This is a genomic window from Streptomyces mutabilis, from assembly GCF_046628145.1.
Taxonomy (GTDB): Bacteria; Actinomycetota; Actinomycetes; order Streptomycetales; family Streptomycetaceae; genus Streptomyces; species Streptomyces mutabilis.
Genome location: NZ_CP176874.1, coordinates 6,800,349 through 6,856,672, shown reverse-complemented (window position 1 = coordinate 6,856,672; position 56,324 = coordinate 6,800,349). Strand labels below are relative to the sequence as shown.

Below are 56,324 nucleotides of genomic sequence, written 5' to 3'. Positions count from 1 at the left end.
TTCTGTACGCCGACCGCTACAGCCACATGATCACGTCTCTGGTGCGGGACCACCGCGGCGTCTCCTGCTGCTACTACCTGGACGTGCCGCTGGAGACGACGTTCGTCCGACACGCGTCGAAGTCGGATGCCGCGTACCTGGCGCTCGTCACCGACCGCCACCTCGTCTCCTGGTACCGCGAACTGGATCTGCTGCCCGGAGGGCTGGAGACCGTGGTCCCGGCCGACAGCACGTTGCCGGACACCGTCGCGCGCATCCTGCGCGACACCGATCTGACCTCTGCCTCCCCCGTTCCGCCCCCACGATGCAAGCCGTCACAGGGAGACTCGATGAACGATCCGGTGCTGATGTCCGATCCGCGGGTCGCCGCGATCCCGGTGCGCGAATGCGGGGAGCCGCTCGTCGACGTGCGTGACCACGGCATCCGCGTCGATCCCCGCAAGCAAGACCCGGTGGGCGCGTTCGCCCACGTACGCGAGGGCGTCCTCGCCCGGCTGGAGCGCGCCCGCTCGCTCCTGCCCGCCGGCACCGACCTGCTGTTCATCGAGGGCTACCGGCCCTTGGCCCGACAGGAGCAGTACTTCACCCAGTACCGGGACGAGCTTGCCGCCACTCACCCCGACTGGACAACCGAGCGGCTGCACCAGGCCGCCAGCCGGTACGTGTCGCCCCCGCAGATCGCGCCCCACACCGCCGGCGCGGCCGTGGACGTGACCCTCGTCGACCAGGACGGCAACGAACTCGACCTCGGCGCCCGCGTGAATGCCTCCCCCGAGGAGAGCGACGGTGCCTGTTTCACTCACGCCCCCAACCTCAGCGATCGCGCGCGCCACCACCGCACGCTGCTGCTCCACGCCATGGAGAGCGCGGGTTTCACGAACTACGGAACCGAGTTCTGGCACTTCTCGGCGGCGGACCGGTACGACGCGCTGATGCGGCAGGAGCCGCACGCGCGCTACGGACCGGTCGAACTGCCCTAGCTCGCCGGCAGCCTCGTCCGCCTTCTCGACACTCACGCCGCTCCGGAGACACCGGGGCGAAGCCACCGCGCGCCGGCCCGGCCGCGGTCCCAAGACCGCGGCGGACGGAACCATCGAACGGAGACACGATGCCCGAAGACACCCATCAGGCGATCCCAGCCCTCCCGAGCCCGGCGGCCGAAGCCGAACCACGGGAACACCACATGCACCTGCTCGGTCGGTACTACCGCCAGGTGGAAGCAGGCCGCAAGACGATCGAAGTGAGGGTGGCCACCCCCGGCAAGCTCGCCGTCGCCGCCGGTGACACGGTCGTCTTCCACGACCGGGACAGCGGGCGGGAACTCGACGTCATCGTGCGGCGGATCACCCGGTACCCCTCGTTCGAGGACCTGCTCGGCTCGGAGGACACCGCACGCATCGCCCCGGACGGACCACCCGGCGAGTTGCTCGCCGACCTCCGCGGCATCTACCCGCCGGCCGAGGAAGCGCTCGGCGCTCTCGCCCTCGCGTTCGACCACCGCCCAGCCCGGCCCGGCCGCCCGCTGCCGATGACGCCCACGCAGTACGCGCAGACCGTCCCCCATCATACGGTGTACGGCTGCCTCTACATCCGCGACGAGCACGACCGGCCGATCCAGCTCCGCTCGGTCTACGGCTCGCGCCTCTGGCAGTTCCCGGGCGGTGACCTGGACGTCCCGGGCGAGGACCCACTGCGGACCGCCCGGCGCGAGGCGGTCGAGGAGACCGGCCTCGAACTCGGCCTGGACGCACCGAAGCTGCTCCTGACCCACTTCCTGCACGCCGGGCCGCACCGGCCGCTGAACAAGGTGGGGTTCGTCTTCGACGGAGGCCGGCTGACCGCCGGCCAGCTCGACCGGATCCGACTGGACCCCGCCGAGCACGACATGTGGGCCGTTCACGACATCGCGACCTGGCAAGAGCTGATGGCGCCGCGCGCCTTCGCCCGCCTCGACGCCGTCGAACGAGCCCGGCGCGGCGAGGCCCCCGCGTACCTCATGACGCACATCTGACCCCCGGCACCCACCCAGGAGGCAACCGTGACCGCAGAGGACACCAACACCGCGCCTGGCAGATCAACGGCCGGCGCCAACTGGCCCGCGCCTGTACCCCACCCGTCCCCGACCGGCTCGGCTGGACGCCCTGGGAAGGGATCGGGCCGGGGGCAGAACTGCTCGGTGACATCACCGGCCGCCGCGTCCTGGACGTCGGATCCGGAGCCGGCCACCACGCCGTTCATCTCGCCCAGGCCCACGGAGCCCGCGTCACCGGTATCGAGCTGTCCCCGACCCAGTACGAACGCGCCGTCTGCGCCCACGCGGAGGTCGGCGGCGTGGAGTTCGTCCGAGCAGACGGATCGCCCGAACCGAGGACGTGGGACTCCTGGGCGAACTCACGCGTTTCGCATCCGGACCGGCGGCCGCGCCGGGCAACGGCCCGTTCTGACGGGCAGCACCGAGGTCCTCGCACCGCCGACTCGCGGCGGATCGCCGCAAGCCGGTCACCGAGAATGATCAAGGGCCGGTTTCGGATGGCTCCGAAACCGGCCCTGACCTGCGACTGTCTCCAGTCGGGACGACAGGATTTGAACCTGCGACCCCTTGACCCCCAGTCAAGTGCGCTACCAAGCTGCGCCACGTCCCGGTGTGCTCACGCGCGGTGAACCGCGCGATCACGCGGACAGCACTTTACCTCACACCCCGGGCCACGCCTAAGCGGGCACGGGCGAGGCACAATCGGCCCATGGACAGCCAGGCCGACAGCCCCATGGACAGCACGACGGCGGACCGCGCGGACTCCGGCCGGCCCGGGGACGCCCGGGACCGCGACGTCGAAGGACGGGCGCGCAACGCCAGGCCGCGCGACGGGCTCGGACGCCCGCTGCCGTACGGCACGGCCGGTGTCCCCCGCCAGCCCGAGGGTGTGGTGCGCGCCCCCGGGGAGACGGTCGCCGAGGCACAGCGGCTGCTCGACGAGGGGAAGCCGTTCCACGCGCACGAGGTCTTCGAGGACGCCTGGAAGTCGGGGCCCGAGCAGGAGCGGGAGCTGTGGCGGGGGATGGCCCAGCTGGCCGTGGGCCTCACGCACGCGGCCCGCGGCAACGTCACCGGCGGGGCCAGGCTGCTGCGGCGCGGGGCCGGGGCCGTGACGGACTGGGCGGCCTCGGGGAGCGGGCAGGAGCGGCCGTACGGGATGGACCTGGGCGGGATCGCCGAGTGGGCCCGCGCGCTGGCGGGTGAGGTGGAGGGCGGCGCATCCGTGGACGCGGGGGCGCGGGCGCCGCGGCTGCGGGGCTGAGGACGGCCCGGCCGCAGCGCTGAGGGCGGCCCGGCAAGGGCGTTGTCAGTGGCGTACGGCAGACTCGTGGCGTGCGGACAATTCATGTGATCGGTATCGGCGCGGGCGACCCCGACCAGCTGACCCTGCAGGCGGTCAGGGCGCTGCGGAGCACGGACGTGTTCTTCGTCCTGGACAAGGGCGAGGTGAAGGCCGACCTGGTGCGGCTGCGCCGGGAGATGCTGGAGACGCACATACCGGAGGGGACGTACCGGATCGTCGAGGCGCGGGACCCCGAGCGGGACCGGAGCGCGGGCGGCGCGGGGTACTCCCCCGCCGTCGGTGACTGGCGCAGCGCCCGCGCCGGCATCTACGAGCGGCTGATCGCCGAGGAGCTGGGCGAGGACGAGAGCGGAGCCTTCCTGGTCTGGGGCGACCCCGCGTTGTACGACAGCACGCTGGGCATCCTGGAGGAGATCCTGGAGCGGGGGACGGTGTCGTTCGAGTACGACGTCGTGCCGGGCGTCAGCAGCGTCTCCTCGCTCGTCGCCCGGCACCGGACGGGGCTGAACCGGGTGGCGCGGCCCGTGCAGATCACCACCGGGCGGCGGCTCGCGGAGGGCTTCCCGGAGGGCGTGGACGACGTCGTGGTGATGCTCGACGCCCACCAGACCTTCCGGCAGTACGCGGACCAGGACATCCACATCTACTGGGGCGCCTACATAGGCACCCCGGACGAGATCCTCGCCTCCGGACCGATCGCCGAGGCCGCGCCCCGCATCGAGCGGCTGCGCGCCGAGGCCCGGGAGCGCAAGGGCTGGATCATGGACACGTACCTGCTGCGGCGCAATCCCGGCGACGGCTGACCGGACCGGCGGTCGTACGCGCGGAGCGACGGCCGGCCGGGCCCGCCCGGGCCGTACCCGGGCGGACCGCCTCCGCATGCGTGGTCCGTGCACCGGTGTGATCGTGACCGTGTGACAGTCGCCGAGGAAGCGCCCCGGACCGCCGCCGCCCAGCCGCCCGTGCTGGACAAGCGCCGCCGCAACGTCGTCTTCGTCACGATCATGCTGGGGATGCTGCTCGCCGCCCTGGACCAGACCATCGTCGGCACCGCGCTGCCGACGATCGTGTCGGACCTGGGCGGCGGCGAGCACATGTCGTGGGTGGTGACCTCGTACCTGCTCGCGGAGACCGTGGCGACGGTGCTGGTCGGCAAGTTCGGCGACATGTTCGGCCGCAAGGTGGTCTTCCAGGTCTCGGCGGTCGTGTTCATCACGGGCTCGTTCCTGTGCGGCCTGGCCACCAGCATGCCGCTGCTGATCATCTGGCGGGCGATGCAGGGCATCGGCGCGGGCGGCCTGATGGTCACGTCGATGGCGCTGATCGCGGACGTCATCCCGCTGCGGGAGCGCGGCAAGTACCAGGGCGCCATCGGCGCGGTCTTCGGGGTGGCGACGGTCGTCGGGCCGCTGCTGGGCGGGCTGTTCACCGATCACCTGTCCTGGCGCTGGGCGTTCTACGTCAACGTGCCCATCGCGATCGTCGTCGTCATCGCCGCCGCCCGCACCATCCCGGTGGTGAAGTCGGCGGCCCGGCCCGTCATCGACTACCTGGGCATCGCCCTCGTGGCGGTGGGCGCCAGCGCGCTGATCCTGGCGACCAGCTGGGGCGGCAACGAGTACGCGTGGGGCTCGGCGGTCATCATCGGTCTGTTCGCGGGCGGGCTGATCGCGCTGGGGCTGTTCTGCTGGGTGGAGACCCGCGCGGCCGAACCGATGCTGCCGATGCGGCTGTTCTCCAATCCGGTGTTCACCGTCTGCTCGATCCTCAGTTTCATCGTCGGCTTCGCGATGCTCGGAGCGCTGACGTATCTGCCGACCTACCTTCAGTACGTCGACGGCGACTCGGCCACCGTCTCGGGTGTGCGGACGCTGCCGATGGTGGCCGGACTGCTGATCGCCTCGGTCTTCAGCGGCAGCGTGGTCAGCAGGACCGGGCGGTACCGGCTGTTCCCCATCGTGGGCACGCTGGTGATGGGCGTGGGCCTGTACCTGATGTCCCTCATGGACCCGTCCACGGGCGCCTGGCTGGAGTCGCTGTACATGTTCGTGCTGGGCACGGGCATCGGCCTGTCCATGCAGGTGCTGACCATCGCCGTGCAGAACACCGTCGACTACGCCGACCTCGGCACCGCGACCTCCGGCGTCACCTTCTTCCGCACCCTGGGCAGCTCCTTCGGCACCGCCGTCTTCGGCACGATCTACGCCAACGCCCTCGGCCCCAACCTGCGGGACGGCGTCTCCGCGGCCGCGGGCACGGGCACCGCCGATCCGGCCGTGATCGGGAGGGCGGCGACCAGTCCGGAGGGCGTGCACCGACTGCCGCCCGAGGCGTCGGCGCCAATCATCGGCGCGTACGCGGACACCATCCAGACCGTGTTCCTGTGGACGGTGCCGGTCGCGGCGCTCGGCCTGATCGTCGCCCTGTTCCTCAAGCAGGTCCAGCTGCGCGACAGCGCCCGCCTGGGCTCCACCGACATGGGCGAGGGTTTCGCCTCACCGCACGACGCCGACAACAGACGGGCGCTGGAGGCCTCCGTCGGCAAGATCATCGGCAGCACCGAGCTGGACACCACCCGGCGGATCATCGCGCAGAGCGACACCCGGCTCGATGTCGCCGGCGCGTGGGCCGTGATGCAGGTCGAACTGTTCACGCGGCTGGTCGGGCACGCCAGCCTCGGGCTGATCGCCGCCCGCCGCCGGGTACCGCCCGAGGTGCTGCTGCCGGTCTTCGACCGCATGGTGGAGGAGGGGTTCCTGACCCGTCACGGCTCCCTGCTCTCGCACACCGAGGCCGGCGCCCGCGAGGCCCTGGTCATCGGCCGGGCCTGGGCCGCCTGGCTGGAGGACCGGGTGGAGCAGGACATCGGCCGGCCCTCCGACGCGGAACTGCGGGCGGCGGTCGACGCCATCGCCAAGCGTCTGCTCGTCGAGGATCTGAGCAGCGGCCTGCCGGACCGCGTGCGGCAGCCGGTCACGGCGGGCTGAGACCCGGCGGGCACGCCTGTCCGCATGTCACGGCGCCGCCGGGCCCGGCGGGCGGCACATCCGTCAGGGCACGCCGAGACCTGACGCGCGGCGACGGGTCACGAAGCGCCGGCGCCAGGCCACTCCAGTCGGCCCAGTCGCTCCAGCACCGCCGGCACGTCGGACACCACGGGCACGCCTTCCGGCAGCGGGGGCCTGCGGACCACGACCACCGGCAGGGCCAGCTCCCGGGCCGCCGTGAGCTTGGCGGCGGTGGCCGCTCCCCCACTGTCCTTGGTCACCAGTACGTCGATGCGGTGCTCGCGCAGGAGAGCCGTCTCGTCGGCCACCGTGAACGGGCCTCGGGCCGACAGGACGCGGGTGTCCGGCGGGAGGGGTGGCTCGGGGGGCTCCACCGAGCGGACGAGGAAGTGGAGGCCGACCACGTGCGCGAAGGCGGCGAGACCCAGGCGGCCGGTGGTGAGGAAGACCCGGCGGCCGAGGTCCGGCAGCAGGTCGGCGGCCTCGGTGAGGGAGGCGACGGGGTGCCAGTGGTCGCCGGGGCCGGCCTGCCAGCCCGGGCGGCGCAGGAAGACGGCGGGGGTGCCGGTGGCCGCCGCGGCCTGTGCGGCGTTCGCCGTGATCCGCTCGGCGAAGGGATGGGTCGCGTCGACGAGGGCGTCCACCCGCCGCTCCCGCAGCCACGCGGCCAGCCCCTCCGGTCCGCCGAAACCCCCGGTCCGGACCTCCCCGGCGAGGGTGCCCGGGCGGGCCACTCGTCCGGCGAGGGAGGTGGTGACGCGGACGCCTGGCCGGGCCGCCAGGTCGGCGGCCAGCCGGCGGGCCTCGGTGGTGCCGCCGAGGATCAGCACGTGCGGGGACGGGCGGGACATGGGTCGAGACTACGGACCGTCGGGGCGGTCGGTGCAGTCGGGGCGATCGAGGCAGCCGGATCCGGTTCGGATCAGTCAGGCGGCCCACCGTCCGTCACGCCGCCAGGAGCTGGAGGCCACCCACGACCGTCGCCGCGATGACCAGGCGCTCGAACAACCGCTGGTTGATGCGGCTCACGGCCCATGTGCCGATGAACGCCCCGGGCACCACGAACACCAGGAGCGCGGCGTCGAGGAGCAGCGAGCGGCCGTCGATCAGACCGAGGCCGGCGCTGAAGGGCAGCTTGGACACGTTGACGATCAGGAAGAAGAAGGCCGACGTGCCGAGGAAGCCGAGCTTGCGGAAGCCCGCCGAGAGCAGATACATCGACATCACCGGGCCGCCCGCGTTGGCGACCATGGTGGTGAAACCGCCCAGGACGCCGTACGAGCGAGCCTTCACGCGTCCGGCCCGCGCGGCGCTCGCCTCCGCTCGCCCGTCCGTCTCGGACCGCGCGTCCGCGTCGGCCTGCCGTCGGCGCCACACCGTCACCCCGGCCATCAGCAGCAGGATCACGCCGATCGACGTCCGGACGATCGCGTCGTCGGCCCACACCAGGAAGAGGGTGCCCACGACCACGCCGGCCCCCACCGCCGGGAACAGCCGCCACAGTGTGGGCCAGTGCGCGTGGCGCCGGTAGGTGAGCACCGCCAGGATGTCACCGGCGATCAGCACCGGCAGCAGGATGCCGGTGGAGGCGCGGGCCGGCAGGACCGCCGCGAAGATCGCGAGACTGACCGTATTGGCGCCGCTCACGGCGGTCTTGGAGAAGCCGACGAGGAAGGCGGCGAAGGCGAGAGCGGCGAATTCCCAGCCCGTGAGGTGCCACAGCGTCATGGTGTCCATTGCGGGCACCGATGCTATGCGCACGCCTCCCCCGTCGTAAGCACCGTCTCGCCAGTCGGTCCTTAACGGTCGGCGTACCGCGCGCGGAGTTCCCGCTTCAGCACCTTCATGCTCGGTCCCAGCGGCAGGTCCCGCGCGAACTCCACGCGGCGCGGGTACTTGTACTTGCCGAGGTGCTGCTTGGACCACTCGACGACCTCGGCGGCGTCCGGCGCCGCGTCCGGGGCGGGGACGACGACGGCGCACACCTCCTCGCCGTGCAGCTCGTCCGGGAGGCCGATGACGGCGACCTGCGCGATGCCGGGGTGGCGCATCAGCACTTCCTCGACCTCGCGCGGATAGACGTTGTAGCCGCCGCGGATGACGACGTCCTTCTTCCGGTCGACGATCCGCAGGAACCCCTCCTCGTCCTTGGTGCCGAGGTCCCCGGTGCGGAACCAGCCGTCGACCAGCGCCTCGGCGGTGGCCTCGGGACGGCCGAGGTAGCCGGAGAAGACGTTGTGGCCGCGTACGACGACCTCGCCCAGCTCGCCGGGCGGCAGCAGCTCGACGCTGCCCTCGACCTCCGCGCGGGCGATCTCCACGTCCACGCCCCACAGCGGGTGTCCGATGGTGCCGGGCTTGGCGCCGAACACCGGTTGGTTCACGGCCGCCGCCGGGGAGGTCTCCGAGAGCCCGTACCCCTCGTAGATCTTGGCGCCGAACGCCTCCTCGAACCGTTCCAGCACGGCGACGGGCAGCGAGGCACCACCGGAGACGCACACCCGCAGGTCGGGCAGGGCGTCCGCGTCCCTCGCCGCGGCGGCGAGGGCGACGAACATGGTCGGCACCCCGTGGAAGGTGTTGACCTTCTCCTTCACCATCAGCTCGATCGCGCGTGCGGCGTCGAAGCGGGGCAGCAGGACGAGGGTGGCGCCCGCCCGCCAGGTGGAGTTCAGGGAGACGGTCTGGCCGAAGGCGTGGAACAGCGGCAGCGCGCCGAGGGCGATGTCGTCGGGCCGGATGTCGTTGGCGTCGAAGGCGTTGACGGTCGCGTTCATCACCAGGTTGAAGTGGCTGAGCACGGCGCCCTTGGGGACGCCCGTGGTGCCGCTGGTGTAGAAGACGACGGCCGGGTCGTCGGCGTCGCGGGTGACGTAGGAGGGCAGCGGCTCGGCGTCGGCGGCGAGTTTGCCCAGCTCGTCGCCGAGGGTGATCGTCCGTACGCCCGTCTCCCGCGCGGCGGCGGCTCCGGTCTCCGCCTGGGCCGGGTGGCACAGCAGCAGGGTCGCGCCGCTGTCGCGCAGCACGTGCTCGACCTCGGCCGGCGACAGCAGCAGGTGGACGGGCACGACCACGCCACCGGCGGCGGCGATCGCGTAGTACGCCTGCGGGAAGTCGGCGGTGTTCGGCGCCATCAGGGCGACCCGGTCCCCCGGCCGCACGCCCAGGCCGGTGAGGGCGCCGGCCTGGGCCCGGGCCCGCTGCCACACCTCGGCGAAGGTCAGCCGCAGGTCGCCCTCGACCAGCGCCTCCTTGTCGGGACGGCGCCGGGCGTTCTCGGCGAGGACGGCGGCGACGGAGAGGGTTGCCATGGGATGTTGCTCCGTTCCTGCTGCGGCTCTGCGAAGGGGGTGGTGGTGGCGTGCGTTCGGCTAGTGCCGCTCGACCAGCACCGCGCTGCCCTGTCCCACGCCGACGCACATCGTGGCGAGCCCGCGGGCCGCGCCCGTGCGGCGCATGCGGTGGAGCAGGGTGGTGAGGATGCGGGCGCCGGAGCAGCCGAGCGGGTGGCCCAGCGCGATGGCGCCGCCGGTGGGGTTGACCAGGTCGGGGTCGATGCCGAGCTGGTCGACGCAGGCGAGGGCCTGGGCGGCGAACGCCTCGTTGAACTCGGCCGCCGTGAGGTCGTCGACGCTCCAGCCGGCGCGGGCCAGGACCTTGCGGGTGGCGGGGACCGGGCCGATGCCCATGACGTCCGGGTGGACACCGGCCGACCCTCCAGCCACGTACCGGCCCAGGGATTCCAGGCCCAGTTCGTTGAGGGCCTCCTCGCTGACGAGGAGGAGGCCTGCGGCGCCGTCGTTCATCGGGGAGGCGTTGCCCGCGGTGACCGTGCCGCCGGGGCGGAAGACGGGCTTCAGGCGGCCCAGCTTCTCCAGAGAGGTGTCCTCACGGACGCACTCGTCGGTCTCGACGACCACGCCGTCGGGGCGCTCGACGGGGAGGAGTTCGTCGTCGAAGCGGCCGTCCTTCCGGGCCTCGGCGGCCAGGCGGTGGCTGCGCAGGGCGAACTCGTCCTGGCGCTCGCGCGTGACGCCGTAGCGCTCGGCGACCTCCTCGGCGGTCTCGCCCATGGCGAGCAGGCCGTGCAGTTCCCTCATCGCCGGGTTGACCAGGCGCCAGCCGAGCCGGGTGTCGGCGGTCTCGATGCGGTGCGGCAGGGCCTCGTCGGGGCGGGGCAGTACGAAGGGGGCGCGGCTCATCGACTCCGAGCCGCCCGCGAGCACGATGTCGGCCTCGCCCGCCGCGATGGTGCGGGCGGCGGCGGTGACCGCCTCGAGGCCGGAGGCGCACAGCCGGTTCACCGTGGCGCCGGGGACGGAGTCGGGCAGCCCGGCCAGCAGGGCCGCCATGCGGGCGACGTTGCGGTTGTCCTCGCCTGCCTGATTGGCGGCGCCCCAGTAGACGTCGTCGACGCGGGCGGGGTCGAGCGCGGGGACGTCGGCCACCAGGCCCCGGATCACGGCGGCGGCGAGGTCGTCGGGCCGCACGGTGGACAGGGCGCCGCGGAGCTTGCCGATCGGGGTGCGGCGGGCGGCCGCGAAGTGGACGGGGCGCACGGGGGGACTCCTGACCGTCGCTCGGCCGCCGGGTGGCGACCGACACGTTACGACACATTAATTAGCACTGCTAGTTTTGGACTATAGACCGCCGGACGCCTCCCTGGGAAGATCCCCGGGCGACCTTCACCGAGCAGCCGGAGGAGACATGACCGAGGCCCTCGAGCACGACGTGGCCGGAACGCGGGGACGGCTCACCGCCCGCGAGTGGCCCGCCGAGCGACCCGCCTACGTGGCACTGCTGGTGCACGGCTACGGCGAGCACATCGGCCGCTACGAGGAGGTGGCCGGCGTGCTGACGCGGCACGGGGCGGCGGTGTACGGCGTCGACCACGTCGGCCACGGGCGCTCGGACGGAGAGCGGGTGCTGATCGAGGACTTCGAGGACGTGGTCACCGACGTGCACACCGTGGCGGAACGGGCCCGGGCCGGCCACCCGGACCTGCCGGTGGTCATGGTCGGGCACTCGATGGGCGGCCTGATCGCCTCCCGCTACGCCCAGCGCCACCCCGGCGAGCTGACCGCCCTGGTGCTGTCCGGGCCGGTCATCGGCGACTGGGAGCTGCCGCGCACGCTGCTCGCCCTGGAGGAGATCCCCGACACCCCGATCAGCCCGTCCGCACTCTCCCGGGACCCGGCGGTCGGCGCGGCGTACGCGGCGGACCCGCTGGTGTGGCACGGCCCGATGAAGCGGCCGACGGCTCAGGCGTTCGTGCGGACCCTGGGCACCGTGGCCAAGGGCGGCGACGTGGGCCCGCTCCCCCTGCTGTGGGTGCACGGCGACGACGACCGGCTGGTGCCGCTGCCCGGCAGCCGCACCGGCGTCGAGGCGCTCAGCGGCGGCGACCTCACCGAGCGGATCTACCCGGGTGCCCGGCACGAGCTCTTCAACGAGACGAACCGGGAGGAGGTGTTCGCGGACGTCACGCGCTTCCTGGACGGTGTGCTCGCCCGCTGATCGTCCGGGGACTTCGGCCGAGCATGGCCGGGGCCCTTCGTCATGTCCTCCGGCGCGTCCCCGGCCGGGTCCGGCGGGGCACCCGCCGCGCCGCCCACCGGGGCGTTTGCCCCGGTGCCCCATGGGCACCCGCGCCCGCACGGAGAGGGAGAGACCGTGCCCTGCTCCGTACGACCGCGCGGTGCGTCGCAGGCACGAGCGAGACGATGCGCGCGTACCGCATGTACGACCGACCAAAAGAGGGGCACCTCATGGCCGACGCCCTCGAACTCGACGCGCTGTGGGAGGACTTCCACCGCGTGGTGAACATGACCTCCGCGGAGCTCGCGGACTGGCTCCGGGTGCGCGACTCCGGCGAGCTGACCGAACCGCTGCCCAACGACGCAGGTCCGCCGCTCGGTCAGCACGTCCTGGCGATCCTGCAGAAGCGGCGCACGGACCTGACCGAGGACGACCTGCGTGCGATGCGCAAGGTGGTGGACACCGTGACGTCGCAGGCCGACCTGGAGAACGAACCGCGGGCCGAGGACAGCCGGCTCAGGCACCGGCTCATGACGGTCGGGCACGACCCCCTGAAGCCGTAGCCGTGAGCCGGGACCAGGAGCGCGTCGTACGGGAACTCGTCGACGCGCACGGGCAGACATACGCCGAGGAGGCGGGCATCGGGCTGAAGGACACCCCGCAGCCGCTGTACCGGCTGCTGGTCCTCGCCCACCTGCTCAGCGCCCGTATCCGCGGCTCCGTCGCCGTGGCCACCGCCCGCACACTCCAGGAGGCGGGACTCAGCGACCCCCGGCGCATGGCCGGCGCGGACTGGCAGGAGCGGGTCGACGCGCTCGGCCGGGGCGGCTACCGGCGTTACGACGAGCGCACCGCCACGCAGCTCGGCGAGGCGGCGGAACTGCTCAGCGAGCGGTGGGGCGGGGATCTGCGCCGGCTGCGGAAGGAGGCGGACGACAAGGTTCCCGAGGTGCGGCGGCTGCTCCAGGAGTTCCCGGGGGTGGGGCCCACCGGCGCGGACATCTTCCTGCGCGAGGTTCAGCGCGTGTGGCCGCAGACCGCTCCGTACCTGGACCGCAAGGCCCTCCAGGGCGCGGAACGCCTCGGCCTGCCCAAGGACCCCGACCGGCTCCTGGAACTCGCGGGCCGGACGGAGCCCGCCGTCCTGGCGGCCGCGCTGGTGCGCGCATCGGTGGACGAGGAAGTCGCCCGGGACGCCCTCGCCCACGCCCGGTGACCGCTCCCTTCGACGGCGGGTCACCCGGACGGCCGCGTGCGCTGGTGACGGGCCCGGCACGGTGACGCGCTTGGCCGAGTGCCAGCGCTTGCTCGACCGCCTCTACAGCCAGGACCTGCTGGGCAAGCCGTCGGGGGCGTCGGCGCTCGCCGGCTTCGAACAGGGCGACTCCCGTCTGCTGGAGCAGGTCGCGGCCTACGACCGTGCGGCCCTGGACGACGCCCTGAAGTGGATGGACTCCCTGCCGGTCGACTGCGACCAGTTCACCGCGACGGATTCCGCGGGCGAGAAGCGCACCGTCCAGGTGACCGAGGCGTCGGTGCCCGACGTGGGTGACGCCCGCGAGGGGCTGCACGTGACCGTGCGGGGCACCGCCGCCGACAACCCGGCCACGCTCACCCTGGACATCGCCGCCGTACGCGTCGGCAGCTCCGCCGTCGCCGTCACGGGTGGTGGCCTGGACGGCCGTGAGATCACCTCGGTGCAACAGGGAGCGCGCCAGGGCACCGAGCGGCTGCGGACCGTCCTCGACGGCGGAACGCCGTCCCCGCAGCCCACCAACCTGGACTGAAACACCCGCACAGGCTCTCGGCGTCTGCGGCGAATCCCGGACAGCGTGATCACCGGACGGCACAATGATGTGCGGCGGACGGCGCACGCGAAGGAGCCGAGACGTGAGCGAGAGCGGCCCCGTTCCCGGCGGACGTCCGGGTGAGGTCGAGCGGACCCCCGCGCCGAGCGGGGAGCGGTCCGGGCGGGACCCGCACGGCGTCGTGCCGCCGTGCGCGACGGGCGCGCTCGGCCCGCCGGCGGCGGCCCCTCGCCGCGTGCCGGTGCGGCGGACGGTCCGGGCCGTGGCCCGGCCGCTCGGACTGCGGATCCGCACCGCGGGCCCGGCCGGTGCCGCTCGGCCTGCCTGCCGGCGGCTGCCGGGCGGTCCGCGGGACGAGGCGCCGGACGACGGCTGAGCGCCGTGGCGCCCATCACAGTCCCGGAGCGCCGCCCGGGAGGCAGGAACGGCTGAAAGTATGATCAAGCGATGTCTGACATGACCGAGACCACGCCGGGCTGGCTGACGACCGACGAACTGGAGATGACGCGCGCCCGCATGCCGATCCTGTACGTCGAGGCCGTGCCCGTGCGCGTCGACGACAGCGGCGAAGTCACCAGCGTGGGCCTGCTCCTGCGCATCGGGCCCGACGGGACGGTCAGCCGGACGCTGGTCTCCGGGCGGGTGCTGCACCACGAGCGGGTCCGGGACGCGCTGCTGCGTCACCTGGAGAAGGACCTCGGCCCGGTGGCGCTGCCCCGGGTACCGGCCTCGCTCCAGCCGTTCACGGTGGCCGAGTACTTCCCCACGCACGGCGTCACGCCGTACCACGATCCGCGGCAGCACGCCGTCTCCCTGGCCTACGTGGTGCCGGTGACCGGCGACTGCCGGCCCCGGCAGGACGCGCTGGACCTGGTCTGGTTCGACCCGCGTGAGGCCCTGTCCGAGGCGGTGCAGAGCGAGATGCCGGGCGGACACGGGGTGCTGCTCAAGCAGGCGCTGGCGCACGTGGGCTGCGTGATCTGACCCCCCCGGTGAGCGGCAGGGGTCCCGTGGAGTTACTCCCCTTGCCGTTCGCCGTCGCTCAACTGCGGGTCCAGGTCGTCCCGGAGCAGGCCCCGGGAGCCCGTCTGGCCGGTGCGGTAGGCCGAGCGGGCCACCAGGTGGGAGGCGACCGGGCTGGTGAGGAACTGGAAGAAGACGATGAGCGCGAGGGTGCCCAGATCGATGCCCTGGCGCAGCCGCACCGCCACCCCGACGAGGACGAGGAGCATCCCGAGGGTCTGCGGTTTGGTGGCGGCGTGGCTGCGGGAGAGCACGTCGGGGAAACGGAGCATCCCGATCACACCGAGCAGGCACTGCAGGCAGCCGAGGAGCAGGAGGACCGCCCCCACCAGGTCGGCCGCCTCGGCCCAGGCGCTCACCGGTGGTCCTGCGTGCCGTCCGCCCGCACGGAGGGCCGGTCGCGTACGGCGATGAACCGGGCGATGCCCACCGAGCCCGTGAAGCCGAGGAAGGCGAGCACCAGCAGCACGGGGAAGTAGAAGGAGTCGCCGTCGTGGGCGGCCTTGACGGCGATGCCGGCGATGATGAGCGCCGCCGCCACGTCCAGGGCGACCGCGCGGTCCAGCATCGAGGGCCCGTACCAGATGCGGTACAGCAGCAGGGCGCCGGCGACGAGGATCATCGCCAGCGACGCGACCAGCATGGCCTCTTCGACGTCGTGCAGGGTGGTCACGGTGAGGGGTTCCCTTCCGGTACGGGTCGGGTGACGTGGGCGATGTCCTCGGCGGTGCCGAAGGCGCGGGCGACGAGTTCCTCCATGCGCCACACCGACCGCTGGGCGCTCTCGATCTCGCCGGGGTCGTCGGCGTCGAGGACGTGCAGGAACACGGTCGCCGTCGACCGGCGCACCTCGATCACCGAGCCGCCGGGGACGTTGGAGACGGCGACGGCGGTGGCCGTGAGCATGAGGTCGCTGCGCACCCGCAGCGGGACGGCGACGACCGCGGCGTGGTAGGGGCCCTCGGCGAAGATCTGCCGGGTGACCTCGACGCTGGAGGAGAACATGTCGTACAGCAGGTAGGCCGCCAGCCGCAGGATGCCCAGCGGGCGCAGTCGCAGGCCGAGGTCGACGGCGGGCAGCGGGAAGGCGAGGCACAGGCACACGGCGACGATGACGCCGTTGACGAGGTTGGCCCAGGACAGGGTGCCCCACAGCAGGATCCAGATGACCGTGAGCCAGGCGATGAGCGGCAGGTCGAGAACGCGTCTGCCGCCGCCGATACGGAACGACCAGCTGTAGGGGGAACGGTCGCGGTAGAGGTTGCTCATCGGCCGAGCACCGCCTCGATGTAGGGGGTACGGGCGAGGAGTTCGGCGGCGGCCGCGTCGGTGAAGGTGGTGAGGGGGCCGCCGAGCACGGTGTAGAGCAGACCGAGGGCGACGGCGGCGCCGGTCGCCACCAGCATCGGCCAGGGCAGCCGCTTGGTGGTCGTGATGGACTGTCCCAGGAAGCCGGCGGAGACCACGGCGCCCGCCGGTACCGGCAGGCCGCCCCCGGAGCCGGTCGCCCCGCCGTCCTCGTCGCCGCCGTCCACGTCGTCGCCGGACTCGTCGCCCGGCTCGTCGCCGGCGGACTCCAGCACCACGCCCTCGCCCTCGGTCCCCGGCGGCGCGTCGCGCCAGAACGCGAGGTTCCAGACCTTCGCCATCACGTAGAGGGTGAGCAGGCTGGTGGCGGCGGACCCGGCGACCAGCGCCCAGGCCCAGCCGCCGCCGTTGTCGACGCCCGCCCGCATCAGGCCGAGCTTGCCGATGAACCCGGACAGCGGCGGGATGCCCGCCAGGTTCATGGCGGGCACGAAGAACAGCACGGAGAGCAGCGGCGCGGTCTTCGCCAGGCCGCCGAGACGGGTGAGTTCCGTGGTGCCGTCGCGCCGTTCGATGAGCCCTGCGACGAGGAAGAGCGTGGTCTGCACGGTGATGTGGTGGGCCACGTACACGATCGCCCCGCCGATCGAACCGCGCCCGGCGAGCGCGATCCCGAAGACCATGTAGCCGATGTGGCTGATGAGGGTGAAGGACAGCACCCGCTTCAGGTCGGTCTGGGCGACCGCGCCGAGGATGCCGACGACCATGGAGGCGAGCGCGGCGAGCATCAGCACGTCGCCGAGGCGGTGGCCGGGGAAGAGCAGGGTCTGGGTGCGCAGCATCGAGTACACGCCGACCTTGGTCAGCAGGCCGGCGAAGACCGCGGTGACCGGTGCGGGCGCGGTCGGGTAGGAGTCGGGCAGCCAGGCCGCGAGCGGGAACACCGCCGCCTTGATCGCGAAGACCGTCAGCAGCATGGCCTCAAGCAGGGTGCGCACCCCGAGCGGGACTTCCTGCAGCCGCACCGCGAGCTGGGCGAAGTTGACGGTCCCCGCGACCGAGTACGTCATGGCGATGGCGACGAGGAAGAGCACCGAGGAGAACAGCGAGATGATCACGTACGTCGATCCGGCCCGGATACGGGTCGCGGTGCCGCCGATGGTGAGCAGGACGAAGCTCGCGACGAGCATGATCTCGAAGCCGACGTAGAGGTTGACGAGGTCTCCGGCCAGGAAGGTGCAGGAGACGCCGGCCACGAGGATGAGGTAGGCGGGGTGGAAGACGCCGACCGGCGTCTGGTCGTCGCGGTCGGCCATGCCCTGGCCGAGCGAGTACAGGTTGACGAGCAGGGTGACGGCGCTGGACACGGTGAGCATCAGGCCCGCGAGCCGGTCGGCGACGAGGGTGATGCCGATCGGCGGCGCGAAGTCGCCGAGGTGCACGGTGAGCGGGCCGTGGCGGTCGGCGGCCACCATGAGGAGCACGGACAGCACGAGGACCGCGCCGAGCACGGCGAGGGTGATGAAGCGCTGGAACCGCTGGAGCCTTGGGCCGATGGCGAGCTTCAAACCCGTGACGCACAGGGGCAGCAGGACGGGGAGGGGGACGAGCGCGTTCACCTGGTTCCTTCCGTGCCGGCGCCCTCGGGGTCGTCGGGCTGGTCGGGCGACGGGTGGCAGGAGTCCTCGCCGGGGCGGGAGTCGGGTTCGCTGCCGGACTCCTCGGGGTCGTTGGAGGGCCCCGCGACGCGGGCCGGCGCCGGTCCCGGGCGGCCCGCCGCGTCGGTCGAGCCCAGTTCCAGTCCCTCGCGGTAGTCCTCCGGGTCGGCGCCGAGGATGTCGTTCCAGAGGTTGCCGGAGACGTCGTTGGCGCGGGCCTGGTAGGCGCGTTCCTCGCGGACCCGTCGGCGCAGCCGTCTGCGGGCGGCGCGGTAGCGGGCGCTCAGTTCGGGGTCGGTGCCGTGCTCGGCGCGCGCCTCGCGGTAGCGGTCCCGCAGTTCGCCGCGCCGGTCGAGGAACTCGGCGCGCAGGGCGACCAGCCGGTCCTCGGTGTCGTCGCTGATCTCGTCGGACCCGGTGACCTGGTGGCTGCGGTAGGCCATGGCGAGCAGGAACGCGGTGGTGGCGAGGGTGATGACGATCGCGGTGAGGGCGATGGCCTGGGGCAGCGGGTCGGTGACGCGGTTGCGGATGACCTTCGCATAGAGCAGCGGCGCGTCGCCCGCGCTGCCCGTCGAGGCGAGGACCAGCAGGTTGACGCCGTTGCCGAGGACGACCGCGCCGAGCAGGATCCGCGTCAGGGACCGGGTCAGCAGCAGGCTGGCACCGACGGCGCTGAGGACGGCGGCGGCCACCAGGAGGGCGAGGCTCACGGTCATGCGGGACCCGCCTCACCGCGTCGGCCGCGCCGGTCGGCGGCCCGTTCGATCTGCCGGTCGATGCGCGCGCCGAGGGCCCGCAGGATGTCGAGGACCACGCCGAGCACGAGGAGGTAGACGCCGCAGTCGAAGAGGACGGCGGTGGACATGTGGGCGTCGCCCCACACGGGCAGGTGGCCGTGCCAGGTCCAGCCGTGCAGCACGGTGCCCTCGGCGAGGCCCCCCAGCGCGACCCCCGTGGACAGGAACAGGCCGAGCCCGGTGAACACGCCCGACTTGAAGGGCACGGCGTCGGCGAGTTCGTGCCGTCCGCCCGCGAGGTAGCGGGCGATGAAGGCGACGCCGGCGGTCAGGCCGGCGACGAAGCCGCCGCCCGGCAGGTTCTCCGCGCACATCAGCAGGTAGACGGAGAGGACGAGGATGGGGTGGAAGATGAGGCTCGCGACCACTTCCAGGACGACGGACCGGCGTTCCGGGGCGAGCGTGGAACTGGCCGCGAGCCAGGTCCGCTCCGGCGCGCCCTCGTCGCCGCTGGGCAGGCCCGCGAGTTCGTACGGGGTCGCCCGCCAGGCGGTGCGCAGGCCGGCGTGCGGGTGGTCCCCGGGCAGCGGCAGCACCGGCTGCTCGGCGGTGTCGGTACGGCGGTGCAGGTAGATGAGGCTGGTGACGCCGATCGCGGCGGCGGCGAGCACCGCGGACTCCCCCATCGTGTCCCAGGCCCGCAGGTCGACGAGGATCGTCGCGACGACGTCCTTCAGACCGTGGTGGGCGGTCTCCTCGACCATCGCCGCCCCGGCGCTGTCGGCCCGGCGGTGCCCCGCCATGATCCAGACGACGAAGGCGACGGCGGCGCCGCCGGCGAGCGCCACCGGCATCCGCAGCGCGCGCCGCCGCCGGCTGTAGTTCTCCTCGAAGTGCACCGGCATCCGGCGCAGCACGAGTACGAAGACGATCATCGAAACGGTCTCCACGCAGAACTGGGTCAGCGCGAGGTCGGGCGCGCCCTGCGCCACGAAGAGCAGCGCGGTGCCGTACCCGGTGAGACCGGCGAGCACGACGGCCTTCATCCGGCGCCGCACGCCCAGGCACAGCAGGGCGGCCGCGCAGGTCAGCAGCGCGACACCGGCCTGGGCCGGGTGGTCCCACAGCCGGGGGGCGGGTACCGAGGTCCACGGTTCGTCCTCGATCAGGACGGCGACCTGCCCGGCGAGGACCACGCTCATGGTCGTCACCAGGTACACCGAAAGCGAGCCGCGCTGCACGAAACCGGTGCATTGCAGGGCGGTGCGTTCCAGTGCGAGCAGCAGTTGTCCGAAGTTCCGGTCGGCGGAGCGCCAGGCGAGGAGCCGGCCGGCCCGCTGGACGGGGCTCGCGGCGAGGAAGAGCAGCACTCCGCCCGCCCAGGCCGCGCAGGACAGGCCGAGGGCGAGGCCCGCCCCGTGCCACAGCGCCAGGTGGTAGGGGTGCGCGGGTACGGGGAACTGCGCGGCGTAGGTGCCGAGGAGCCCTTGGAGCCAGGGCGTGCCGGGGCCGAGGACGAGGCAGGCCAGGGCGAGCACGGCGGGCGGCGCGAGGAACGCCGGCGGGACGGCGTGGGCCTCCGTGTCGGGGGTGCCGGGCTTGCGGGCGAAGGCGCCCCACAGGTAGCGCAGGGTGTAGGCGGTGGTCAGGGCCGAGCCGACCACGGTCATGGCGAGCGCCCAGCGGTCGGCGGTGCTCCCGTCCAGGAGGGACTGGAAGGCGGCTTCCTTGGCGGTGAAGCCGAGCAGGGGTGGCACCGCGGCCATGGACAGTCCGGCGACCGCGGCCACGGCGCACACGGCGGGCATTCGGCGCCCGAGCCCGGAGAGTCGGCGCAGGTCGCGGGTGCCGGTGGCGTGGTCGATGATCCCGGTGACCAGGAAGAGCGGGGCCTTGAACAGGGCGTGGCCGAGGATCATGGCGGTGGCGGCGAGGCCGGTGTCGTGGCGGCCCGCGCCGGCGAGGACGGTGAGGAAGCCGAGCTGGCTGACGGTGCCGTACGCGAGGACGAGTTTCAGGTCGTTGAGGCGCAGCGCCCGCCAGCCGCCCATCAGCATCGTCGCGGAGCCCAGGACGAGCAGCAGCGGCCGCCAGGGGGTGACCTCCGCGAAGGCGGGGGCGAGCCGGGCGACGAGGTAGACGCCGGCCTTGACCATGGCGGCGGCGTGGAGGTAGGCGCTGACCGGGGTGGGGGCGGCCATGGCGTTGGGCAGCCACAGGCTGAACGGCCAGATCGCGGACTTGGAGAGGGCGCCGACGAGGATCAGCACGACCGCCGTGGACAGCGCCGTGGACGCGGTCGGGGGGTCGGCGAGGATCGCCGAGATCCGGTAGGTGCCGGCCTCGTGCCCCAGGATCAGGAAGCCGACGAGCATGGTCAGTCCGCCGAGGGTGGTGACCGTCAGGGCCTGCAGGGCGCTGCGCCGGTTCCGTTTGTGGTCGCTGGTCTGGCCGATCAGGAGGTAGGAGAAGACGGTCGTCAGTTCCCAGAAGATGTAGAGCAGGATGAGGTCGTCGGCGAGGACCAGCCCGAGCATCGCCCCGGCGAAGGCGAGGAGGTTCCCGGCGAACCTGCCCAGTTGCCGCGACCGGTCGTCGAAGTACGAGGCGCAGTAGACCAGGACGAGGGTGCCCACTCCCGCGGCGAGCAGCACCATGAGTTCGGCCAGGGCGTCCAGCCGCAGCGCCCAGTCCACGCGGTAGGCCGGCATCCAGGCCCACTCGACGGTGTCGGTGCCGCCCGCCGCCGTCGTGCTCCACCGGGTGGCCGCCCAGACGGCGGCCGCCGCGGGCGGCAGGGCCAGCACGAGGAACGCACGGGTTCCGCACCGCCTCACCAGCGGCGCGGCAAACAGCGCGAGCGCGAAGTGGCAGAGGATGAGCGCGGACACCCGACAGTGATATATCGGGCATCTCGCCTGAGCGCCCAGGCACGCCGCAGGGAGAACAATCGAGGGGCGGTTTCGGATCTCTCCGAAACCGCCCCTCGATCAACGACTGTCTCCAGTCGGGACGACAGGATTTGAACCTGCGACCCCTTGACCCCCAGTCAAGTGCGCTACCAAGCTGCGCCACGTCCCGTTGCCCGCCTGACCTGGGGTTTCCCCCGGCCGAACGTGCAGGAAAACCATACCGCACTCGGGCCGGTGGTCGCGCATCGCTTTCCGGGAGGGGGCCGCCCGGGGCCCTCCACGACCCACCAGCGTGGACGTCCGGTCAGCGCTTCTCCGCGTGGGACGGCTCCGGCGCCGCCGCCGTCCGCCCGGAGGCCGACGCGGCGACGTCGACGCGCACCAGTCCGCGTACCGCCGATATCAGGAGCAGGGCGGCGCACACGCCGAAGCTCGTCACGCCGGCGACGAGGAGCACGTGGTCGGCGCCGAGGGCCGAGGCGGCGGGGCCGGCGAGGGCCTGGCCGACGGGCATCATCGCCAGCGACCCCGCCACGTCGTAGGCGTGGATGCGGTTCAGTACGTCCGGCGGGACCTGGGTCTGCACGCTGGTCGCCCACATCACGCCCCAGAAGGACATCCCGGCCCCGGCGACGGCGGCGCCGGTCGCCATGGCCGGTACGCCGAGCCCGGCCCCGACGCTCATGGGGAACGCGGCGAAGCCGACCAGGGCGATCGCCCCGGCGCGGAGCATGCGGCGAGGGCGCAGCCGCAGCGCGAGCAGCCCGCCGACGACGGTGCCGGCGCCCAGGGCGGAGTTGACCAGGCCGTAGGCGCGCGGGCCGTGTTCGCGCACCACCTCGGTCGCCACCAAGGGGACGGTCGGGCCCCAGACGGCGATCATGTAGAGGCACCAGACGGCGATGACGCCCCACAGCCACTGACGGGAGCGGAACTCCCGCCACCCCTCGACCAGGTCGGCGCGGAACGCCTTGGAGCCACGGCCGGCCGCGGTGCGACTGCCCGGCGCGAGCGGGGGCAGCCGGAGCAGCAGCAGGCACAGGGCGCTGACCGCGTACGTGGTGGCGTGGGCGGCGAAGACACCGCCCGGCGAGGCGAAGCCGACCAGGAGGCCGGCGACCGCGGGGCCGGCCAATTGGGCGGCGGACTCGGCGACGCGTATCGCGCCGTTGGCGCCCTGGATGTCGGAGGCGAGCCGGGGCACGGTGCTGGCGACGCCGGGCTGGAAGACGGCGCCCGCGACGCCGTTGACGAACCCGATGGCGCAGATCTGCCACAGCACGACGTGGCCGGAGAAGAAGAGCGCGGCGGCCAGGGCCTGGGTGCCGAGCCGCACCAGGTCGGCGCCGATCATCAGCTTGCGGGTGCTGAAGCGGTCGGCGAGGACTCCGCCGAAGACGACCAGGCCGGCGAAGGCGGCGGCGGTCGCGGCCATGGCGAGGCCGACCGCGCCCGCCCCGTACCCGTGCAGGAGCAGGCCCGCGGCGAGCGCGACCGGCAGCATGGTGTCCCCGAGCCGGGCGATCGCCCGGGCGGTGAAGAACAGCGCGAAGTCCCGCGACCAGACGGCCCGCGCCTTCTCGGCACGTGCCGTCCCCTCCTGTCCGGTCCGCGACGGCGCCCCGGCCATCCCGCGCCCTCCTCCCCCGGCCGCTCCCGCCGGACCCCGCCCCGTGCGCCCCCTGCTCACCCCGCGCGTCGTGTTCCTGACAGCCGGAGCCCCCCTCCGGCCCCGGCTGCCACGCACGTCTCCGGATCATGCCACGGGGCACTGACAACGCCCGAGGGATTTTCAGCCCCCTGACCGCCCGGACGGCAGCCCCAGCCGAGGGTGGGCCTCCAGCAGCCGGGTCGGGGCCGCCTGGCGCCAGGAGTCGGCGAGAATGTCGCGCAGCTCGTCCTCGCCCTCCAGTGCCGCGAGGCGGGCCCGCACCCAGGCGAACTGCGCCTCGTGGCCCGCGATCCAGAACTTCTCCGGCTCGGCCAGCACGAGTTCGTCGCGCTCCTCCTTGGGGCAGCGCACCGCGATGGAGGTCTCGTCCTCGGGCAGCGTGGCGAACATCTTCCCCGCCACCCGGAACGTGGGCATGCTCCAGGCGATCTTCTCCGTCGTGTCCGGCAGGGACAGGGCGATACGGCGTACGTCTTCTGCGTCCGGCATGTCAGGCACCGTAGCCGCCGCCACTGACAATCACCCGGCGCCGGCGAGGGCTTAGACCCGCTTGAAGTAGAGCGTCGTCGGCCGCAGCTCGCCGCCCGGGTCGGCGGCGTAGTCGGGGATCGTCCCGGCCCGGGTCCAGCCGGCGGAGCGGTAGAGGTGCTCGGCGGGGCTGCCCGTCTCCGTGTCGAGGTGGAGGAGGGTGATGCCGGCCGCCGCGGCGGCCTCCTCGGCGGTGGCCAGGAGCCCGCGGCCCAGTCCTCGGCCGCGTGCCTCCCGGGCGACCATCAGCTTGACCAGCTCCGCGCGGTGGCGGCTGTTGGGTTTGTCCGGCAGGGCCAGGCTCACGGTTCCGGTCACCCGCTCCCCGTCCCTGGCGACCCACACGGCGAGCCGGCCCGCGGCCACGTCGGCGGCCCGGCCGCGCCACCAGGCGACGGCCTCCGCGTGTCCCAGCGGTGCGAGGAAGCCGACGGACGCCCCGCCCTCGACGGTGTCGGTCAGCAGGCCGGCCAACCTGTCCAGCAGTGCCGTCAGCCCCTGCTCGTCGACGCGGTCCACGATCACGGCAGCACCACCGCCAGCGCGTAGCGGACGTCTCCGGGTCCGGCGCACCGGAAGCGCGTCGGACCCCACACCCGCATCCGCAGGCAGTCCCCGGTGCCGAGGCTGTGCTCGACACCCTGCGTGGTGATCTCCAGGGCCCCTTCCAGGACCCAGACGTGCTGTTCGAGGCCCGGCACGGGCGGCCGGTCGTAGGCGATGTCGGCGCCGGCGGCGAGCCGGCCCTCGACCAGTTCGCCGCGCAGCCCCGGGTGCGGGGGGGGGGACACCGAGCGGCGTACGAACCCGGCGGACCCGTCCTCCCACACGGGCTGCTCGGCGGCCCGTACCAGCAGCGCGGGTTCCGCCTCGACCTCGCCGAGCAGCCGGGACATGGTGCGCCCGTAGACCGCGCACAAACGGTTCAGCACGGCGGCGGTGGGGCTGGTCTCCGCCCGCTCGGCCCTCGACAGGGTGGACCTGCTCACCCCGCTGCGTTCGGCCAGCTCTTCCAGGGACCAGCCGTGTTCGGTACGCAGTTCGGCCAGCCTGGCGGCGAGGCGGGCGTCCACGGAGTCTCCGTCGTCTCTCACATCCGGGAAGCTATCCCGGATAAGAGACGCCCGTGTTACGGAAGCCTCACGCCCGCGCCGCCTCGTCGAGCGCGTCCAGCACGGGGCGGATCAGCGGGTGCTCCTCGGCGCCCCGGCGTACGGCCGCGAAGACGCGGCGGGTCGGCGCGACGCCGTCGACCGGGCGGACGACCACGCCGGTCAGGTCGGTGCCGTGCAGCGCCGAGCGCGGGACGAGGGCCACCCCGACGTCGGCTGCGGCGAGGGACACCACCGCGCGGAAGTCGTCCGAGGAGTGCTCCATGCGGGGCTGGAAACCGGCGTTCTCGCAGGCCAGGACCACGACGTCGTGGCAAGGGTTGCCCGGGTAGGGGCCGATCCAGGAGTCCTTGGCCAGCTCGGCGAGCGGGACCTCGGCGGCGTCGGCGAGCCGGTGGGCGAGCGGGACGACCGCGTCGAAGGGCTCGGCGTAGAGCGGGACGTGGGTCAGGCGGGGGTCGTCGGCGGGCGGCGCCCCCCGGTACTCGACGGCGACCGCCACGTCGACCTGCCGGTCCAGGACCATCGGCAGACTGGCGTCGCCCTCCGCGTCCTGCACGCGGATGCGGATGCCGGGCGCCGACTCGGCGAGGCGGGCCAGCGCGGGCGCGACGACCAGGGCGATGCCGGTCGCGAAGGAGGCGACCGTGACCGTGCCGGCCTGCCCCGAGCTGTACGCGGCCAGCTCGGCCTCGGCCCGTTCCAGCTGGGCGAGGACGGCGTTGGTGTGGCTGAGCAGGATTTCGCCGGCCGGGGTCAGCCGTACGCCCTTGGCGCCGCGCTCGACCAGGCGGTGCCCGGTCTCCTGCTCCAGGGCGGCGAGCTGCTGGGAGACCGCCGACGGGGTGAGGTAGAGCGCGGCGGCAGCGGCCGTCACGGTGCGGTGGTCCGCCACCGCCCGGAGGATGTGCAGCCGCCGCGCTTCGATCACGGCATCGATTCTCTCACCCGTGTGCGCAGGTCACGCACGCGTCAGGCGTCCAGCTCCGCCCGCGCCGCCACGAAGGCGTCCACCGCGCGGTGCACGTCCTCGGTGGAGTGGGCGGCGGACAGCTGCACGCGGATGCGGGCCTGGCCCTGCGGCACGACCGGGTAGGAGAAGCCGATCACGTAGACGCCGCGCTCCAGGAGCAGTTCCGCCATGCGGCCGGCCCGCGACGCGTCGCCGATCATGACGGGTGCGATGGCGTGGTCGCCGGGGAGGATGTCGAAGCCCTCCTCGGTCATCCGGCGGCGGAACAGGGCGGTGTTCTCGGCGAGCCGCACCCGCAGGTCGTCGGCCGACTCCAGCAGGTCGAGCACCTTGAGGGAGGCGGCGGCGATCACCGGGGCGAGGGTGTTGGAGAAGAGGTAGGGCCGCGAGCGCTGGCGCAGCAGGGCGACGATCTCGGCGCGGGCGGCGACGTAACCGCCGGAGGCGCCGCCGAGGGCCTTGCCGAGGGTGCCGGTGATGATGTCGACGCGGTCCATGACGCCGTGCAGTTCGGGGGTGCCGCGTCCGCCGGGGCCGACGAAGCCGACGGCGTGCGAGTCGTCGACCATCACCATTGCGTCGTAGCGGTCGGCCAGGTCGCAGATCTCGGCGAGCGGGGCGACGTAGCCGTCCATGGAGAAGACGCCGTCCGTGACGATCAGCTTGCGGCGGGCGTCGCCGGCGGCCTTGAGCTGGGTCTCCAGGTCGGCCAGGTCGCGGTTGGCGTAGCGGAAGCGCCTGGCCTTGCTGAGGCGGATGCCGTCGATGATCGAGGCGTGGTTGAGGGCGTCGGAGATCACCGCGTCCTCGGGGCCGAGGAGGGTCTCGAAGACGCCGCCGTTGGCGTCGAAGCAGGAGGAGTAGAGGATCGTGTCCTCCTGGCCGAGGAACGCGGAGAGCCGGGCCTCCAGTTCCTTGTGCACCTCCTGGGTGCCGCAGATGAAACGCACGGAGGCCATGCCGTAGCCCCAGCGGTCCAGCGCCTCGTGGGCGGCGGCGACCACCTCGGGGTGGTCGGCGAGGCCGAGGTAGTTGTTGGCGCAGAAGTTGAGGACCTCGCCGGGGCGCCCGCCGGCGGTGACGTTGACGGTCGCGGACTGCGGGGTGCCGATGACGCGCTCGGGCTTGTGCAGGCCGGCGGCGCGGATCTCGTCGAGGGTGGCGCGCAGGTCGTCGCGCACGGAGTCGAACATCGGGAAGCTCCTAGGAGTACGTACGTGGTGGGCGGTCGTCCTGCGCGGACGTCCTACGCGGTCCAGTCGAGGATCACCTTGCCGCCCTTGCCGCTCGCGGCGTCGGCGAAGGCGGCCTCGTGGTCGCGGTGGCTGTAGCGGCCGGTGATGACGGGGGCGAGGTCGAGGCCGCCTTCGAGCAGCACCGACATGGCGTACCAGGTCTCGAACATCTCGCGGCCGTAGATGCCCTTGACGGTGATCATCGAGGTGACGATGCGGGCCCAGTCGACCGGGAACTCCTCGGCGGGCAGGCCGAGCATCGCGATCCGGCCGCCGTGCGTCATGTTGGCGATCATGTCGCGCATGGCCTCCGGGCGGCCGGACATCTCCAGGCCGATGTCGAAGCCCTCGCGCAGGCCCAGTTCGCGCTGTCCGTCGGCGATGGACGCCTTGGAGACGTCGAGGGCGAGGCTCACGCCCACCTTGAGGGCGAGGTCGAGACGTTCCTGGCTCACGTCGGTGATCATGACGTTGCGGGCGCCGGCGTGCCGGGCCACGGCGGCGGCCATCAGGCCGATGGGGCCGGCGCCGGTGATCAGGACGTCCTCGCCGACCAGCGGGAAGGACAGGGCGGTGTGCACGGCGTTGCCGAAGGGGTCGAAGATCGCGGCGACGTCGAGGTCGACGGGGACGCGGTGCACCCACACGTTGGACGCGGGCAGGGCGACGTACTCGGCGAACGCGCCGTCCCGGCCGACGCCGAGGCCGACGGTGGCGCGGCACAGGTGGCGCCGTCCGGCCAGGCAGTTGCGGCACTTCCCGCAGACGAGGTGGCCCTCACCGCTGACCCGGTCGCCGGTCTTGACGTCGGTGACGTCGCGGCCGGTCCCGACGACCTCGCCGACGAACTCGTGGCCGAGGACGAGCGGGGCGCGCACGGCCTGCTGCGCCCAGCCGTCCCAGGCCCGGATGTGCAGGTCGGTGCCGCAGATACCGGTGCGCAGCACCTTGATGAGTACGTCACCGGGTCCGACGGCGGGCTCGGGCACGTCCGCGAGCCACAGTCCGGGCTCCGCCTTCTCCTTGACCAGCGCCTTCAACGCTACGGCTCCTGACGGGGATGAGGTCCCGGCGCCGGGCATGCCGAAGCCGCCCGCGTCCGGGATGGGAGGGGAATCGCACAGCAATCTGCCGTACGACACCGTCCCCGTCCATCGAGCCTTTCTTAAGCCCGGCCGCAGCTTTCCTTCACGCCGCCCGCCCCGGGTGCCCGGTCGCCCTGCGATTCACAGCGGCAGCCCGTCCTCCGCGCTGCGTTCGATGCGCCGCACGAGGTCGGCCGCCGCCGACTTGATCGTGGCCAGGCCCGCCGTCCCCCAGGTGCGGGGCCGCACGTCGGACGCGGCGACCGTGCCCAGCACCGTGCCCGTGCTGTCGATGAGCGGGGCGCCGAGGTAGGAGCGGATGCCGAAGGCGTCGACCACCGGGTTGCCCGCGAAGCGCGGGTAGTCGCGCACGTCCTCCAGGACCAGCGCCTTGCGCCGGACCACCACGTGGGGACAGAAGCCGTGGTCGCGGGGCTGGACCCGGCCGAACTCGGGGCTGGTGCCGTCCCCGCGCGTCACCGGCGGGATCTCGGGCACCCGCAGGCCCGCGAAGAACTGCCCGCCCTCGACCAGGAAGTTGACCATCGCGTACGGCGCCTCGGCGAGGTGGGCGAGGTGGGCGGCGAACGTGTCGAGGGCCGGGTCAGGGCGTTCCGCCAGACCGAGCCGGCGCAGCCGTCGCACCCGGGCGGGGGCCTCCCGGTCCTCGGGGGTGAGCAGCAGGCGTCCGACCGGGCGCGGCGGGTCATAGCTCATGGGCGGGCTCCGGCTCCGTACCCCGTGGTGGGGGCCGGGGTGTGGTCGATGAGGTGACGTACGAGGGCCAGCAGGGTCTGTACGCCGGAACTCGAGATCCGGGCGTCGCAGCGCACGATGGGGACACCGGGATGGAGGTCCATCGCGGCGCGCACTTCCTCGGGGTCGTAGCGGTGGGCGCCGTCGAACTCGTTGATCGCGACGATGAAGCCGAGCCCGCGCTCCTCGAAGAAGTCGACGGCGGCGAAGGACTCGTCGAGTCGCCGGGTGTCGGCGATGATCACGGCGCCGAGCGCGCCCTCGCACAGTTCGTCCCACATGAACCAGAAGCGTTCCTGGCCGGGCGTCCCGAAGAGGTACAGCACGTGTTCGGGATCGAGGGTGATGCGGCCGAAGTCCATGGCCACGGTCGTCTCGAGTTTGTTCTCGATCCCGTCGAGGTTGTCGGTTCTGGCGCTGACCGTGGTGAGCAGTTCCTCCGTGCTCAGCGGGGCGATCTCGCTGACCGCGCCCACGAAGGTGGTCTTGCCCACTCCGAAACCGCCCGCCACCAGGATCTTCAGCGCGGTGGGAAAGGGGTCGGTGGTGTCGTGGCCGGATCCCGGGACGGGTCCGCGGCCGTAGTCAGAGCTGTCGTCGTAGTCCATCGAGCACTGCCTCCAGAAGGGCCCGGTCCGTGGGGTCGTGGTGGAACGCGGCGGGTGGTTTGGTGGTCAGCGCGCCGCAGTCGACGAGGTCCGACAGCAGCACCTTGGTGACTGCCACCGGAAGCCTCAGATGTGCGGCGAGCTCGGCGACCGGGAGGGGCGCCCGGCACAGGTCGAGTGCCTGCGCGTGCTCGGGACCGAGATAGCCCAGGGGGGTCGCCCCCGTGGCCATCACCTGGGACATCAGGTCGAGCGCGACGGTGGGCCGGGTACGGCCGTTGCTCACGGTGAAGGGGCGCACCAGCCGTCCGGCCGCGTCGTCGAGCCAGGGCCCGTCGCCGGCCGCGGCCACCCTCAAGGCCTCATCGCCGGTGGTTCGACGGCGTGCTGCCGGGGAGCGGTGACCAGGTAGGGGCGGACGCTCTTGACCAGCATCGCCATCTCGTAGCCGAGGACGGCCGCGTCGGCCTCGCGGCCGGCCAGTACGGCGAGGCAGGTGCCGGAACCGGCGGTGGTGACGAAGAGCAGGGTCGAGTCGAGTTCGACGACGACCTGCCGTACGTCGCCGCCGTCGCCGAAGCGGACGCCGGCGCTGCGGCCGAGGGAGTACAGGCCGGAGGCCAGGGCCGCCATGTGGTCGGCGCTGTCCGCGTCCAGTCCGTGGACCGACTTCACCAGTCCGTCGGCGGACAGGAGCACGGCGCTGGTCGTGTGCGGTACGCGCTGGACGAGGCCGCTCATCAGCCAGTCGAGGTCGGACACTTGGCCGGTCGGCGCATCGCTCGCCATGGTGGATCGACTCCTTGGGGTACGAAGGTCTGCGGGAGCGCTGGTGGTGGGAGTGGTGGTGGCGTGGGGGGTGGTGGAGGTGCGGGTGGTGATGGGCGTGCTGGTGGTGGGTCTGGTTGTGGGGAACGGGCTGGGAGTTGTCGTGGGGGAGGTCGTCATCCGGCCGGGTCCCTGCGGGTGGGCTCCATGGGGGCCGGTTCCGTGGGGGGCGGGTCCGTGCGGGGCGGTTGCACGGAGAGCGGCCTCGGGGGAGCAGGCTCGGTGGCGGTCGGTTCCATGCGCTGCTGTGCCTCCGCGAGGCCGATGCCACGTTGGAAGGCCGCCATCAGGCCGGGGTCGTGACCGGCGTACTGCTCGGGTTCCTGGCGCGGTGCGGGACCGCCGCGCAGCTGCGGCGCGATGTGCTCCTGGGCGCGGCGGCGGGGCAGTTGGGGCTTGCCCATGGTGCCGCGCACCGCGCTGTGGCGCGGGGCCGGCGGGGTGGCCGCGTGCTCGGCGATGACGCCCCGGTCGGCGGGCCGGACCCCGGGCACGGCGGCGGCCGGGGTGGGCCGGTCACCGCGGGCGCCACGCACGGGCAGTGGCACGGGCTCGCCCCTGCCCGCCTCGTGGGCACCGGGCGACGCGTCGGGGGCGGGCACGGCGGGACCCGAACCGGGTGCGGGTGCGGGGGTTGCCGAGCCGGGTACCGCGGGGCCGGGGGCGGCTGACCCGGGTACGGGCGGACCGAGTAGGGACGGACCGGGTAGGGCCGGACCGGGTACGGCGGGGACCGGTGCGGTCGAGCCGGGCGCGACGGAGCCCGGACCGACGGGCGCCTGCCGCACCGGGGCCACGGGCCGCGGCTGCTGCCGGGACGGCGGCACGGGTACCGGCTCCGTCCCGGTGTCCTCCGCCGGCCGGGCCGCATCCCCGGGCAGTACGCCCGGCTCCGCGCCCAACAGGGCCTGCGGCACGACCAGTACGGCCTGGACACCGCCGTAGATGTTGGTCTGCAGGCGGACGGTGATGCCGTGCCGCTTGGCGAGCTGGGAGACGACGTACAGCCCGATGCGTCCGTCCGCGAGCAGGCGGGCGACGTTGACCTGGTCGGGGTCGGCGAGCAAGGCGTTCATCCGGCTCTGTTCGGCGACGGGCATGCCGAGCCCGCGGTCCTCGACCTCCACGGCGAGGCCCGAGGTGACGAGGTTGGCCCGCATCAGCACCTGGGTCTGCGGGGCGGAGAACAGGGTGGCGTTCTCGACGAGTTCGGCCAGCAGGTGGATGACGTCCGCGACGGCGTGGCCGCGCAGGGTCCCGTCGATCGGGGGGACCAGCCGGACCCGGGAGTACTGCTCGACCTCGGCGATGGCGGAGCGCAGCACCTCGGTCATGTCCACCGGGTTGCTCCACTGCCGGCGGGAGACGGCGCCGCCGAGCACGGCGAGGTTCTCGGCGTGGCGGCGGATGCGGGTGGCGAGGTGGTCGACGTGGAAGAGGCCCTTGAGGAGGTCGGGATCCTCGATCTCGTTCTCCAGCTCGTCCAGGATGGAGATCTCCCGGTGCACCAGGGACTGCAGGCGCCGGGCGAGGTTGACGAAGACCTCGAGCTTCTGCTCGCTGCCCGCCTGGCTGGAGAGCTGCGCCGCGCGGACGACGGCGGTGACGGCGCCGTCGTGGGCGCGGGAGAGGTCGGCGGCGAGCAGTTCGAAGTCGTCGGCGTCGTCCGGCGGTCCACCGCGCGGCTTGCGCTGGGGCGGGGTCTCCCCGCGGCGCAACGCCTCGACGACGGCACGCAGATCGCCCTCGTGACGTGCGGTGCTGCGGCGCAGGGCACCGACCCGATCCTGCACGGAGCGGGCTGCGCGGTCGGCGGCGACGGCGGCGATGACGACGGCCGCGACGGTCACCGAGACCGCCCCCGCGAGCACGGCCCACAGGACGAGGCCGGGCCGGACGCCGGTGGACCGGACGGTGAACAGGACAACCGCGCAGGCGCTGAGGGCTACCGCGACGGGCGGCAGTACGGCGAGACGCAGAAGCCCGGACCGTATGTCGGTCTCGGGAAGCGCGGGGGCGGTGCGGGAGGCCGGCCGGCCGTGCCGCCCGCCCTCGCGGCGGTCTGCTCGCGCGGCCGGGGCGCGGAGGTGAGACATCGGGGTCCTCGTACTGGTCCGTTGGTCCGTCGGGCCTGGGGTGCGCGCGTCGGACGGACGGCACGCGGACAGGCGACCTACGTCGCCCGACGGACACTGACAGTAGTCGTCTGAGCATCAAGTGCGATGGGCAGTTGCCAAAGTCCCTCGGCCAACGTCCCGCTCTGGTATGAGCCCTCGTACGACAGACCGATAAGCCGGTCGGGCACCCGCTCCGGAAGCGCCGGAGAATGGTCCGACTCGATCAAATTCAGTCACCGAGAGTGACGGCTGTCGGTGGTCGACGGCTGCCCGTGGTCGACCCCGATGACACCACCCGATCCGCGTGCCTGTTGAGCAACCGGCACGGCTGCGAGCCCCGAGGAGTGATGTGATTCCTCGTCAACAGAGCGAGTCGAGTCGGCAGGGGCAATGGGGGCGGCCGAACCACCCGGAACCGGGGAACGCGAACGGCCCGGCGACGGTTCGCCGGGCCGTTCGCGCACACAGCCGCCGGGACAACGGCCGGGGCTACGTCACTCGTTGGGGTGCCTCCGGGCTCAGCCGCCCTCCCCCACGAGGCCGAGATCCTGACGGGATACCGCCGAGGGAACCGGCGGAAGGGGCCAGTCGCGCTTCAGCTGCCGGGACACGTCCCGCCACCAGGGCCGCGTGGGCAGCTCTCCGCCAGGCTGGAAGGGCCGGCCCGGAACCGGGACGGCGACCGGCTGCCCGACCGCCTCGGCCGCGGCCAGGGTCCACTCCCCCGGCTCCGCCCACGCGTGCGGCGCGAGGTTGAACGTCCCCCAGTGGATCGGCAGCAGCACGCCGCCCGGGGCGCCGCCCTGAAGGTCGAGGTGGGCGCGTACGCCCTCCTCGGGGGTCATGTGGATGTCCGGCCAGAACTCGGCGTAGGCCCCGAGCTGGATCATCGTCGCGTCGAAGGGCCCGTGCGCGGCGGCGATGTCCTTGAAACCGTCGAAGTAGCCCGTGTCCCCGCTGTGGTAGACGCGGTGTTCGTCGCCCGCCACGACCCAGGACGCCCACAGGGTGTGCTGGGTGTTGCGCAGGCCGCGCCCGCAGAAGTGCCGGGCCGGAGTGGCGGTGAGCGTGAGGCCGCCGACGCGCGTCGACTCGTGCCAGTCCAGCTCGCGCAGACGGTCCGCGGACACGCCCCAGTGTTCCAGGTGGGCGCCCACCCCGAGCGGCACCGCGAACACGGTGTCCGTGCCGGCCAGCGCCTTGATGGTGGGCAGGTCCAGGTGGTCGTAGTGGTCGTGGGAGATGACGACGACGTCGACCGGGCCCAGGGCCGCCAGCGGCACCGGGACCGGGTGCAGGCGCTTGGGGCCGGCGAAGGGGACCGGGGAGCAGCGCTCGCCCCACACGGGGTCGAAGAGCACGCGCTGCCCGTCGATCTCGGCGAGCACGCTGGAGTGGCCCATCCAGGTCAGACGCAGACCGGTGGCGGGCGGCCGGGCGAGGTCGGCGAGCGTGGTGGCGTGCACGGGGACGGTGCCCCGGGGCGCGCGGCTCAGCCGCGACTCCTTGTCGAAGTAGATCTTGGCGAACTCACGGGCCGAGCCGGAGGGCCGGGTCCGGGCGGTGCCCCCGGGGTTCTGGAAGACGCCGTCCCGGAAGTTCGGCGATCGGCGGATGCGCGCCAGGCGAGCGCCGCTCGGGTCCGCGCCGAAGGCCGCGGGCAGCGGCAGGCGGAGCCCCTGGTTCGGGGAACGGAAACCGGCCACGGTGCCTCCAGGTGAAGTAGGTCGGGCGATCGGTTGTCGCCCGGTCCGACTCTCGTCCGACGTCACTCGAACGACCGATGTCACATCCGTGTTCCCGCCGTCCGTCGTACCGGTGAGGGCGCCCGGCAGGAGCGCCCGGAACAGGACGGCACGACCCACGGACAGGAAGGTGGCCCCCCATGGCCCGCGTATCGCTCGACCCGCCCCGCACGATCTTCTTCCGCGTGATGGAGTGGTACTCCCGGCGCACCTACGGCAAGGTCCTCGACCCGGGCAAGGCGCTCGCCCACAACCCGCGGGTGCTCTGGGGCGACCTGCGCTTCGAGCAGTCCGTCGCCAAGTGGAACAGGCTGGACTCCGACCTGAAGGCGCTCGCCGTGATGGCCTCGGCCGCCTCGATCGGCTGCTCGTGGTGCATGGACTTCGGATACTGGGAGAACGCCGAGCGCGGCATGGACCGGCGCAAGCTCCACGACGTGCCGGTGTGGCGGGAGAGCGACGCCTACACGCCGCTGGAGCGGGACGTCATGGAGTACGCCGAGGCGATGACGGCGACGCCGCCGGTGGTCGGTGACGATCTCGCCGGGCGGCTGCGGACGGCGCTGAGCGAGCCGGCGTTCGTGGAGCTGACGGCCATGGTCGCCGTCGAGAACCTGCGGTCCCGCATCAACGCGGCGCTCGATCTGACCAGCCAGGGGTTCAAGGACTCGTGCGACGTGCCCGGTGCGAGGCCCACTGACGCGGCCGCCACCGCGACGGCGGACTGAGCCGCCCGGCGGCTGTCGCCGCAGGTCCGGGCACCTGTATAGGGTGACGGACGTGGCGAGAGTCCGGTTGAGTGTGGCGCAGCGGCGCGAGGAGCTGCTGCGTGCGGCCGTGGAGCAGATATCGGCGCGGGGCGTGGCGGCGTTGCGGATCGCCGACGTGGCCGCCGCGCTGGGGGTCAGCAACGCACTGGTGCTCTACCACTTCTCGACGAAGGAGAAGCTCGTCGCCGCCGCGTTCACGCACGCCGCGCAGGACGATCTCGCGCGCCTGCGCAAGCTCCTCGGCCGGCGCACATCGGCGCTGCGCCGGCTGCGGGCGGCCGTGCGGTGGTACGCCCCGACCGGGCAGGCCAAGGGCTGGCGGCTGTGGATCGAGGGCTGGGCGGCGGCGCTGCGCGAGCCCGCGCTGCGGGAGGTCACCCGGGACCTGGACCGGCAGTGGAAGGCGGAGATCGCCGGGGTGATCGCCGAGGGCGTGGCCGCCGGGGAGTTCCGGTGCGCCGACCCCGAGGGCGCCGCCCTGCGCCTGACGGCCTTTCTCGACGGGCTCGCCGTGCAGCTGACGTCGTACGCGGGTGCGGTGCCCCGGGCCCGGGCCCAGGAGTGGACGGACGAGGCGCTCGCCCGGGAGCTGGGCCTGGACCGGGCGGCGCTGACAGGGTCCCGCGACTAGGGCCTGTCAGGCCACCGCGGCGATCCGCGTCTTGATGTCGTCCGGCGACAGCGTCCCCTTGGCGATCACGTGGTCGCCCGAGGACTCGCCGCGCAGCCGGCGTCCGATCCACGGCACCAGGTACTCGCGGGCCCAGTGCACGTCGTCCCGCCGGACGTCCAGGGTGCCGCGGGGCGGCAGCGGCGGCCAGGGCTGGTCCGGGTCGGCGGGGACGGGCAGGCCGAGGACCTGACCCGCGCGCAGTGCCACGCGCGTGTGGCCCTCCGGCGACAGGTGCAGCCGGTCCGCGTCCCAGGCCCTGCGGTCCTGGACGGTGCGCAGCGACCACAGGTCGAGCACGGGGCAGCCGTAGCGGTCTGCGACGGCACGGACGTGTCCGTTGTACGTGGCGATCTTGCCGCGCAGGTGCTTGAGGACGGGCACCCCGCGGGTGTCGAACCCGGTCGTCACCAGCACGGTGCCCGCGACGGCGGTCAGCGCGGCCACCGCGCGCTCGAACCGCTCGGCCACCTCGTCGGGGTCGGTGCCCGGCCGGATGATGTCGTTGCCGCCGGCGCAGAACGAGACCAGGTCCGGCGCGAGTTCGACGGCCCGCGGCACCTGCTCGGCCACGATCTGGTCGAGCAGCCTGCCGCGTACGGCGAGGTTCGTGTACGTGAAGTCGCCCTCGGGGCGCCGGTCGGCGAGCAGTACGGCGAACCGGTCGGCCCAGCCGACGAACGCCCCGTCGGGGCCGGGGTCACCGACGCCCTCGGTGAAGCTGTCCCCCACCGCCACGTACGACCCGATCACTGCTCTGCTGTCATTCTTCGAATCGTCTGCCACATCGGCCCATCATTCACCTTGGAATGTGACCTACGCGACCGTAGGAAAGGGTTGACGGGCGGTGAGAAACACCACGCCTAAAGTGTTCGCCAATTCAGGAATACGGCGGAGGACGGATACACCGAAGGCCGGACCCGGGGATCGGGGTCCGGCCTTCGGTGGCGCGAGGTAAGCGTCAGAGAGAGACGCCGTGCGAGCGCAGGTACGCGATCGGGTCCACGTCGGAGCCGTAGTCCGGGGTGGTGCGGATCTCGAAGTGCAGGTGCGGGCCGGTGACGTTGCCGGTGGCGCCCGACAGGCCGACCTGCTGACCCGCCGTCACGGACTGGCCGGCCGAGACGGAGAGGGAGGACAGGTGGGCGTACTGGGCGTAGTGGCCGTCGGCGAGCTGGATGACGACCTGGTTGCCGTAGGCGCCGCCCCAGCCGGCGGAGACGACGGTGCCCGCGCCGACGGCCTTGAGCGAGGTGCCGGTCGGGACGACGAAGTCGGTGCCGGTGTGGTAGCCGCTGGACCACATGCTGCCGGTCTGGTGGTACGGGGTACCGACGGTGCCGCCCGGGACGGGGGAGGTGAAGCCGCTGGCGGTACCGGCGGACTGGGCGCTCGTGTTCGACGACTCCGAGGAGGAGGTCTTCTCGGCCGACTCGGACTTCGCGGGCTTCTCGGCCGACTTCTGCGGTGCGGCGGGCTTCTCGGCGGCCGGCTTCTCCGACTCGGCGGAGGAGGACGGGGCCGAGTCGGCGGCCCGTGCGCCGATCGAGAGCTTCAGGCCCGGGTGGATCAGCGACGGGTCGGAACCGACGGCCTCGCGGTTGTCCGCGTAGAGCTTCTTCCAGCCGCCGTCGACGTCCTGCTCGTCGGCGATCTTCGAGAGGTAGTCACCGCTCTTCACGGTGTACGTGCTCGAGTCGGCGTTCTTCTCGGCGGCGGTCTTCTGGGCCGACGCCGGGACGGACTGCACGGCCTGCTCCGAAACGGACTGGGCGGGAGCGGCCTGGGCGCCGGCGGCACCCATCAGGGGGAGCGCGATCGCGGCGCCACCGGTTCCGGCGACGGCGATGGCACGGGTCAGGCGCATGACCTTGGTACGGCGGTGCTTACCCTTCGCGGGCATGTCGAATTCCTCTCCGGCGCCTGCGAGGTGAGCTGTCGGGTTCGGACTGGAGATGCCCGGCCGCGCCGAGGCGCGACTTGACCCCTAGCCGTTCCGGGAACCGGAACAGGCGGTTGTACCTGTGGGTCCCCCGCTCCTGCCGTGTACGGGTGGTGGGTGAGTGCGGGCTCCGGTCGGCGGCAGGATTAGGCGTCCGTCCGGATCGGTGGTGAACGTAAGGGACCAAGACGCGCAGGGACAAGCGAGGGGTTCCCTCGACGGGTGTTCCGGTTGATCCATTACCGGAATCGTCCGTCACCCTGCGTCGATTCCTGAGGTGCCTTTTCTCGTAAACGGCCATGAAAACCGGCTGAATTACGTGAACATGACGGGCAACGCACCGTCACGGATATGACCCTGCTCACCCACACCCCCGCCAGCCTCTCTTATTCCAGGGCCAGTTGGAATTAAGGCGCCAATTCGGACAGAAGGCCCAGAAGCGGCGTAGTTGGATGACTTCGCCCCCGGGGCCTCGACGCCGTGCCGTATCGTCGAGTCGTGCCCGTCGGCGAGCGGCGTCGGCGGGGCGGAGTGGGAGGAGTCCCCGTGACGCAGCAGGTGCCGTCGACCGAACCCGAGCTGGCCGGGGTGCGCAACTTCCGGGACGTGGGCGGGCTGCCGACCGTGGACGGACGCCGGGTGCGCCACGGGGTGCTGTTCCGCAGCGGCCACCTCGCACACGCCACCGGGGAGGACGCCGCGTTCCTGGCCTCGCTGGGCCTGCACACCGTCTTCGACTTCCGCAACGCGGCCGACCAGAAGCTCGAGGGCCCGGACGTCGAGCTGCCGGGCGTCAGGAATGTGAACCTGCCGCTGAGCGACCCGGCCGACGGTGCCGAGTTCTGGAAGATGGTCCGCGACGGCGACCTCGACCAGCTGCGCGAGATCCTCGCGGACGGCAAGGGCGCCCAGCGGATGATCGACTCGTACCGCATGATCATCAAGGAGCGTACGGCGGAGCACTCCCGGGTGCTGCACGCGCTCGCCGAGGACAGCGTCCCCGCCCTGATGCACTGCGCGGCCGGCAAGGACCGCGCGGGCCTGTCGATCGCGATCACGCTGCTCGCCCTCGGCGTCGAGCGCGAGGCCGTCGTCGAGGACTACCTGAAGTCCAACGCCACGCACCGCCGCTACAAGGTGCGCCGCAGCGGCACCTCCGCCTCCGCCTACTCCCCCGAGGTCATGGAGCTGCTCAGCCCCCTCTTCGACGCGCGTGCCGAGTACCTGGCCGCGGCCTTCGAGACCATCGAGCAGACCTGGGGCGGGGTCGACGCCTACCTGGAGAAGGGCCTGCGGATCACTCCGGAGACCCGGGAGCGGCTGCGCGAGCGGATGCTGGACTGAGCCGCCGGGTCAGCGGCTGTTGGCACCCACCTCGAAGAGCAGGTAGATGAAGGCCGCGAAGACGTGGCCCACGATGAGGTAGATGAAGAGCCGCACCCACAGGGCGCGCGGAAACTTGTCCTGCAGGTTCATGGCATCTCTCCCAGGTCGTGGTGGGTCGTCGCGGTGGCCGGTCCCAGGCACAGCGCCGCCGTCGGGCTCTGGAGCAGTGTGTGGACGAACAGGAGATCGACCCCGTCGACGTCCTGGGCGGCGATCCGGTGCGGGGTCAGCGAGTCGAAGTGCGCGCTGTCGCCCGGACCGAGCCGGTGCACCGCGTCCCCGAGCCGGAGCCGCAACCGGCCGCGCAGGACGTGGATCCACTCCTCACCCGGGTGCACCCGCACGATGTCGCCCTGGGAGCCGTGCGGCACGTGCACGCGCAGGGCCTGCATGCCGCGGCCGGCCCCACCGGCCTGCCAGTAGGTCCAGCCACCGGCGAAGGTCGGCTCCATGGCGTCGGCCCGCACGACCGCGTCGCGGTCCGCGGCCGTCTCGCCGAGCAGTTCCGAGACGGTCGTACCGTAGACACGGGCGAGGGAGAGCAGCATCGGCAGCGAGGGCTGGCGCTGCCCGGTCTCCAGGCGGGAGAGGTGGGCGGGCGACAGCCCGGCGGCACGGGCCGCCGCCTCCAGGGTGAGGGCGGCCCTGCGCCGCAGGGCACGCAGCTGCGGTGCCACGACGGACACCGCGTCCGCCGGCGTCTCCGACGCCGACGGTCCGGTCTCGTGGGAGGTCATGCCTCCCATTCAGCCCGATGTTTACCCCGCAGGCAATTTTCTTGCCTACGAGGCAAAAGACCGTCGGGGCCGGAGCGGACCCACCGCCGTCGGCAACCTCACCGGTTGGCCACCGCCTGCCTGACCAGCGTCTTTCCGAAGTCCCACATCAGGCCGCCGCCGTTGTGCGCGTCGTCCATCACCTCGGTGAAGGCGTCCACGAACCGGTCCGCGTCCGCCGTGTCGATGATCAGGGGCGGGATCAGCTTGATCACCTCGAGATGGTCGCCGGAGACCTGGGTCAGGATGTGGTGGCGCTGCAGCAGCGGCACCACCACCATCTGCGCGAAGAGCCCCTTCCGTGCCGCCTGGAGCATCGTCCAGCGGCTGCGCAGCCTCAGGGACCGGGGCCGGCCGAACTCGATGCCGATCATCAGCCCCCGGCCCCGGACGTCGGCGAGCAGCTCGTAGCGGTCCACCAGCTCCTCGAGCCGGGATTTCAGCCGCTCTCCCACCGCGGCGGCGTTCGCCACGATCTCCTCGTTCTCCATCACCGACAGCACCGCGAGCCCGGCGGCCATGGCCTGCGCGTTGGATCCGAAGCTCGCCGAGTGGACCTGCACCCGGTCCATCGAGGAGTACACCTTCTGGAAGATCCAGTCCTTGCCCAGCGTGGCCCCCACGGGCACGTATCCACCGGACAGCGCCTTGGCCACGCACACCAGGTCCGGCTCGACGCCGTCCTCGTGCTGGAAGGCGTAGAACTTCCCGGTCCGGCCCAGTCCCGTCTGCACCTCGTCGGCGATCAGCAGGGCCTTGTGCCGGTGCAGCAGTTCCTGCGCGGCGCGCAGATAGCCGGGCGGGGCCTCGTGCACGCCCTTTCCCTGGATGGGCTCGACGATCAGCGCCGCCACGTCGCCCTTCTTCAGCTCCCGCGCCAGGGCGTCCACGTCGCCGAGCGGGACGGGGGTGTCGGGCAGCAGCGGCGCGAAGCCGTCGCGGAAGCCGTTCTCGCCGTTGACCGAGAGCGAGCCGGCGGTCAACCCGTGGAAGGCGTGCGGGCAGTACAGGACCCTCGGCCTGCCGGTCGCGTACCGGGCGAACTTCAGCGCGGTCTCCACCGCCTCCGTGCCGCTGTTGCCGAAGAAGACCCGGTCCAGGTGCGGACTGTACGAGAGCAGCTTCTCGGCCAGCAGGCCGGGCAGTGGCGGGCAGTCGAAGCGGGTCAGGTCCGCGAGCGAGGCGTCGAGGACGTCGTGCAGTGCCTTGCGGACGACGGGGTGGTGCCGGCCCAGGCCCATCACGGCGAACCCGGCGAGCATGTCCAGGTAGTCGTTGCCGTCCGCGTCCCAGAAGTGCGCACCCTCGGCCCGCTCGTAGACCTTGTCGAAGCCGATGGTGCGGAGCATGCGCGGCAGCTGGTGGTTGAGGTGCTTCGCGTGCAGCTCGTACCGCTCGGCTCCGCGCTCGGCCAGGAGCGCGGTGAGGTCGAACTCCTTGGTCATTCAGTTCTCTCCTTGCGCTGGCATGGCGATCCGGCCGTCCCCGGCCTGTTCGGCGACGGACAGGCTCGCGCTGATCCGGCCTGCGATCTCGACCGGGGTGAGACCGATGTCGGCGAGCACCTCGGCGCGCTTGGCGTGCGCGAGGAACTGCTCGGGAATGCCGAACCGGCGTACCGGCACGTCGACCTCGGCGTCGCCCAGCGCCAGCGCCACCGCCGAACCGACCCCGGCGGCACGGCTGTTGTCCTCGACGACGGCCACCAGGCGGTGCCGGGCGGCCAGGGGCGGGAGCACGGGATCGACGGGCTTGACCCAGCGCGGGTCGACGACGGTGCAGCCGATGCCGCGGGCCTCCAGCAGTTCGGCGGTGCGGAGGCAGACGGGGGCCATCGCCCCGACGGCGACGAGCAGCACCTCGGGCCGCTCGGCGGCGTGCAGGACGTCCGTGCCGCCGATCCGGTCGACGGCGGGTACGGCCGGTCCGACGGACTCCTTCGGGAAGCGCACCAGCGTCGGCGCGTCGTCGACGGCGACCGCCTCGCGCAGTTGGGCCCGCAGCTGGTCGGCGTCGCGCGGCGCGGCGATGCGCAGTCCCGGGACGACCTGGAGGACGGACATGTCCCACATGCCGTTGTGCGAGGGCCCGTCGGCACCGGTGACACCTGCCCGGTCCAGCACGAAGGTGACGCCGCACTTGTGCAGGGCCACGTCCATCAGGAGCTGGTCGAAGGCGCGGTTGAGGAAGGTGGCGTAGACGGCGACGACCGGGTGGAGGCCGCCGGTGGCGAGACCGGCCGCGGACACGGCGGCGTGCTGCTCGGCGATGCCGACGTCCCAGACCCGGTCGGGGAACCGCTCGGCGAAGCGTCCGAGGCCGACCGGGTGCAGCATGGCCGCGGTGATCGCCACCACGTCGTCGCGCTCCTCGCCGATCCGCACGATCTCCTCGCCGAACACCGAGGTCCAGGAAGGCCCGCTGGACGGGGTCAGGGGCGCGCAGGTGAGCGGGTCCATCGCGCCGACGGTGTGGAAGTGGTCCGCCTCGTCGCGCAGGGCGGGCTCGTAGCCGCGGCCCTTCTCCGTGAGGCAGTGGACGAGGACGGGGCCGTGGAAGCGTTTCGCGCGCCGCAGCGCCGACTCGACCGCCCCGATGTCGTGGCCGTCGATGGGCCCCACGTACTTCAGCCCCAGGTCCTCGAAGAGTCCCTGCGGGGCGACGGCGTCCTTGAAGCCCTTCTTCGCACCGTGCAGGGCGTCGTAGACGCGGTGGCCGACCACGGGTGTGCGCTGGAGCACGTCCTTGCCCCAGGCCAGCGTCCGCTCGTAGCCGTCGGTCGTCCGGAGGGTCGCGAGGTGGTTGGCGAGGCCGCCGATGGTCGGCGCGTAGGAGCGTTCGTTGTCGTTGACGACGATGATCAGCGGCCGGTCCCGGGCCGCCGCGATGTTGTTCAGCGCCTCCCAGGCCATGCCGCCGGTGAGCGCGCCGTCACCGATGACGGCGACGACGTGCCCGCGTTCCCCCCGCACCTGGCGGGCCTTGGCGAGGCCGTCGGCCCAGCCGAGCACGGTGGAGGCGTGGCTGTTCTCGATGACGTCGTGCTCGGACTCCTCCCGCGACGGGTAACCGGACAGTCCGCCTTTCCCGCGCAGCTTGGAGAAGTCCTGACGACCGGTCAGGATCTTGTGCACGTAGCTCTGGTGGCCGGTGTCCCACAGGATGCGGTCGGCCGGCGACTCGAAGACCCGGTGCAGGGCGACGGTGAGTTCGACCACCCCCAGGTTCGGGCCGAGGTGTCCGCCGGTGCGGGCGACCGCGTGCACCAGGAAGTCACGTATCTCGTCGGACAGTCGACCGAGTTCCGCCTCGGACAGCGCCTTCAGGTCGCGTGGTCCCCGGATGTTCTCCAGAATCGTCACGCTCGGGCCCCCTTCGGTCCGTGCTGTTCAGCTCACGGTGACGGCCGGCTCCCCCGACGCGCCGTCCTTCTCCATCTGCTCGGCGATCCGCATCGCCTCGTCGATCAGCGTCTCGACGATCTTCGACTCGGGGACGGTCTTGATTACCTCCCCCTTGACGAAGATCTGGCCCTTGCCATTGCCGGAAGCCACGCCGAGGTCGGCCTCGCGGGCCTCGCCCGGGCCGTTGACCACGCACCCCATGACGGCGACGCGCAGCGGCACCTCCATGCCCTCCAGCCCTGCCGTGACCTCCTCGGCGAGCTTGTAGACATCGACCTGGGCGCGGCCGCAGGACGGGCAGGAGACGATCTCCAGCCGACGCTGCCTGAGTCCGAGCGACTCCAGGATCTGGATGCCGACCTTGATCTCCTCGACCGGCGGGGCGGAGAGGGAGACCCGGATGGTGTCGCCGATGCCCTGGGAGAGCAGCGCGCCGAAGGCGACGGCGGACTTGATGGTGCCCTGGAAGGCGGGTCCGGCCTCGGTGACGCCGAGGTGGAGCGGGTAGTCGCACTGGGCGGCGAGCTGGCGGTACGCCTCGACCATGACGACCGGGTCGTTGTGCTTGACGGAGATCTTGATGTCCCGGAAGTCGTGCTCCTCGAAGAGGGACGCCTCCCACAGGGCGGACTCGGCCAGGGCCTCGGGGGTCGCCTTGCCGTACTTCTGGAGCAGGCGCCGGTCCAGGGAGCCCGCGTTCACGCCGATGCGGATCGGCGTGCCGTGGTCCTTGGCCGCCTTGGCGGTCTCCTTGACCTGGTCGTCGAACTTCTTGATGTTGCCCGGGTTCACCCGGACCGCCGCGCAGCCCGCCTCGATCGCGGCGAACACGTACTTCGGCTGGAAGTGGATGTCGGCGATCACCGGGATCTGCGACTTCTTCGCGATCACCGGGAGCGCGTCCGCGTCGTCCTGCGTCGGGCAGGCCACCCGCACGATCTCGCAGCCGGACGCCGTCAGCTCGGCGATCTGCTGGAGCGTCGCGCCGATGTCGGACGTACGGGTCGTGGTCATGGACTGCACCGACACCGGGGCCCCGCCCCCGACGGCCACCGGCCCGACCTGGATGCGCCGCGACACGCGTCGCTCGGCGATCGGCCGGACCGGGACCTCGGGGACGCCCAGGGAGATGGCGGTCACCGCGTCACTCCCGGTTCGACGAGACGGTCTCGCGCATGGCGCGCAGGGACTCCTTGAGCGAGCCCATGGTGGCCAGGACGGCGGTGGGCTCGTAGCCGCAGTGCGCCATGCAGTTGGCGCAGCGCGGGTCCTTGCCGCGGCCGTACTTGTCCCAGTCGGTCTCCTCGATCAGTTCCCGGTACGTCGGGACGTAGCCGTCGCTCATCAGGTAGCAGGGGCGCTGCCAGCCGAAGAGGGAGTAGTTCGGGATCGCCCACGCCGTGCAGGGGAAGTCGACCTTGCCCTCGAGGAAGTCGAGGAACAGCGGGGAGTGGTTGAGCCGCCAGCGGGCCCGGTTGCCGCCCGCGAATGCCTTCTTGAACAGCTCGCGGGTCTGCTCCACGCCCAGGAAGTGCTCCTGGTCGGGCGCCTTCTCGTAGGCGTAGGCCGGCGAGATCATCATCTCGTCGACCTTCAGGTCGTCGTTGAGGAAGTTGAGGACCTCGACGATGGTCTGCGGGGTGTCGGTGTTGAAGAAGGTCGAGTTGGTGGTCACCCGGAAGCCGCGCCGCTTGGCCTCCTTGATGGCTTCCACGGCCTCGTCGAACACGCCCTCCTTGGCCACGGACTCGTCGTGCCGCTCACGCAGCCCGTCGATGTGCACCGCGAAGGCGAAGTAGGGCGAGGGCTTGAACTTGTCCATCTTCTTGCGCATGAGCAGGGCGTTGGTGCAAAGGAAGACGTACTTCCTCTTGGCCACCAACTGGCGCACGATCTCGTCGATCTGAGGGTGCATCAGCGGCTCGCCGCCGGCGATGGAGACCATCGGCGCACCCGATTCGAGCACCGCCCCCACGGCCTGCGCGACCGGCATGCGCTGCTTGAGCACCCCGGCGGGGTGCTGGATCTTGCCGCACCCCTCGCACTTCAGGTTGCAGGCGAAGAGCGGCTCCAACTCCACGATGAGCGGAAACTTGTCCCGTCGGCGGATCTTCTGTTCGGCCAGGTATGTAGCGACCTTGATGGACTGACGCAGCGGCATGGCCATCTGGGCTCACCTCCGGGGGAGCGGCAAAGATCGGTGCCATTCGAAGAATGCGGGAAGAACGGATCGAAGAACGCGGAAAGCCGATATTCCACCGCGCACCGTGCCGATCCGGACGAGTTCGTGTTCTGGAGCGTCCACTACCACCCGGACGGCCGCAACGGGGCGCGCGGCCGTCCGGACGGCGCTCAGGAGCGTCGCCGCGGACTCCATGTCGACGGCGATCGCGCCGGTCGCGAGCAGGTCGGCGCGTTCGGGTCCGCGGACGACGTGGTCGGATCCGGTCAGCGGCCCGGTATGCACGGTGCGCCGGGGAAGGGCCCGTGCGAGTTCCTTCACGAGCCGGTCGGTGCCGACGCACCCGACCGTCCCGCGCGGGTCCCGGGTCTCCTCGGCGACGACCAGGTCGCCGGGGTGCATGCCGGGCGCGAGTCCCGCGCAGAAGCCGGTGGCCAGCACGGCGGCACCGTCCAGGGCCGGGTCGGCGAGGACCCGGCCCACCGAGCGCTCGGCCGCCCTGGGGCCCATGCCCGTACGCAGGACGGTGACCGGCCCGCCGGCGCCACCGCGGTCGCCGGTGCGCAGGGCGAGGTGCTCGATGCCGAGCGCGCAGGCGATCAGCAGCGGGGACGGGCCGGTCTGCGGGGTCATCAGCTGCCCTTCACCTCGGCGGCGGACGTCTCGGTGGAGGGCTGCGCGGCGAGGACGGCGGCCTGCCCGACGTCGGTCCGCTCCGCGCCGGACTTCTTGGCTCCCGCCTTCTTGGCGAAGGGTTCTCCGTGCACGTACCGGCCGAGCGCGGTGAGCGGGAAGACCTGCCGGTAGAGGTGGTAGTTGATGGAGAAGTCCCAGGGGAAGCCGGTTCCGGTGAAGTAGGGCTCGTCCCAGGAGCCGTCCTCCCGCTGGGTGGCGGCGAGCCACGCGATGCCGCGTTCGACCGCCTTGGACTCGCGCTCCCCCGCCGCCAGCAGGGCCATCAGCGCCCAGGCGGTCTGCGAGGCGGTCGAGGCGCCCCGGCCGCTCCACTCCCTCACGTACCGGTAGGAGCGCAGGTCCTCGCCCCAGCCGCCGTCGTCGTTCTGCACGGACTCCAGCCACGACACCGCGCGGCGGATCGCCGGGTGCGAGGCGGGGATTCCGGCGGCGGTCAGGGCGGGCACGACGGAGCCGGTGCCGTAGACGTAGTTGACGCCCCACCGGCCGAACCACGAGCCGTCCGCCTCCTGCTCGGCCAGCAGCCACTGGATCCCGCGCCGGGTGCGCGGATCGTGGGTGAGGCCCTCCACGGCGAGCATCTCGACGACGTGCGCGGTGACGTCGGCGGACGGCGGGTCGATGACCTCACCGAAGTCGCAGAAGGGCAGCCGGTTCGGGAAGGGGCTGGTGTTGTCGACGTCGAAGGCGCCCCAGGCGCCGTTCTTCGACTGCATGCCGAGGTTCCACCGGACCCCGCGGCCGATGGCCTTCTCCACCCGCTCCGGGTCGTGGTGCCGGACCCGGCGCAGGGCGAGGACGACCTCGGCGGTGTCGTCGATGTCGGGGTAGTTGTCGTTGTGGAACTCGAACGCCCAGCCGCCGGGCGGGAGTCCGGGCCGCTTCACCGACCAGTCGCCGGGGCGGACGATCTGCTCGCCGAGCATCCAGTCGGCGGCCTTCACCAGCTGCGGGTGGTCGGCGGGCACGCCCGCGTCGGCCAGCGCGATGGTGGCCAGGCAGGTGTCCCACACCGGGGACTGGCAGGCCTCGATCATCCGGGCCCCGTCCTCGCGCCACACGGCGAACCGGTCCAGCGACTCCAGGCCGGCCCGCATCACGGGGTGTTCGAGGTCGTAGCCGAGCAGGTAGAGCGCGATGACCGAGTACACGGCCGGCGGCTGGATGCCGCCCCAGCACCCGTCGTTCTCCTGGCGCTCGATGATCCAGCGGGCGGCGGTGTTCATCGCGGCCCGGCGCAGCCGGCGCGGGGCGACCCTGCGGTAGGCGTGCAGGGCCTTGTCGATGCGCTGGAAGGCGCCGTCCCAGCTCGCCGCCGGGGCCAGGGGCTTGGGCGGGTTGGGGAGGGCCGGGTCGGTGTGCAGCTCGTCCAGGGGGAAGGGCGCGGGGCGCACCGGGCGCTTCGCCGAGACGATGGTGAGCGGCACGATGGTCTGCCGGGCCCAGCAGCCGAAGTCGTAGATGTTGAGCGGCACCCAGGTGGGGAAGTAGATCAGCTCGGGCGGGAGTTCGGGCAGGTCGTCCCACTTCCACCAGCCGAACAGGGCGAGCCAGATCCGGGTGAAGACGCGGGAGGCGGCGATGCCGCCGCGGGACCGGATCCACTCGGAGGCCCGTGCCATGTGCGGCGCGTCGGGTGCGTCGCCGGCCAGGCGGAGGGCGACGTAGGCCTCGATGGTGGTGGAGAGTTCGCCTGGGCCGCCGTAGAAGGTGGCCCAGGTGCCGTCCTCGCGCTGCTCTCCGCGGATGAAGAGGGCGGCGGCCCGCGTGGTGTCCTCGTCGAGGATGCCCAGGAACTGGCGCAGGAGCAGGTCCTCGGCGTCCATCGTGACGTTCGTCTCGAGGTCGCCCTTCCACCAGCCCTCGGCGTCCTGCCGGGAGAGCAGGTAGTCCGTGGCGCGCCGGGTGGCGCGGGCGGCGGCTTCTGGTACCCCGGCCGCCGTGTCGGGGATGGTGATGTCGTCTTCGCTGGCCGCGGCTGCCAGGGGCTTGAGGGTCGCCCCGGTGCTTCCGTCGGTCGTCGCTGTCATGGCTTCCCCTTCGTGCAGTGTGCATACGGTGCGTCTGCTGTGGGTCCGCCGTCGGCCGGTGCTCGTGTACCTGCGGCACCGGCCGGCGACTACGCGAGGGCTATTCGACCGATAGTGATCATCTCTTTCGTACGACGACGAAGTCCGCGAGCGCGGTGAACATGTCCCGCACCCGGTCGGGCATGTCGACGGCGTCGAGGGCTTCGATGGCGATGGTGTGCTGGCGACGCGCCTCGTCGGCGGTCCACTCCCGCCCGCCCGCTTCCTCGATGAGGGCGGCGCGGGCCGCGAACTCCTCCTCGGAGAAGTTCGCGAAGTCACTGGTCTTGGCGTCGGCGGCGAGGATCTCACCGAGCCGTTCGGAGGCGGGGCCGCCCGCCGCGAGGGCTGCCACCACCGGGAGGGACTTCTTGCGCTGGCGCAGATCGCTCCAGGCCTGCTTGCCGGTGGCGTCCGGGTCGCCCCAGATGCCGAGCAGGTCGTCGACGGCCTGGAAGGCGAGGCCCAGGTGGTAGCCGTACCTCTCCAGGATGTCGGCGGTGTGCTCGTCGGCGCCGCCGAGGACCGCGCCGATGGAGCTGGCGGAGGCGATCAGGGCGCCGGTCTTGTTGCCCTCCATCTCCAGGCACTCCTCGACGCTGACGCGGTCGCGGTGTTCGTAGGAGATGTCCTGGGCCTGACCGTCGATCAGGGAGCGGGACGCCTTGGTCAGTCGGCGGGTGGCGCGGCCCGCCTCGACGGTCCCGAGCTCCAGCAGCACCTCGTTGGCGAGGGCGAACAGGGCGTCGCCGACCAGGATGGCCTGGGCGGGGCCGTGCACCTTCCAGACCGTGTCGCGGTGGCGGCGCTGCTCGTCGCCGTCCATCAGGTCGTCGTGCAGGAGGGAGAAGTTGTGCACCAGCTCCACGGCCACCGCGCCGGGGACGCCGATCTCGGGCGCGGCGCCGGTGACCTCGGCGGAGAGCACCGCGAGGGCGGGGCGCACGGCCTTGCCGCCGTCGCCGTCCGCGGGCCTGCCCTGGGCGTCGATCCAGCCGAAGTGGTAGGCGGCGACGGTGTCCATGGGAGGCGCCAGACGGTCTACGGCCGCCCGCAGTACCGGCGTGGCCAGGGTCCGGCCGCGCTCCAGGAGCGCGGTCACGTCCACCGTGGTCCGTCGGTCGGCCGTCGGGGCCGGGGGCACAGTGGGCACAGTCTTTCCTCCAGTTGCGGTGCCGGGAGCGCGGGAGTCGGTGCCTCGCGGATCGGTTTTCATGCCGCCTCCTCGAAGAAGTCGGGGAGGAGGCCGCGGGACCGGCCCAGGGCGCCGAGAGCGGCGCCCGCCGCTGCGACACCGCTGCGAACCGCGCTCTCCATGGTCGCGGGCCACCCGGTGGCGGTCCACGCTCCGGCCAGGTAGAGGCCGGGTGCCTTGGTGCGGGCGCCGGGCCTGAGACGGCCGACGCCGGGGGCGGGAGCGAAGGTCGCGGCGCGCTCCCTGGTCACGAAGAAGTCCCTCACCTCGGCGCCCCGGGCGCGGGGCAGCAGTCGCTCCAGCTCGGGCAGGTACCGCTCGCGCAACGCGGCCACGGGCTCGTCGATCTCGTTCTGCGCGGTCGACTGCGACAGCGCCAGGTACTGGCCCTCCCTCAGCCCGGAGGCCTCGGTGCGGTCGAAGACCCACTGCACCGGGGTGCCGAGCGCTGTGAGGAACGGCGTGGCGAGCACCTTCCGGTCGTAGATCACGTGGATGTTGAGGATCGGCGCGGTGCCGATCTCCAGCAGGTTCTCCGGGGCGTCGAGCGCGCCGTCGGGCAGCAGACCGTGCGCCTCGCGCTGCGGTACGGCGAGGACGACCGCGTCCGCCCCCAGCGTCTCGCCGGGAACCTGAACGCTCCAGCCGCCGTTCTCGTTCATACGGATGGAGGTGACGCGTGTACGGACCTCGGTACGGACGCCCGCGGAGTCGAGCTCCTTGCGGGCCAGCCGGTCGTGCAGTTCACCCAGCGGGACGCGGGCCCAGCCGATGTCGGCCGCGCCCGGGTCGGACAGCAGACCGGTCTTGAACACCATCGCGGCGAGCCCGAGCGAGGCGTCGCCCGCGACCGCGTTGAGGGTGGCGACCCCGACCAGGTCCCACAGGGCTTCGACGGCGCGCGCCGACTGGCCGTGCGCGGCCAGCCAGCTGCCGAAGTCCTGCGTGTCCAGGGCCGGATCGGCGAGGTCGAGCCCCTTGAGCGCGAGCGCGGCCCGCCCGACGCTCGCGCGTTCGGCGAGCGAGAGGTGCGGGTACGTGGCGAGGCTGCGCCCCAGGTGGAGGGGGACGGGCAGCGCGTCGCGCCGCAGCCTGCCGAGCCGCCGTCCCTCGGGCCGGGCGAGGTCGACGACGGGCACGTCGAGACGTTCCTGCACGGGAGCCAGTGCCGCCCCGCCGACGCGGTCGAGGAACCAGCGGTAGGCGGTGCAGCAGCGCAGGTAGACGTGCTGGCCGTTGTCGACGGTGAGGCCACCGCGCTGGAAGGAGAAGGCGAGCCCGCCCAGACGCGGACGCCCTTCGAGCAGGGTGACGCGCACCCCGGCGTCGGCGAGCGCGAGCGCGGCGGTCACACCGGCGAGGCCGCCGCCGACCACGACGGCGTGTCCGCCCGGACGGAGGGCGGAGACGTCCGCGAGCTGCCCGCCGTCGCGCGTGCCGTTGCCGTGCGTCATGGTGCGCCCTTCCGTGTCCGGTCGCCGTGGTGCTTGAACGGCGTACGGCAGACCGTCTCAGTCAGGGACGCCGCCCGCCACCGGAGGGTTGCCCGCCGTACTCCGCCGGCCGCTTCGCCCTCGTCCGGCGTGTCGATTGTGCCGGGTGTGTCCATCAGGCGCGCCTCCTGACGGCCCGCCGGGTGACGTGCCGGGTGTCGAGCCCGGACAGGCCGCGCACCGCAACGTACGCCTTCTCGCGTCCGGGAAGCGAGACCCGGCCGCGCAGCACCGCCTCGGGGTCGCGCTCGATGCGGTCCAGGAGGCGGCGGTAGATGCCGGCCATGGCGGCCACGCAGGCGCCGCTGCGCCGGTCGAGCATGGGAAGCAGCCGGTAGCCCTCGGCGAAAAGGGCGCGGGCCCGACGCACTTCGAAGTGCACGAGGCCCGCGAAGTCGGAGCCCTCGGGCGGTTTCGGTCCGCTGAATCCGGCCGAGCAGCCGAACTTGGCGAGGTCGTCGGCGGGCAGGTAGGTGCGCCCGTCCTCGGCGTCCTCGCGGACGTCCCGCAGGATGTTGGTGAGCTGGAGCGCGAGCCCGAGCGTGTCGGCGTACTCGGGCGCGCGCTCGGCGCCGCGCGCCCCCGGTTCGGTGCCGAAGACGCCGAGCGAGAGTCGGCCGATGGCTCCGGCCACGCAGCGGCAGTAGACCTTCAGGTCGTCCCAGGTCTCGTAGCTCTCGCCGCGCAGGTCCATCTGGACGCCGTCGATCAGTTCGTCGAGGCCGCCGAGCGGGATGGGGAACCGCCGGGCGGCGTGCGCGAGGGCGACGGCGACGGGGTCGGTGTCGTCCTCCTCGACCGCGCCCTCGTGGATGCGGGCGAGCGTCGCGCGGGCCTCCTCCAGCCGGGCGACCTTGACGTCGGCGGCCAGCTCTCCGTCGCCGATGTCGTCGACCCGGCGCGAGAACGCGTACAGCGCCGACATCGCGCGGCGCTTGGGCGCCGGCAGCAGCCGGATGCCGTAGGCGAAGTTGCGGGCCTGCTGTCCGGTGACGGTCTCGCAGTAGCTGTAGGCGGCGAGCACCGGTGCCGACGCGTGCGCTGACGACTCCACGGCCTGGATCACCCCTCTCCTCGCAGGGTCAGGCCCACTTCGCGCAGCAAGTGGGCCTTGCCGGGCTTGGGCGGGCCGGGAAGTACGTCGTGATCGGCGGCGGCGATCGCCCGCAGGGCCGCCCTGCCACCCGCCACGAACCCCGCGAGCAGCAGGCGCAGCCTGCCCCGGACGCTGCCCACCAGCGGGGCGCCCTCGCTCAGCAGGTCGCGGGCGCGCTGGGCCTCGAAGGCGACCAGGGCGCGCACCGAGGCGTTCGCGGTGGGCGCGGCCAGGTCGGCCTCCTGGACGTGGAAGCGCTTCATGTCCTCGGCGGGGAGGTAGATCCGGTCCCGGGTCAGGTCCTCGGCCACGTCCTGGAGGTGCTCGACGATCTGCAGGGCGGTGCAGATCGCGTCAGAGCGGCGGATCCGTTCGGGCGTCGAGGTGCCGGTGACGGCGAGGACGAGCCGGCCCACGGGGTTGGCGGACAGCTCGCAGTAGGCGAGGAGGTCGTCGTAGGTCTCGTACCGGCCGACCAGCTGGTCCTGGCGGTTGGCGGCGATCAGGCCGAGGAAGGGCTCGGGGGTGAGCGAACGGCGGCGTACGGTCGGCCGCAGGCGCAGCAGCAGCGGGTGGCGGGGGGTGCCGTCGAAGACGCGGCGCAGGTCTTCCTCGAAGGCGTCCAGCATCGCCAGCCGGTCGTCGGCGTGCTCCTCGGGGACGCCGAGGAGGCGGGCGTCGGCGCCGCCGGGGGCCAGGTCGCCGTCGCCGATGTCGTCGACGAGGCGGGCGAAGCCGTAGACGGCCATGAGGTCGGTGCGCCAGTCGCGGGGCAGGAAGAAGGGGGCGACGGGGAAGTTCTCGTCCGCGGCCTTGGCGAGGGTGCCGCGCTCCGGGTCGACGGCCCGTGCCGTGTCGGTGACCGTCATCGCGGGCTGCCCTGGGCGGAGACGGCGCACGCTTCGCGGAGGTGGGGAGTTTCCGTAGCCATTGCCGTCACATCTCCCGTTCTACACTGCCGACCCAATTCACACTATTTCGGACACGCCGCCCGGCCGCCCGTGCGGCAGGCCCGCTCGTGGGTGTCGGGCATTATCGCCCCATGTGCCGCGTTTCGGGACCGGTCCAGCTTACGTTGTACAACGCACGAGGGTCCGCCGGGGTCCTCCGTGCGTCACAACAACACACCGATTGACTTCAAGATTCCTGAGAACGCCAGGAGTTGACGCTTCCTTTGCAGACGCGGGCCCCGCCGGAGCAGTTCCGGCGGGACTCCGGCGTGTCGGGCTACTTGCCCGTGAACTTCTCGTACTCCTTGAGCACCTCGTCGGTCGGGCCGTCCATGCGCAGCTCGCCGCGCTCCAGCCACAGCACGCGGTTGCAGGTGTCCCGGATGGACTTGTTGTTGTGGCTGACCAGGAAGACGGTGCCCGCCTCCTTGCGCAGCTCCCGGATGCGCTGCTCGGAACGCGTCTGGAATTTGCGGTCACCGGTGGCCAGCGCCTCGTCGATCATCAGGACGTCGTGGTCCTTGGCGGCCGCGATGGAGAAGCGCAGGCGGGCGGCCATGCCGGAGGAGTAGGTGCGCATCGGCAGGGTGATGAAGTCGCCCTTCTCGTTGATCCCGGAGAAGTCGACGATGTCCTGGTAGCGCTCCTTGATCTGCTCGCGGGACATGCCCATGGCCAGCCCGCCGAGGATGACGTTGCGCTCGCCGGTCAGGTCGTTCATCAGGGCCGCGTTCACCCCGAGCAGGGAGGGCTGGCCGTCGGTGTAGACCTTGCCCCGCTCGGCGGGCAGCAGGCCGGCGATGGCCCGCAGCAGGGTCGACTTGCCGGACCCGTTGGAGCCGATGAGGCCGATGGCCTCGCCCCGGTAGGCGGTGAAGGAGACACCGCGCACGGCGTGCACCTTGCGCACGCCCCGTTCCTCGCCGCGCTTCAGCATCCTGCTGAGCGCGGCGGTCGCGCTGCCCTTGCCGGTCTTGGCGCCGTTGACGCGGTAGACGATGTGCAGGTCGTCCGCGATGACCGTCGGGACCCGCGCGCCCTGTTGCTGCTCAGCCACGGCCGTACCTCTCCTCCGCCTTCCAGAAGTACACGAAGCCGCCCACGGCGAGGACGGCGGCCCAGCCGAGCGCCACCGCCCACACGTGCGGCGGCAGGTTCTCGGAGCCGTACCCGTCGATCAGCGCGAAGCGGATCAGGTCCATGTAGACGGCGGCCGGGTTCCACTGGAGCACGTCGGCCAGCCAGGCCGGCTTGTCCTCCAGCATGATCGGGATGGAGAACATCACGCCGGACGCGTACATCCAGGTCCGCATGATGAACGGCATCAGCTGCGCCAGGTCCGGTGTCTTGGCCCCCATCCGGGCCACGATCAGCGCCAGCCCCATGTTGAAGAGGAACTGCAGGACCAGCGCCGGGACGACCAGCAGCCAGGACAGCGAGGGATAGCTGCCGAAGCCGATCACCACCGCGAACAGCACGATCATCGATGCCAGCAGCTGCTGGAGCTGCTGGAACGCGAACGAGATGGGCAGCGAGGCGCGGGGGAAGTGCAGCGCCCGCACCAGGCCGAGGTTGCCGGAGATCGCGCGGACGCCCGCCATCGCGGAGGACTGGGTGAAGGTGAAGACGAACACACCCGTCACCAGGAACGGGATGTACACGTCCTTGTCCATGCCGCGGCCCGCGTTCAGGATCAGGCCGAAGATCAGGAAGTAGACGAGCGCGTTCAGCAGCGGCGTGGCCACCTGCCACAGCTGGCCGAGCTTGGCCTGGCTGTACTGGGCGGTCAGCTTCGCCTGGGAGAAGGCGAGGATGAAGTGGCGCCGCCCCCAGAGCTGACGGACGTACTCCGCGAGGGACGGTCGGGCACCGCTCACGGTCAGCCCGTGCTTGGCGGCGAGCTGGGCCGCCGTGAGGCCCTCGTCGGGCGACACGGGCTCGGTCGTGGCGACCGCGCCTTCGTGCGTTGTCTCACTCACTAGTGGATACTTTCGTCTTCGTCCGTGCGTGCCCGGTACGGGCTCGGCACGGTCCTGTCGGCCTCGGAGGGGTCCGGTCGGACCCGGTGGGGCCGGAAGCCCTCGGGTACGAGCTTGTCAGATCACGGGAGGCCGGCCCAGCCGGGTCAGCCGCCACACCGTACGCCACCTCATGGGCCGGCGAGGACCGCAGGGGGTGGCCCAGCCCTCGCGGAAGCCGCCGAACCAGGCTTTCAGGGCCGGGCGCGAGGGGCGGCGCAGCAGCGTGAGCAGCATCCACACCCCGAGGTAGACCGGGACGAGGAGCGCGGGGAGGTTGCGGCGGGCGAGCCAGACGCGGTTGCGGGCGACCATGCGGTGGTAGACCGCGTGCCGCGAGGGCGCGGTCGTGGGGTGGTTCAGCACCATGTCGGCGCGGTAGTCGATCATCCAGCCGGCGTCGAGGGCCCGCCAGGCCAGGTCGGTCTCCTCGTGGGCGTAGAAGAACGCGTCGGGCAGGCCGCCGACCTGGGCGAGGACGCGGGTGCGGACGGCGTTGGCGCCGCCGAGGAAGGTGGTGACCCGGGAGGAGCGCATCGGGTCGGAGGCGCGCAGCCTCGGCACGTGCCGCCGCTGGGTCTCGCCGGTGTCCGGGTCGGCGATGCGGAAGCTGATGATGCCGAGGTCGTCGTCGGCCGCGAAGGCCTGCCGGCACAGCTCGGCGGTGTCGGTGCGGGCGAGCAGGCCGTCGTCGTCGAGGAAGAGCAGGATGTCGACGTCCCGGCCGCCCGGGCCGAAGGCCTCGATGCCGACGTTGCGCCCGCCGGGGATGCCCAGGTTCTCGGGCAGCTCGACCGTGCGCACGCCGGTCGGCACCTCCGGGACGGGCGAGCCGTTGCCGACCACGACCACCTCGACCGGGTCGCCGTCCTGCTTGGCGACCGAGTCGAGCAGGGCCCGCAGCTCGTCGGGGCGGTTGCCCATGGTGATGACGACGGCGCCGACCTTCATGGCGCCGCTCACTTCAGCCTGCTGGAGGCGAGGACGGAGACCAGGTGCAGCAGGGTCTGCAACAGCGCGATGCCCGCGAGTACGGCGGTGCCGAGCCGGGTGAAGAACAGGTCTCCGCGGCTCGCGTCGACTATGGCGAGGACCAGGATGAGCAGCGACGCCTCGATGCCGAGGATCAGCCGGTGGAACTTGAGCGCCCCGGCGGCCCGGCGGGCCAGCGCCATGCCGGAGGAGCGGATCTCGGAGGCGGACTCCTTGACCGGGGCCATCCCGGCCTGGTGCCGGGCGACGCCGACCAGGTCGGTCTCGGCCTTGATCAGGATGGCGCCGAGGGCGGCCAGGGTGCCGAGGAAGGCCCACAGCCAGTCGATCCGGCCGGTGCCCCAGATGTCGGCGGCGCGCAGGCCGAGGCCGACCAGGACCGCGGCGTCGGTCAGGTAGGCGCCGACGCGGTCGAGGTAGACGCCGCCGAGGGAGTACTGCTTCTTCCAGCGCGCGACCTCGCCGTCGACGCAGTCCAGCAGCAGGTAGAGCTGGACCGCCACGACGCCGAGCACGGCGCCCGTGATGCCCGGCACCAGCAGGGCCGGGGCCGCGAGCACGCCGCAGACGGTCATCAGGTACGTGAGCTGGTTGGGCGTGATCCTGGTGTTCACCAGGTAGCGGTCGATCCGCAGCGAGACCTCACGCATGTAGAGGCGTCCCGCCCAGTGCTCACCGCTGCGCCGGTCCTT

The 56,324-nt window shown here is 72.4% G+C and carries 55 protein-coding genes, 2 tRNA genes, 2 pseudogenes and 1 riboswitch (2 of these 60 cut by a window edge); of the genes and pseudogenes, 15 read left to right on the top strand and 44 right to left on the bottom strand.

What is annotated here, in order from left to right:
* The 3 genes and pseudogenes from ACLIN4_RS30675 to ACLIN4_RS30665 all read left to right on the top strand — a co-directional run.
* On the top strand, positions 1-980 hold the 3' portion of the coding sequence (locus ACLIN4_RS30675) for an NUDIX domain-containing protein (RefSeq protein WP_411576452.1). It extends 1,381 nt beyond the left edge of the window; only the last 980 of its 2,361 coding nucleotides appear in the window; the start codon falls outside the window, past its left edge; it ends in the stop codon at positions 978-980.
* Positions 981-1,183: 203 nt separating this feature from the next.
* Positions 1,184-2,011, top strand: coding sequence for an NUDIX domain-containing protein (locus tag ACLIN4_RS30670; RefSeq protein WP_290014351.1), 828 nt, complete (start codon positions 1,184-1,186; stop codon positions 2,009-2,011).
* A pseudogene (locus tag ACLIN4_RS30665) lies at positions 1,912-2,343 on the top strand (SAM-dependent methyltransferase); the annotation flags it as partial. The gene ACLIN4_RS30670 and the pseudogene ACLIN4_RS30665, both read left to right, overlap by 100 nt.
* Before the next feature lie 225 nt (positions 2,344-2,568).
* Here the strand turns inward: ACLIN4_RS30665 and ACLIN4_RS30660 are convergent.
* Positions 2,569-2,642 (bottom strand) — tRNA-Pro (locus ACLIN4_RS30660).
* 99 nt (positions 2,643-2,741) lie between these two features.
* On the opposite strand from ACLIN4_RS30660, the gene ACLIN4_RS30655 reads away from it, so the two are divergent.
* From ACLIN4_RS30655 to ACLIN4_RS30645, 3 genes are all read left to right on the top strand, one after another.
* Positions 2,742-3,296, top strand: coding sequence for a DUF309 domain-containing protein (locus tag ACLIN4_RS30655; RefSeq protein WP_107479133.1), 555 nt, complete (start codon positions 2,742-2,744; stop codon positions 3,294-3,296).
* 71 nt (positions 3,297-3,367) lie between these two features.
* Positions 3,368-4,141 carry a precorrin-6A synthase (deacetylating) gene (gene cobF, locus ACLIN4_RS30650; protein ID WP_107479134.1) on the top strand — a complete coding sequence of 258 codons (774 nt, stop codon included), beginning with the start codon at positions 3,368-3,370 and terminating at the stop codon, positions 4,139-4,141.
* A 111-nt stretch (positions 4,142-4,252) separates the two neighbouring features.
* Entirely contained in the window at positions 4,253-6,325 is a 2,073-nt protein-coding gene (locus ACLIN4_RS30645) for an MDR family MFS transporter (RefSeq protein ID WP_289912026.1), read from the top strand.
* A 98-nt stretch (positions 6,326-6,423) separates the two neighbouring features.
* Here ACLIN4_RS30645 and ACLIN4_RS30640 read toward each other — a convergent pair whose 3' ends face one another.
* The 4 genes from ACLIN4_RS30640 to ACLIN4_RS30625 all read right to left on the bottom strand — a co-directional run bounded on the left by ACLIN4_RS30640 (position 6,424) and on the right by ACLIN4_RS30625 (position 10,905).
* On the bottom strand, positions 6,424-7,197 hold the full coding sequence (locus tag ACLIN4_RS30640; protein ID WP_290014350.1) for a cobalt-precorrin-6A reductase: 774 nt from the start codon (positions 7,195-7,197) through the stop codon (positions 6,424-6,426).
* Positions 7,198-7,291: 94 nt separating this feature from the next.
* On the bottom strand, positions 7,292-8,083 hold the full coding sequence (locus ACLIN4_RS30635; RefSeq protein WP_289912031.1) for a sulfite exporter TauE/SafE family protein: 792 nt from the start codon (positions 8,081-8,083) through the stop codon (positions 7,292-7,294).
* A 62-nt stretch (positions 8,084-8,145) separates the two neighbouring features.
* Positions 8,146-9,657 carry a long-chain-fatty-acid--CoA ligase gene (locus tag ACLIN4_RS30630; protein WP_107479137.1) on the bottom strand — a complete coding sequence of 504 codons (1,512 nt, stop codon included), beginning with the start codon at positions 9,655-9,657 and terminating at the stop codon, positions 8,146-8,148.
* Between the two features lie 60 nt (positions 9,658-9,717).
* A complete protein-coding gene (locus tag ACLIN4_RS30625; RefSeq protein ID WP_290014349.1) occupies positions 9,718-10,905 on the bottom strand; it encodes a thiolase family protein in 1,188 nt (395 codons plus the stop codon).
* Between the two features lie 148 nt (positions 10,906-11,053).
* On the opposite strand from ACLIN4_RS30625, the gene ACLIN4_RS30620 reads away from it, so the two are divergent.
* The 6 genes and pseudogenes from ACLIN4_RS30620 (at position 11,054) to ACLIN4_RS30595 (ending at position 14,676) form a co-directional block, all read left to right on the top strand.
* Entirely contained in the window at positions 11,054-11,863 is an 810-nt protein-coding gene (locus ACLIN4_RS30620) for an alpha/beta hydrolase (protein WP_411576451.1), read from the top strand.
* 251 nt (positions 11,864-12,114) lie between these two features.
* Positions 12,115-12,447, top strand: a complete 333-nt coding sequence (locus ACLIN4_RS30615) for a DUF3140 domain-containing protein (RefSeq protein WP_100045735.1) — start codon at positions 12,115-12,117, stop codon at positions 12,445-12,447.
* Positions 12,448-12,449: 2 nt separating this feature from the next.
* A complete protein-coding gene (locus ACLIN4_RS30610) occupies positions 12,450-13,100 on the top strand; it encodes an endonuclease (RefSeq protein WP_107479139.1) in 651 nt (216 codons plus the stop codon).
* Between the two features lie 73 nt (positions 13,101-13,173).
* A pseudogene (locus ACLIN4_RS30605) lies at positions 13,174-13,671 on the top strand (hypothetical protein); the annotation flags it as partial.
* A gap of 103 nt (positions 13,672-13,774) precedes the next feature.
* Complete coding sequence (locus ACLIN4_RS30600) at positions 13,775-14,068, top strand: hypothetical protein (RefSeq protein ID WP_289912109.1); 294 nt, start codon at positions 13,775-13,777, stop codon at positions 14,066-14,068.
* 80 nt (positions 14,069-14,148) lie between these two features.
* Positions 14,149-14,676, top strand: a complete 528-nt coding sequence (locus ACLIN4_RS30595) for an NUDIX hydrolase family protein (protein ID WP_179342632.1) — start codon at positions 14,149-14,151, stop codon at positions 14,674-14,676.
* Positions 14,677-14,708: 32 nt separating this feature from the next.
* Here ACLIN4_RS30595 and mnhG read toward each other — a convergent pair whose 3' ends face one another.
* From mnhG to ACLIN4_RS30495, 20 genes are all read right to left on the bottom strand, one after another.
* Positions 14,709-15,074: a monovalent cation/H(+) antiporter subunit G gene (mnhG, locus tag ACLIN4_RS30590; protein WP_107479299.1), complete on the bottom strand. Its 366-nt coding sequence runs from the start codon at positions 15,072-15,074 to the stop codon at positions 14,709-14,711.
* Positions 15,071-15,388, bottom strand: coding sequence for a monovalent cation/H+ antiporter complex subunit F (locus ACLIN4_RS30585; protein ID WP_107479300.1), 318 nt, complete (start codon positions 15,386-15,388; stop codon positions 15,071-15,073). Before ACLIN4_RS30585 ends, mnhG begins: the two co-directional genes overlap by 4 nt.
* The gene (locus ACLIN4_RS30580; RefSeq protein ID WP_107479301.1) at positions 15,385-15,984 is read right to left on the bottom strand and encodes a Na+/H+ antiporter subunit E; all 600 of its coding nucleotides are present in this window, start codon (positions 15,982-15,984) and stop codon (positions 15,385-15,387) included. The genes ACLIN4_RS30585 and ACLIN4_RS30580 overlap by 4 nt, the downstream gene beginning before the upstream one ends.
* Positions 15,981-17,642, bottom strand: coding sequence for a Na+/H+ antiporter subunit D (locus tag ACLIN4_RS30575; protein ID WP_289912045.1), 1,662 nt, complete (start codon positions 17,640-17,642; stop codon positions 15,981-15,983). Before ACLIN4_RS30575 ends, ACLIN4_RS30580 begins: the two co-directional genes overlap by 4 nt.
* Positions 17,639-18,400, bottom strand: coding sequence for a Na(+)/H(+) antiporter subunit C (locus tag ACLIN4_RS30570; RefSeq protein ID WP_100045727.1), 762 nt, complete (start codon positions 18,398-18,400; stop codon positions 17,639-17,641). Before ACLIN4_RS30570 ends, ACLIN4_RS30575 begins: the two co-directional genes overlap by 4 nt.
* Positions 18,397-21,312 carry a Na+/H+ antiporter subunit A gene (locus ACLIN4_RS30565; protein WP_411576450.1) on the bottom strand — a complete coding sequence of 972 codons (2,916 nt, stop codon included), beginning with the start codon at positions 21,310-21,312 and terminating at the stop codon, positions 18,397-18,399. Before ACLIN4_RS30565 ends, ACLIN4_RS30570 begins: the two co-directional genes overlap by 4 nt.
* A gap of 116 nt (positions 21,313-21,428) precedes the next feature.
* Positions 21,429-21,502 (bottom strand) — tRNA-Pro (locus ACLIN4_RS30560).
* A 135-nt stretch (positions 21,503-21,637) separates the two neighbouring features.
* Entirely contained in the window at positions 21,638-22,963 is a 1,326-nt protein-coding gene (locus ACLIN4_RS30555) for an MFS transporter (RefSeq protein ID WP_411576449.1), read from the bottom strand.
* Positions 22,964-23,125: 162 nt separating this feature from the next.
* Positions 23,126-23,494 carry an MmcQ/YjbR family DNA-binding protein gene (locus ACLIN4_RS30550; RefSeq protein WP_179342631.1) on the bottom strand — a complete coding sequence of 123 codons (369 nt, stop codon included), beginning with the start codon at positions 23,492-23,494 and terminating at the stop codon, positions 23,126-23,128.
* Positions 23,495-23,545: 51 nt separating this feature from the next.
* Positions 23,546-24,058 (bottom strand): GNAT family N-acetyltransferase, encoded by a 513-nt coding sequence (locus tag ACLIN4_RS30545; RefSeq protein WP_290014842.1) that lies wholly within the window; start codon positions 24,056-24,058, stop codon positions 23,546-23,548.
* Positions 24,055-24,627: a helix-turn-helix domain-containing protein gene (locus ACLIN4_RS30540; RefSeq protein ID WP_411576448.1), complete on the bottom strand. Its 573-nt coding sequence runs from the start codon at positions 24,625-24,627 to the stop codon at positions 24,055-24,057. Before ACLIN4_RS30540 ends, ACLIN4_RS30545 begins: the two co-directional genes overlap by 4 nt.
* Before the next feature lie 46 nt (positions 24,628-24,673).
* A complete protein-coding gene (locus tag ACLIN4_RS30535) occupies positions 24,674-25,576 on the bottom strand; it encodes a LysR family transcriptional regulator (RefSeq protein WP_269959590.1) in 903 nt (300 codons plus the stop codon).
* A gap of 41 nt (positions 25,577-25,617) precedes the next feature.
* Positions 25,618-26,811 (bottom strand): glycine C-acetyltransferase, encoded by a 1,194-nt coding sequence (locus tag ACLIN4_RS30530; RefSeq protein WP_269959591.1) that lies wholly within the window; start codon positions 26,809-26,811, stop codon positions 25,618-25,620.
* A 53-nt stretch (positions 26,812-26,864) separates the two neighbouring features.
* Positions 26,865-27,893: an L-threonine 3-dehydrogenase gene (tdh, locus tag ACLIN4_RS30525; RefSeq protein WP_269959592.1), complete on the bottom strand. Its 1,029-nt coding sequence runs from the start codon at positions 27,891-27,893 to the stop codon at positions 26,865-26,867.
* A 186-nt stretch (positions 27,894-28,079) separates the two neighbouring features.
* Entirely contained in the window at positions 28,080-28,655 is a 576-nt protein-coding gene (locus ACLIN4_RS30520) for a GAF domain-containing protein (RefSeq protein WP_107479307.1), read from the bottom strand.
* On the bottom strand, positions 28,652-29,302 hold the full coding sequence (locus ACLIN4_RS30515) for a GTP-binding protein (protein WP_179350281.1): 651 nt from the start codon (positions 29,300-29,302) through the stop codon (positions 28,652-28,654). Before ACLIN4_RS30515 ends, ACLIN4_RS30520 begins: the two co-directional genes overlap by 4 nt.
* The gene (locus ACLIN4_RS30510; protein WP_019330485.1) at positions 29,280-29,654 is read right to left on the bottom strand and encodes a DUF742 domain-containing protein; all 375 of its coding nucleotides are present in this window, start codon (positions 29,652-29,654) and stop codon (positions 29,280-29,282) included. The genes ACLIN4_RS30515 and ACLIN4_RS30510 overlap by 23 nt, the downstream gene beginning before the upstream one ends.
* Positions 29,655-29,656: 2 nt before the next feature.
* Positions 29,657-30,091 carry a roadblock/LC7 domain-containing protein gene (locus tag ACLIN4_RS30505; RefSeq protein WP_100045720.1) on the bottom strand — a complete coding sequence of 145 codons (435 nt, stop codon included), beginning with the start codon at positions 30,089-30,091 and terminating at the stop codon, positions 29,657-29,659.
* Positions 30,092-30,246: 155 nt separating this feature from the next.
* Positions 30,247-32,226, bottom strand: coding sequence for a sensor histidine kinase (locus ACLIN4_RS30500; RefSeq protein ID WP_290014846.1), 1,980 nt, complete (start codon positions 32,224-32,226; stop codon positions 30,247-30,249).
* Positions 32,227-32,765: 539 nt separating this feature from the next.
* Positions 32,766-33,953, bottom strand: a complete 1,188-nt coding sequence (locus tag ACLIN4_RS30495; RefSeq protein ID WP_411576447.1) for an MBL fold metallo-hydrolase — start codon at positions 33,951-33,953, stop codon at positions 32,766-32,768.
* Between the two features lie 179 nt (positions 33,954-34,132).
* On the opposite strand from ACLIN4_RS30495, the gene ACLIN4_RS30490 reads away from it, so the two are divergent.
* Together ACLIN4_RS30490 and ACLIN4_RS30485 are read left to right on the top strand one after the other, a co-directional pair.
* Complete coding sequence (locus ACLIN4_RS30490) at positions 34,133-34,720, top strand: carboxymuconolactone decarboxylase family protein (protein WP_411576446.1); 588 nt, start codon at positions 34,133-34,135, stop codon at positions 34,718-34,720.
* Between the two features lie 52 nt (positions 34,721-34,772).
* Positions 34,773-35,393 (top strand): TetR/AcrR family transcriptional regulator, encoded by a 621-nt coding sequence (locus ACLIN4_RS30485; RefSeq protein ID WP_107477399.1) that lies wholly within the window; start codon positions 34,773-34,775, stop codon positions 35,391-35,393.
* A gap of 6 nt (positions 35,394-35,399) precedes the next feature.
* Here ACLIN4_RS30485 and ACLIN4_RS30480 read toward each other — a convergent pair whose 3' ends face one another.
* Positions 35,400-36,185: an SGNH/GDSL hydrolase family protein gene (locus ACLIN4_RS30480; RefSeq protein ID WP_100045716.1), complete on the bottom strand. Its 786-nt coding sequence runs from the start codon at positions 36,183-36,185 to the stop codon at positions 35,400-35,402.
* 208 nt (positions 36,186-36,393) lie between these two features.
* On the bottom strand, positions 36,394-37,335 hold the full coding sequence (locus ACLIN4_RS30475; protein ID WP_307651775.1) for a M23 family metallopeptidase: 942 nt from the start codon (positions 37,333-37,335) through the stop codon (positions 36,394-36,396).
* 4 nt (positions 37,336-37,339) lie between these two features.
* Positions 37,340-37,497: riboswitch (cyclic di-AMP (ydaO/yuaA leader) on the bottom strand.
* Between the two features lie 423 nt (positions 37,498-37,920).
* Here ACLIN4_RS30475 and ACLIN4_RS30470 point away from each other — a divergent pair.
* Positions 37,921-38,718, top strand: a complete 798-nt coding sequence (locus tag ACLIN4_RS30470) for a tyrosine-protein phosphatase (RefSeq protein ID WP_100049804.1) — start codon at positions 37,921-37,923, stop codon at positions 38,716-38,718.
* Between the two features lie 9 nt (positions 38,719-38,727).
* On the opposite strand, the gene ACLIN4_RS30465 is transcribed toward ACLIN4_RS30470, so the two are convergent.
* The 17 genes from ACLIN4_RS30465 to ACLIN4_RS30385 form a co-directional block, all read right to left on the bottom strand.
* Positions 38,728-38,850 carry a DUF6126 family protein gene (locus ACLIN4_RS30465; protein ID WP_043377559.1) on the bottom strand — a complete coding sequence of 41 codons (123 nt, stop codon included), beginning with the start codon at positions 38,848-38,850 and terminating at the stop codon, positions 38,728-38,730.
* A complete protein-coding gene (locus ACLIN4_RS30460; protein ID WP_289912096.1) occupies positions 38,847-39,497 on the bottom strand; it encodes a helix-turn-helix domain-containing protein in 651 nt (216 codons plus the stop codon). Before ACLIN4_RS30460 ends, ACLIN4_RS30465 begins: the two co-directional genes overlap by 4 nt.
* Before the next feature lie 98 nt (positions 39,498-39,595).
* Complete coding sequence (locus ACLIN4_RS30455) at positions 39,596-40,981, bottom strand: aspartate aminotransferase family protein (RefSeq protein WP_107477395.1); 1,386 nt, start codon at positions 40,979-40,981, stop codon at positions 39,596-39,598.
* Entirely contained in the window at positions 40,982-42,898 is a 1,917-nt protein-coding gene (gene dxs / locus ACLIN4_RS30450) for a 1-deoxy-D-xylulose-5-phosphate synthase (RefSeq protein WP_290014849.1), read from the bottom strand.
* Positions 42,899-42,925: 27 nt separating this feature from the next.
* A complete protein-coding gene (gene ispG, locus ACLIN4_RS30445; RefSeq protein WP_307651776.1) occupies positions 42,926-44,080 on the bottom strand; it encodes a flavodoxin-dependent (E)-4-hydroxy-3-methylbut-2-enyl-diphosphate synthase in 1,155 nt (384 codons plus the stop codon).
* 4 nt (positions 44,081-44,084) lie between these two features.
* Positions 44,085-45,107 (bottom strand): adenosyl-hopene transferase HpnH, encoded by a 1,023-nt coding sequence (gene hpnH, locus ACLIN4_RS30440; RefSeq protein WP_100048392.1) that lies wholly within the window; start codon positions 45,105-45,107, stop codon positions 44,085-44,087.
* A 6-nt stretch (positions 45,108-45,113) separates the two neighbouring features.
* Positions 45,114-45,755 carry a 1-hydroxy-2-methyl-2-butenyl 4-diphosphate reductase gene (locus ACLIN4_RS30435; RefSeq protein WP_107479454.1) on the bottom strand — a complete coding sequence of 214 codons (642 nt, stop codon included), beginning with the start codon at positions 45,753-45,755 and terminating at the stop codon, positions 45,114-45,116.
* The gene (gene shc / locus ACLIN4_RS30430; RefSeq protein ID WP_107479455.1) at positions 45,755-47,848 is read right to left on the bottom strand and encodes a squalene--hopene cyclase; all 2,094 of its coding nucleotides are present in this window, start codon (positions 47,846-47,848) and stop codon (positions 45,755-45,757) included. Before shc ends, ACLIN4_RS30435 begins: the two co-directional genes overlap by 1 nt.
* Positions 47,849-47,966: 118 nt before the next feature.
* Entirely contained in the window at positions 47,967-49,031 is a 1,065-nt protein-coding gene (locus tag ACLIN4_RS30425; protein ID WP_179342656.1) for a polyprenyl synthetase family protein, read from the bottom strand.
* Between the two features lie 68 nt (positions 49,032-49,099).
* Positions 49,100-50,536 (bottom strand): hydroxysqualene dehydroxylase HpnE, encoded by a 1,437-nt coding sequence (hpnE, locus tag ACLIN4_RS30420; RefSeq protein WP_289907662.1) that lies wholly within the window; start codon positions 50,534-50,536, stop codon positions 49,100-49,102.
* Positions 50,533-50,691 carry a DUF6380 family protein gene (locus ACLIN4_RS30415; protein ID WP_411576445.1) on the bottom strand — a complete coding sequence of 53 codons (159 nt, stop codon included), beginning with the start codon at positions 50,689-50,691 and terminating at the stop codon, positions 50,533-50,535. Before ACLIN4_RS30415 ends, hpnE begins: the two co-directional genes overlap by 4 nt.
* Complete coding sequence (gene hpnD, locus ACLIN4_RS30410) at positions 50,691-51,641, bottom strand: presqualene diphosphate synthase HpnD (RefSeq protein ID WP_179342655.1); 951 nt, start codon at positions 51,639-51,641, stop codon at positions 50,691-50,693. The genes ACLIN4_RS30415 and hpnD overlap by 1 nt, the downstream gene beginning before the upstream one ends.
* Positions 51,638-52,540 carry a squalene synthase HpnC gene (gene hpnC / locus ACLIN4_RS30405; RefSeq protein ID WP_107479458.1) on the bottom strand — a complete coding sequence of 301 codons (903 nt, stop codon included), beginning with the start codon at positions 52,538-52,540 and terminating at the stop codon, positions 51,638-51,640. The genes hpnD and hpnC overlap by 4 nt, the downstream gene beginning before the upstream one ends.
* Positions 52,541-52,898: 358 nt before the next feature.
* Positions 52,899-53,678, bottom strand: coding sequence for an ABC transporter ATP-binding protein (locus ACLIN4_RS30400; RefSeq protein WP_043377576.1), 780 nt, complete (start codon positions 53,676-53,678; stop codon positions 52,899-52,901).
* A complete protein-coding gene (locus tag ACLIN4_RS30395; RefSeq protein WP_100048384.1) occupies positions 53,671-54,600 on the bottom strand; it encodes an ABC transporter permease in 930 nt (309 codons plus the stop codon). The genes ACLIN4_RS30400 and ACLIN4_RS30395 overlap by 8 nt, the downstream gene beginning before the upstream one ends.
* Positions 54,601-54,717: 117 nt before the next feature.
* Entirely contained in the window at positions 54,718-55,590 is an 873-nt protein-coding gene (locus tag ACLIN4_RS30390) for a glycosyltransferase family 2 protein (RefSeq protein WP_411576792.1), read from the bottom strand.
* An 8-nt stretch (positions 55,591-55,598) separates the two neighbouring features.
* Positions 55,599-56,324, bottom strand: partial view of a CDP-alcohol phosphatidyltransferase family protein gene (locus ACLIN4_RS30385; protein ID WP_107479460.1) — the 3' portion only. It continues 54 nt past the right edge of the window; 726 of the gene's 780 nt are visible here — the last part of the coding sequence; the start codon falls outside the window, past its right edge — the gene reads right to left on this strand; it ends in the stop codon at positions 55,599-55,601.

Bases quoted from the DNA above. Each gene is read 5' to 3' on its own strand.
- ACLIN4_RS30620 (WP_411576451.1), top strand. From the start codon at position 11,054: ATGACCGAGGCCCTCGAGCACGACGTGGCCGGAACGCGGGGACGGCTC.
- ACLIN4_RS30520 (WP_107479307.1), bottom strand. From the start codon at position 28,655: ATGAGCTATGACCCGCCGCGCCCGGTCGGACGCCTGCTGCTCACCCCC.
- ACLIN4_RS30475 (WP_307651775.1), bottom strand. From the start codon at position 37,335: ATGCCCGCGAAGGGTAAGCACCGCCGTACCAAGGTCATGCGCCTGACC.
- ACLIN4_RS30530 (WP_269959591.1), bottom strand. From the start codon at position 26,811: ATGTTCGACTCCGTGCGCGACGACCTGCGCGCCACCCTCGACGAGATC.
- ACLIN4_RS30555 (WP_411576449.1), bottom strand. From the start codon at position 22,963: ATGGCCGGGGCGCCGTCGCGGACCGGACAGGAGGGGACGGCACGTGCC.
- ACLIN4_RS30460 (WP_289912096.1), bottom strand. From the start codon at position 39,497: ATGACCTCCCACGAGACCGGACCGTCGGCGTCGGAGACGCCGGCGGAC.
- ACLIN4_RS30435 (WP_107479454.1), bottom strand. From the start codon at position 45,755: ATGACCCCGCAGACCGGCCCGTCCCCGCTGCTGATCGCCTGCGCGCTC.
- ACLIN4_RS30595 (WP_179342632.1), top strand. From the start codon at position 14,149: ATGACCGAGACCACGCCGGGCTGGCTGACGACCGACGAACTGGAGATG.
- ACLIN4_RS30615 (WP_100045735.1), top strand. From the start codon at position 12,115: ATGGCCGACGCCCTCGAACTCGACGCGCTGTGGGAGGACTTCCACCGC.
- ACLIN4_RS30505 (WP_100045720.1), bottom strand. From the start codon at position 30,091: ATGGCGAGCGATGCGCCGACCGGCCAAGTGTCCGACCTCGACTGGCTG.
- ACLIN4_RS30550 (WP_179342631.1), bottom strand. From the start codon at position 23,494: ATGCCGGACGCAGAAGACGTACGCCGTATCGCCCTGTCCCTGCCGGAC.
- hpnH (WP_100048392.1), bottom strand. From the start codon at position 45,107: ATGGCCATGCCGCTGCGTCAGTCCATCAAGGTCGCTACATACCTGGCC.
- ACLIN4_RS30635 (WP_289912031.1), bottom strand. From the start codon at position 8,083: ATGGACACCATGACGCTGTGGCACCTCACGGGCTGGGAATTCGCCGCT.
- ACLIN4_RS30415 (WP_411576445.1), bottom strand. From the start codon at position 50,691: ATGGACACACCCGGCACAATCGACACGCCGGACGAGGGCGAAGCGGCC.
- ACLIN4_RS30390 (WP_411576792.1), bottom strand. From the start codon at position 55,590: ATGAAGGTCGGCGCCGTCGTCATCACCATGGGCAACCGCCCCGACGAG.
- shc (WP_107479455.1), bottom strand. From the start codon at position 47,848: ATGACAGCGACGACCGACGGAAGCACCGGGGCGACCCTCAAGCCCCTG.
- ACLIN4_RS30580 (WP_107479301.1), bottom strand. From the start codon at position 15,984: ATGAGCAACCTCTACCGCGACCGTTCCCCCTACAGCTGGTCGTTCCGT.
- ACLIN4_RS30465 (WP_043377559.1), bottom strand. From the start codon at position 38,850: ATGAACCTGCAGGACAAGTTTCCGCGCGCCCTGTGGGTGCGGCTCTTC.
- ACLIN4_RS30500 (WP_290014846.1), bottom strand. From the start codon at position 32,226: ATGTCTCACCTCCGCGCCCCGGCCGCGCGAGCAGACCGCCGCGAGGGC.
- ACLIN4_RS30670 (WP_290014351.1), top strand. From the start codon at position 1,184: ATGCACCTGCTCGGTCGGTACTACCGCCAGGTGGAAGCAGGCCGCAAG.
- hpnC (WP_107479458.1), bottom strand. From the start codon at position 52,540: ATGACGGTCACCGACACGGCACGGGCCGTCGACCCGGAGCGCGGCACC.
- ACLIN4_RS30630 (WP_107479137.1), bottom strand. From the start codon at position 9,657: ATGGCAACCCTCTCCGTCGCCGCCGTCCTCGCCGAGAACGCCCGGCGC.
- ACLIN4_RS30455 (WP_107477395.1), bottom strand. From the start codon at position 40,981: ATGACCAAGGAGTTCGACCTCACCGCGCTCCTGGCCGAGCGCGGAGCC.
- ACLIN4_RS30515 (WP_179350281.1), bottom strand. From the start codon at position 29,302: ATGGACTACGACGACAGCTCTGACTACGGCCGCGGACCCGTCCCGGGA.
- ACLIN4_RS30655 (WP_107479133.1), top strand. From the start codon at position 2,742: ATGGACAGCCAGGCCGACAGCCCCATGGACAGCACGACGGCGGACCGC.
- hpnE (WP_289907662.1), bottom strand. From the start codon at position 50,536: ATGACGCACGGCAACGGCACGCGCGACGGCGGGCAGCTCGCGGACGTC.
- ACLIN4_RS30640 (WP_290014350.1), bottom strand. From the start codon at position 7,197: ATGTCCCGCCCGTCCCCGCACGTGCTGATCCTCGGCGGCACCACCGAG.
- ACLIN4_RS30490 (WP_411576446.1), top strand. From the start codon at position 34,133: ATGGCCCGCGTATCGCTCGACCCGCCCCGCACGATCTTCTTCCGCGTG.
- ACLIN4_RS30570 (WP_100045727.1), bottom strand. From the start codon at position 18,400: ATGACCGTGAGCCTCGCCCTCCTGGTGGCCGCCGCCGTCCTCAGCGCC.